Origin of the sequence: Secundilactobacillus oryzae JCM 18671 (assembly GCF_000740055.1) — a bacterium.
In the GTDB taxonomy this organism is placed as follows: Bacteria; Bacillota; Bacilli; order Lactobacillales; family Lactobacillaceae; genus Secundilactobacillus; species Secundilactobacillus oryzae.
The window spans coordinates 1-46,680 of the sequence record NZ_BBJM01000016.1 but is presented as its reverse complement, the minus strand read 5'-3'; the positions used below and the strand labels follow the sequence as shown (position 1 = coordinate 46,680).

The 46,680-nt window shown below is 44.8% G+C and carries 43 protein-coding genes, 1 pseudogene and 1 riboswitch; of the genes and pseudogenes, 19 read left to right on the top strand and 25 right to left on the bottom strand.

Going from position 1 to position 46,680, the window contains the following annotated elements:
• Together LOSG293_RS05460 and LOSG293_RS05455 are read left to right on the top strand one after the other, a co-directional pair.
• Nucleotides 1–109, top strand: a pseudogene (locus LOSG293_RS05460) (IS30 family transposase); the annotation flags it as partial.
• Between the two features lie 150 nt (nucleotides 110–259).
• Nucleotides 260–820 (top strand): M15 family metallopeptidase, encoded by a 561-nt coding sequence (locus LOSG293_RS05455; RefSeq protein WP_034527969.1) that lies wholly within the window; start codon nucleotides 260–262, stop codon nucleotides 818–820.
• 187 nt (nucleotides 821–1,007) lie between these two features.
• Here the strand turns inward: LOSG293_RS05455 and LOSG293_RS05450 are convergent, their stop codons facing one another.
• Nucleotides 1,008–1,625, bottom strand: coding sequence for an LVIS_2131 family protein (locus LOSG293_RS05450; RefSeq protein WP_034527966.1), 618 nt, complete (start codon nucleotides 1,623–1,625; stop codon nucleotides 1,008–1,010).
• 96 nt (nucleotides 1,626–1,721) lie between these two features.
• Here LOSG293_RS05450 and LOSG293_RS05445 point away from each other — a divergent pair, with 96 nt between their 5' ends.
• Together LOSG293_RS05445 and LOSG293_RS05440 are read left to right on the top strand one after the other, a co-directional pair.
• Complete coding sequence (locus LOSG293_RS05445; protein ID WP_081919906.1) at nucleotides 1,722–2,714, top strand: linear amide C-N hydrolase; 993 nt, start codon at nucleotides 1,722–1,724, stop codon at nucleotides 2,712–2,714.
• A gap of 235 nt (nucleotides 2,715–2,949) precedes the next feature.
• Nucleotides 2,950–3,429 carry a C40 family peptidase gene (locus tag LOSG293_RS05440; protein WP_034527964.1) on the top strand — a complete coding sequence of 160 codons (480 nt, stop codon included), beginning with the start codon at nucleotides 2,950–2,952 and terminating at the stop codon, nucleotides 3,427–3,429.
• A gap of 69 nt (nucleotides 3,430–3,498) precedes the next feature.
• Here LOSG293_RS05440 and LOSG293_RS05435 read toward each other — a convergent pair whose 3' ends face one another.
• Genes LOSG293_RS05435 through dapD form a run of 7 tightly spaced genes read right to left on the bottom strand, consistent with a single transcriptional unit; the run spans nucleotide 3,499 to nucleotide 10,288 of the window.
• Nucleotides 3,499–4,341: an aldo/keto reductase gene (locus LOSG293_RS05435; protein ID WP_034527962.1), complete on the bottom strand. Its 843-nt coding sequence runs from the start codon at nucleotides 4,339–4,341 to the stop codon at nucleotides 3,499–3,501.
• A gap of 53 nt (nucleotides 4,342–4,394) precedes the next feature.
• Nucleotides 4,395–5,468 (bottom strand): aspartate-semialdehyde dehydrogenase, encoded by a 1,074-nt coding sequence (locus LOSG293_RS05430; protein WP_034527959.1) that lies wholly within the window; start codon nucleotides 5,466–5,468, stop codon nucleotides 4,395–4,397.
• A 25-nt stretch (nucleotides 5,469–5,493) separates the two neighbouring features.
• A complete protein-coding gene (locus tag LOSG293_RS05425) occupies nucleotides 5,494–6,687 on the bottom strand; it encodes an aminotransferase class I/II-fold pyridoxal phosphate-dependent enzyme (protein ID WP_034527957.1) in 1,194 nt (397 codons plus the stop codon).
• A gap of 20 nt (nucleotides 6,688–6,707) precedes the next feature.
• The gene (dapB, locus tag LOSG293_RS05420; protein ID WP_034527955.1) at nucleotides 6,708–7,487 is read right to left on the bottom strand and encodes a 4-hydroxy-tetrahydrodipicolinate reductase; all 780 of its coding nucleotides are present in this window, start codon (nucleotides 7,485–7,487) and stop codon (nucleotides 6,708–6,710) included.
• On the bottom strand, nucleotides 7,484–8,398 hold the full coding sequence (dapA, locus tag LOSG293_RS05415; protein WP_034527953.1) for a 4-hydroxy-tetrahydrodipicolinate synthase: 915 nt from the start codon (nucleotides 8,396–8,398) through the stop codon (nucleotides 7,484–7,486). Before dapA ends, dapB begins: the two co-directional genes overlap by 4 nt.
• Before the next feature lie 23 nt (nucleotides 8,399–8,421).
• Nucleotides 8,422–9,573 (bottom strand): N-acetyldiaminopimelate deacetylase, encoded by a 1,152-nt coding sequence (locus LOSG293_RS05410; protein ID WP_034527951.1) that lies wholly within the window; start codon nucleotides 9,571–9,573, stop codon nucleotides 8,422–8,424.
• A gap of 4 nt (nucleotides 9,574–9,577) precedes the next feature.
• Nucleotides 9,578–10,288, bottom strand: coding sequence for a 2,3,4,5-tetrahydropyridine-2,6-dicarboxylate N-acetyltransferase (gene dapD / locus LOSG293_RS05405; protein WP_034527949.1), 711 nt, complete (start codon nucleotides 10,286–10,288; stop codon nucleotides 9,578–9,580).
• 104 nt (nucleotides 10,289–10,392) lie between these two features.
• Nucleotides 10,393–10,575: riboswitch (Lysine riboswitch) on the bottom strand.
• A 207-nt stretch (nucleotides 10,576–10,782) separates the two neighbouring features.
• On the opposite strand from dapD, the gene LOSG293_RS05400 reads away from it, so the two are divergent.
• Together LOSG293_RS05400 and dapF are read left to right on the top strand one after the other, a co-directional pair.
• Nucleotides 10,783–12,159 (top strand): aspartate kinase, encoded by a 1,377-nt coding sequence (locus LOSG293_RS05400; RefSeq protein ID WP_034527947.1) that lies wholly within the window; start codon nucleotides 10,783–10,785, stop codon nucleotides 12,157–12,159.
• Nucleotides 12,160–12,173: 14 nt separating this feature from the next.
• The gene (gene dapF / locus LOSG293_RS05395; protein WP_034527945.1) at nucleotides 12,174–13,178 is read left to right on the top strand and encodes a diaminopimelate epimerase; all 1,005 of its coding nucleotides are present in this window, start codon (nucleotides 12,174–12,176) and stop codon (nucleotides 13,176–13,178) included.
• Between the two features lie 82 nt (nucleotides 13,179–13,260).
• Here the strand turns inward: dapF and LOSG293_RS05390 are convergent, their stop codons facing one another.
• From LOSG293_RS05390 to LOSG293_RS05370, 5 genes are all read right to left on the bottom strand, one after another.
• Nucleotides 13,261–14,103, bottom strand: a complete 843-nt coding sequence (locus tag LOSG293_RS05390; protein ID WP_034527943.1) for a metallophosphoesterase family protein — start codon at nucleotides 14,101–14,103, stop codon at nucleotides 13,261–13,263.
• Between the two features lie 18 nt (nucleotides 14,104–14,121).
• On the bottom strand, nucleotides 14,122–16,107 hold the full coding sequence (locus tag LOSG293_RS05385) for a S9 family peptidase (protein ID WP_034527942.1): 1,986 nt from the start codon (nucleotides 16,105–16,107) through the stop codon (nucleotides 14,122–14,124).
• 61 nt (nucleotides 16,108–16,168) lie between these two features.
• Nucleotides 16,169–17,527, bottom strand: a complete 1,359-nt coding sequence (locus LOSG293_RS05380) for a M20/M25/M40 family metallo-hydrolase (protein WP_034527939.1) — start codon at nucleotides 17,525–17,527, stop codon at nucleotides 16,169–16,171.
• Nucleotides 17,528–17,544: 17 nt separating this feature from the next.
• Entirely contained in the window at nucleotides 17,545–19,170 is a 1,626-nt protein-coding gene (locus LOSG293_RS05375) for a peptide ABC transporter substrate-binding protein (RefSeq protein WP_034527936.1), read from the bottom strand.
• A 405-nt stretch (nucleotides 19,171–19,575) separates the two neighbouring features.
• Entirely contained in the window at nucleotides 19,576–21,156 is a 1,581-nt protein-coding gene (locus LOSG293_RS05370; protein WP_439950831.1) for a peptide ABC transporter substrate-binding protein, read from the bottom strand.
• Between the two features lie 607 nt (nucleotides 21,157–21,763).
• On the opposite strand from LOSG293_RS05370, the gene LOSG293_RS05365 reads away from it, so the two are divergent.
• Complete coding sequence (locus LOSG293_RS05365) at nucleotides 21,764–22,084, top strand: ATP cone domain-containing protein (RefSeq protein ID WP_034527930.1); 321 nt, start codon at nucleotides 21,764–21,766, stop codon at nucleotides 22,082–22,084.
• 97 nt (nucleotides 22,085–22,181) lie between these two features.
• Here LOSG293_RS05365 and spx read toward each other — a convergent pair whose 3' ends face one another.
• Complete coding sequence (spx, locus tag LOSG293_RS05360; protein ID WP_034527927.1) at nucleotides 22,182–22,580, bottom strand: transcriptional regulator Spx; 399 nt, start codon at nucleotides 22,578–22,580, stop codon at nucleotides 22,182–22,184.
• A gap of 521 nt (nucleotides 22,581–23,101) precedes the next feature.
• On the opposite strand from spx, the gene LOSG293_RS05355 reads away from it, so the two are divergent.
• The 3 genes from LOSG293_RS05355 to LOSG293_RS05350 all read left to right on the top strand — a co-directional run bounded on the left by LOSG293_RS05355 (nucleotide 23,102) and on the right by LOSG293_RS05350 (nucleotide 26,131).
• Entirely contained in the window at nucleotides 23,102–25,102 is a 2,001-nt protein-coding gene (locus LOSG293_RS05355) for a cation:proton antiporter (protein WP_051907229.1), read from the top strand.
• 382 nt (nucleotides 25,103–25,484) lie between these two features.
• Nucleotides 25,485–25,640, top strand: coding sequence for a hypothetical protein (locus tag LOSG293_RS09965; RefSeq protein WP_160171707.1), 156 nt, complete (start codon nucleotides 25,485–25,487; stop codon nucleotides 25,638–25,640).
• A complete protein-coding gene (locus tag LOSG293_RS05350) occupies nucleotides 25,616–26,131 on the top strand; it encodes a helix-turn-helix domain-containing protein (RefSeq protein WP_369690585.1) in 516 nt (171 codons plus the stop codon). Before LOSG293_RS09965 ends, LOSG293_RS05350 begins: the two co-directional genes overlap by 25 nt.
• Nucleotides 26,132–26,458: 327 nt before the next feature.
• Here the strand turns inward: LOSG293_RS05350 and LOSG293_RS05345 are convergent, their stop codons facing one another.
• Nucleotides 26,459–27,376 (bottom strand): IS30 family transposase, encoded by a 918-nt coding sequence (locus LOSG293_RS05345; protein WP_034527919.1) that lies wholly within the window; start codon nucleotides 27,374–27,376, stop codon nucleotides 26,459–26,461.
• A 351-nt stretch (nucleotides 27,377–27,727) separates the two neighbouring features.
• On the opposite strand from LOSG293_RS05345, the gene LOSG293_RS05340 reads away from it, so the two are divergent.
• Nucleotides 27,728–29,356, top strand: a complete 1,629-nt coding sequence (locus LOSG293_RS05340) for a gamma-glutamyltransferase family protein (protein ID WP_034527917.1) — start codon at nucleotides 27,728–27,730, stop codon at nucleotides 29,354–29,356.
• 57 nt (nucleotides 29,357–29,413) lie between these two features.
• Here LOSG293_RS05340 and LOSG293_RS05335 read toward each other — a convergent pair whose 3' ends face one another.
• On the bottom strand, nucleotides 29,414–30,250 hold the full coding sequence (locus LOSG293_RS05335) for a C39 family peptidase (RefSeq protein ID WP_034527914.1): 837 nt from the start codon (nucleotides 30,248–30,250) through the stop codon (nucleotides 29,414–29,416).
• Nucleotides 30,251–30,375: 125 nt separating this feature from the next.
• Between LOSG293_RS05335 and LOSG293_RS05330 the strand changes: the two genes are divergently transcribed.
• Nucleotides 30,376–31,935, top strand: a complete 1,560-nt coding sequence (locus LOSG293_RS05330) for a bifunctional metallophosphatase/5'-nucleotidase (RefSeq protein WP_034527912.1) — start codon at nucleotides 30,376–30,378, stop codon at nucleotides 31,933–31,935.
• 40 nt (nucleotides 31,936–31,975) lie between these two features.
• Here LOSG293_RS05330 and rny read toward each other — a convergent pair whose 3' ends face one another.
• The 3 genes from rny to LOSG293_RS05315 form a co-directional block, all read right to left on the bottom strand.
• Nucleotides 31,976–33,556, bottom strand: a complete 1,581-nt coding sequence (rny, locus tag LOSG293_RS05325; protein WP_268870191.1) for a ribonuclease Y — start codon at nucleotides 33,554–33,556, stop codon at nucleotides 31,976–31,978.
• 89 nt (nucleotides 33,557–33,645) lie between these two features.
• Nucleotides 33,646–34,320 (bottom strand): YoaK family protein, encoded by a 675-nt coding sequence (locus tag LOSG293_RS05320; RefSeq protein WP_034527907.1) that lies wholly within the window; start codon nucleotides 34,318–34,320, stop codon nucleotides 33,646–33,648.
• A 17-nt stretch (nucleotides 34,321–34,337) separates the two neighbouring features.
• A complete protein-coding gene (locus LOSG293_RS05315) occupies nucleotides 34,338–35,282 on the bottom strand; it encodes an alpha/beta hydrolase (protein WP_034527904.1) in 945 nt (314 codons plus the stop codon).
• A gap of 147 nt (nucleotides 35,283–35,429) precedes the next feature.
• Here LOSG293_RS05315 and LOSG293_RS05310 point away from each other — a divergent pair, with 147 nt between their 5' ends.
• Nucleotides 35,430–35,846, top strand: coding sequence for a helix-turn-helix domain-containing protein (locus tag LOSG293_RS05310; protein ID WP_034527902.1), 417 nt, complete (start codon nucleotides 35,430–35,432; stop codon nucleotides 35,844–35,846).
• Between the two features lie 55 nt (nucleotides 35,847–35,901).
• Nucleotides 35,902–36,753 carry a hypothetical protein gene (locus LOSG293_RS05305; RefSeq protein WP_034527901.1) on the top strand — a complete coding sequence of 284 codons (852 nt, stop codon included), beginning with the start codon at nucleotides 35,902–35,904 and terminating at the stop codon, nucleotides 36,751–36,753.
• Between the two features lie 49 nt (nucleotides 36,754–36,802).
• Here the strand turns inward: LOSG293_RS05305 and LOSG293_RS05300 are convergent, their stop codons facing one another.
• Nucleotides 36,803–37,837, bottom strand: coding sequence for a branched-chain amino acid aminotransferase (locus LOSG293_RS05300; protein ID WP_191976218.1), 1,035 nt, complete (start codon nucleotides 37,835–37,837; stop codon nucleotides 36,803–36,805).
• Between the two features lie 298 nt (nucleotides 37,838–38,135).
• Here LOSG293_RS05300 and LOSG293_RS05295 point away from each other — a divergent pair, with 298 nt between their 5' ends.
• On the top strand, nucleotides 38,136–39,221 hold the full coding sequence (locus LOSG293_RS05295) for a PTS sugar transporter subunit IIC (RefSeq protein ID WP_034527899.1): 1,086 nt from the start codon (nucleotides 38,136–38,138) through the stop codon (nucleotides 39,219–39,221).
• Between the two features lie 266 nt (nucleotides 39,222–39,487).
• Here the strand turns inward: LOSG293_RS05295 and LOSG293_RS05290 are convergent, their stop codons facing one another.
• The 4 genes from LOSG293_RS05290 to lplA (LOSG293_RS05275) all read right to left on the bottom strand — a co-directional run bounded on the left by LOSG293_RS05290 (nucleotide 39,488) and on the right by lplA (LOSG293_RS05275) (nucleotide 42,634).
• Nucleotides 39,488–39,961, bottom strand: coding sequence for a hypothetical protein (locus tag LOSG293_RS05290; RefSeq protein WP_034527897.1), 474 nt, complete (start codon nucleotides 39,959–39,961; stop codon nucleotides 39,488–39,490).
• Nucleotides 39,958–40,410 (bottom strand): DUF5391 family protein, encoded by a 453-nt coding sequence (locus tag LOSG293_RS05285; RefSeq protein ID WP_034527896.1) that lies wholly within the window; start codon nucleotides 40,408–40,410, stop codon nucleotides 39,958–39,960. Before LOSG293_RS05285 ends, LOSG293_RS05290 begins: the two co-directional genes overlap by 4 nt.
• A 94-nt stretch (nucleotides 40,411–40,504) precedes the next feature.
• A complete protein-coding gene (gene lplA / locus LOSG293_RS05280) occupies nucleotides 40,505–41,515 on the bottom strand; it encodes a lipoate--protein ligase (RefSeq protein WP_034527895.1) in 1,011 nt (336 codons plus the stop codon).
• A 111-nt stretch (nucleotides 41,516–41,626) separates the two neighbouring features.
• Entirely contained in the window at nucleotides 41,627–42,634 is a 1,008-nt protein-coding gene (gene lplA / locus LOSG293_RS05275; protein WP_034527892.1) for a lipoate--protein ligase, read from the bottom strand.
• Nucleotides 42,635–42,890: 256 nt separating this feature from the next.
• On the opposite strand from lplA (LOSG293_RS05275), the gene LOSG293_RS05270 reads away from it, so the two are divergent.
• Nucleotides 42,891–43,361 carry a universal stress protein gene (locus LOSG293_RS05270; protein ID WP_034527890.1) on the top strand — a complete coding sequence of 157 codons (471 nt, stop codon included), beginning with the start codon at nucleotides 42,891–42,893 and terminating at the stop codon, nucleotides 43,359–43,361.
• Between the two features lie 66 nt (nucleotides 43,362–43,427).
• The gene (locus LOSG293_RS05265; RefSeq protein WP_034527887.1) at nucleotides 43,428–44,321 is read left to right on the top strand and encodes an RluA family pseudouridine synthase; all 894 of its coding nucleotides are present in this window, start codon (nucleotides 43,428–43,430) and stop codon (nucleotides 44,319–44,321) included.
• A 42-nt stretch (nucleotides 44,322–44,363) separates the two neighbouring features.
• On the opposite strand, the gene LOSG293_RS05260 is transcribed toward LOSG293_RS05265, so the two are convergent.
• On the bottom strand, nucleotides 44,364–45,092 hold the full coding sequence (locus tag LOSG293_RS05260) for a GntR family transcriptional regulator (protein WP_034527885.1): 729 nt from the start codon (nucleotides 45,090–45,092) through the stop codon (nucleotides 44,364–44,366).
• Between the two features lie 165 nt (nucleotides 45,093–45,257).
• Here LOSG293_RS05260 and ybaK point away from each other — a divergent pair, with 165 nt between their 5' ends.
• Nucleotides 45,258–45,764, top strand: coding sequence for a Cys-tRNA(Pro) deacylase (gene ybaK, locus LOSG293_RS05255; protein ID WP_034527883.1), 507 nt, complete (start codon nucleotides 45,258–45,260; stop codon nucleotides 45,762–45,764).
• Between the two features lie 13 nt (nucleotides 45,765–45,777).
• The gene (locus LOSG293_RS05250; protein WP_034527880.1) at nucleotides 45,778–46,584 is read left to right on the top strand and encodes a hypothetical protein; all 807 of its coding nucleotides are present in this window, start codon (nucleotides 45,778–45,780) and stop codon (nucleotides 46,582–46,584) included.
• Nucleotides 46,585–46,680: the final 96 nt, after the last annotated feature.

Genomic DNA, 46,680 nt, shown 5'->3' with positions numbered 1-46,680 from the left:
AGTAACGACTGATGAGATCCTAGCAGCACTTGAACTAATTAATCAACGACCATTAAAAATACATCATCAACAGACTGCCATTGAAAGATTCCGGGCTTGTTCGGATTAAACTTGTAATTTGCCAATTTTATATGAAATTTCTTAGAATATTTGTAACTTTTTTCACTAATCGTTAAATTTCGCGTTTGATTAAGCGCATTCATTGCTTATAAATCAACGATTCGCTATACTGATACATAATGTGCTTGGAGGTTACCCCATGACAAAAAATGCTGAATTTATGAATGTACAAGCAGCAGATCCAGATATTATTGTCGATTTGCGTTACGCCACAACCAATAATTTTACCACCCAAGTCATCTACGATTTCACGACAGCGATTGCCCGAACTGGCACAGTTAAAAAGCTTGCCAAAGCGAGTGCGCTATTGAAGGAACAAGGATATCGACTGAAAATTTGGGATGCTTATCGCCCGGTAGCTGCGCAGGAGCGGCTGTTCGAGGTCTATCCTGATCCAACCTTCGTTGCTAAACCCAATCCGAATTTCTCGCATCAAAAAGGGGTCACTTTTGACCTAACCTTAACGGATATGGCTGGCAACGAACTAGAAATGCCAACGCCATTTGATGACTTCTCAGAAGCTGCGCACAGAGATGCGCCTCACACACCAGAACAAGAACGTAACTATAATATCTTGCACCATACGATGTCGGTAGCTGGCTTCAATGGTTATGAGAATGAGTGGTGGGATTATCGTGACTCAGATATGGATAGTTATGGTCCAGCAGCTGCGGATCCAAACGAGTATCAATTAGATTAATTGAAGACAGTAAAAAGGAGGACTACGACAGAATTTGTCGTGGTCCTCCTTTTGCTTACAGTCTACTTCATTAAACGGGCTCCATGAGGCCAACCCTTGCGCCTAACCATGAACAACACGCGAAGCAAGCTCCGCTTCCGTTGTCCACCGTTAGTGCTCAAGGTCTAATCGCCTATTGAAGGCATACTCACTGCATAAACGACTTATCCGGAATTCGGATCACGGTAAAGCGATTTGCCAACCGGCCGGCGTGCAAACCAATACCGTTCCAGAATGTCTTCTTATACGTGGTTTCCACCACACCGACCCACGCTTGTTGATAGCGACGATCCATGTACTTCACACGCTTTGTATCCCACTTGTAGGCACTCGCGGCCACATTAATCGGATGGTTACCCATCGTAATCGTTGCGTCCTCACTCGTCACCTGATAGCGTTCACCCTTGGTAAAGTATGTGTAGTGTTGAATTGGATGACGACCGTTTCCAGTCTTAACCGTGACATACACGGCAGGATCCTCCTCAGCATTTAAAACCATCGGCTCATACTGGTAGGACTCCGTTACCCGCGCTTTATCAAGCTTGGAAACATCCTGGAAGAAAGTGGCGTAACTCATCCCCCACAATCCCAACAAGAAAACGACCAGCTCAATTGCTGAAATGGTTAGATTGTGCCACGAAAAACTGCGCTTTTCCGTCACAATTAATTTCAAGCGTCGGACTCGCATATCGTGCACCATCCAAATTAAGTAGATTAGCAAAAGTAACCATAGTCCCATGCCAATCAAGTTCCAAGCTGATTTCATTGTCCCGTACCCCTTCTTACTTCATAGTATTGTCATTATAACCTATTCCAGGATTTCCGTGAACGATTAGCAAAGATTCCGCGAAATTTCTCAAAAATGAACTATACTATAGGAAATAAAGTTAAAGGGATGATTTCTGTGTGTACGAGCTTAACCCTACAAACTCAGTCTCAGCACCAGTTATTGGCACGAACAATGGATTTTCCAACAACGAGCCCTTGGCAACCCATTTATCTACCCGCCGGTGAAACCCTGCGTACGCGATTCCAGTCAAACTATTCCGCTAAATTTGCAATTCTCGGCAGCGGTCGTCTGATTGATGGCTACCGTTTAATGGGTGATGGTTTCAACACTGCCGGCCTGGCTGTGGCAGAATTATACTTCCCCAATCGAACCGTTTATCATAAGGTCCCTGTTCCCAGAAAACTAAATCTTACACCACAAGACATCATTTTATGGCTGTTGGGTAACTACCGCTCCGTTGCGGAAGTGCAAACTGCCCTTCCTAAAATTGCCTTAATTGGGGACGTCTGGTTCCGAGAAAATAAGGTGTACCCGTTCCACTGGATTATTACTGATCAAACGGGTGCAACCATGGTACTCGAGCCTACTAGTTTGACCTTGAGCCTCAAACCAGATGCCACCCAGGTACTCACTAATACCCCAGAATTAGAAAACCACATCGCCCGCCTCAACCGATTCCTGAAATTAGATCAACCCGACTTTAATGAAGTAACGATTCAAAGAAGTCGCGCTTATATCGCTAGTGACCAGGCGCTCCCAACGGGTCCTGTGCCTACAAATCGATTCATCTCCGCAGCCATCAACCGCTGGGGTCATGATTTGCCTACCACGGATTCAAATGCGGTGGCAACGCTGTTCAACACGTTGGACCAAGTCGTGATTCCCCGCGACCCAGAAAAGGTGAAACGTAGCAATCACAACTACACTCACTATGAGAGCATATTGAGTCTCACGGACCAGACCTATTATTACAAAGCGATGACAAATAACCGCTTACAGACGATTTCTTTACCCGATTTAGTCGAAAAATTTCCTAAAACACCATTTATTTTTCCAAATGACTAATTTTTTCTTCACCAGTTTTCATTTTTTAACACAATTCTAATAACCTGATATGACGGCATTTGAGGCCGTCTTTTTTATTGCCATCATAAGAATCATTACGAACTATTACAGCCATTAATCTAATAGAAAATCTCATGAAACTCTCCTGTAACGTTCAGTTGGTACACTATTAACATTGAATCAGACAAATAAAACTTAAAAACAAAAAAACGATTTGGGGAGAACTATTCTAATTATGAAAGTAAAAGCTTTAAAGTTTATCTTAACTGTTGCAGCTGTTTTGGGACTCGCACTTGTTACAAGCCACTTTCACAGTGACTCAAGCGCACAAGCAGCCACTAAGCCATCTTATTCAGAAGCTTATAAAGTTGCTAAGAAGCAATTAGGCAAGCCTTACGGATGGGGTTCTACTGGTCCATCACGTTTTGACTGTTCTGGTCTCACAAAATACGTTTTCAAAAAGGGCGCTGGTAAGACCCTTCACCGGACAGCTCAATCACAATACAACCACTACAAGAAGGTTTCTTACAAGAACATCAAGAAGGGCGACCTCGTCTTCTTCGGTGGTAGCAAGCACAGTATCTCACACGTTGGGATGTACATTGGTAACGGTAAAATGATCGATTCTCAAAATCGTGGCGTTATCGTTGAACGGGTTAAAGCACCATGGTGGAACTACGTTGGTTCTGCTCGTCCCGTTAACTTTGCTAGCTAAACCATTTAAACTGAATTTTAAAACACCATTCCAAAGCGGAATGGTGTTTTTTTGTATAACCAGATACCCCTAAATCACATCCAACGCCTGTTTACCTATTGGTGCTGGAAAATCTTGATCTAATCGTGCCAATTCTTCAGCCGTCAATTTAATTTCAGTTGCGGCAATATTAGCTGTAACGTGCTCAACTTGGCTGGCTTTCGGAATACTCAGCACATCATGATGCCGGGTGACCCAAGCTAACAAAATAGCTTGCACACTTACTTGACGCTCTTGGGCAATTTGCCGAAGCTCTGGGGAATCAATCCCCTTGCCATTTCCCGAACCGAACGGCGAGTAACCGATAAACGGAATATTATTTTCTGCCTGCCACGGCAATAAATCGAACTCAATGCCACGAGACCGCAAGTTATACAGATCCTCATTTGCGAAAACGTCCTTGCCATGAGGCAACTCTATCAATTCCTGTAGATCACTCGTGTCGAAGTTAGAAACGCCCCAATGCTTGATGAGACCTTCTGCTTGAAGTTCATACATTCCCTGCACTGTTTCCACCAACGGCGTATTCCCTCGCCAGTGCAACAGATATAAATCCAAGTAGTCAATTTTCAGTCGTTGCAGACTCTTCGTCAAGCTAGCACGCATCAAACTGGGCGTCGCATGAAACGGGTAAAATTTAGAAGTGATAAATAACTTATCCCGGTCATAGGGCTGAATTGCTTGGCCCACTAGCGTTTCCGATTTTCCTTCACCGTACATCTCCGCTGTATCAATGAAGTTAATGCCGTGCTCAAGACCGTACTGAATCGCCGTAATTTCTTGACTCGACTGACGAGCATCCCCTTCACCAATGTTCCAGGTCCCAATGCCCAGCTCACTCACCGACTCACCTTTAAAATTTAATTGCTTCATCTCAATCGCCTCCATTAAAAAAAGCGCTCGGAAGACCGAAGCGCCAATTTAGATTATGACTGTTCGACTGGAACCCGAACCAGATCATCTGCCACTAACCGTTCTGCGATTTGCACCGCATTCCATGCTGCACCCTTTAGCAGGTTGTCGGAAACCACCCACATGTTGAAGGCACCCGGATTCTCGAAGTCTGGACGAACCCGGCCGACGAACGTCTCACGCTTGCCCTCCGCCGTTAAAGGTTGTGGGTAAACTTGGTTGGCTGGATCATCCTCCAGCACAACGCCAGGGGCTTGAGTCAGCACCGCCTGAATATCCGCAGCGGTCGTTGAACGATCCGCCACTTCAAAGTAAACGGATTCGCCGTGACCCACCGCAATCGGGACCCGCACACAAGTTGCCGTGACCTTGATTTCGCCAGCATTCATGTCGTCTAGCATAATCTTCTTGGTTTCATGAATCATCTTCCATTCTTCATGAGTATAGCCGTCGTCTTCGAACACGTCAATTTGAGGAAGCAGGTTAAAGGCTAATGGATAGTGCTTTTGGTCGCCCTTAGTCGGCAAGATGGCAGCGGCCATTTCTTCGCCTTCCAAATGAGCAGCCGCTTCAGTTCGCAACTCGTTTAAAGCGGATTGACCAGCACCTGATGCAGCTTGATAGGTGGAAACAATCACTTGGACCAGGCCAAATTGTTGGCGAATGGGTGCCAACGCAACCACCATTTGGATGGTTGAACAGTTAGGATTCGCAATAATCCCATGATGACGGTAGAGCGCTTGCTCATTAACTTCCGGAATCACCAATGGCACTTCTGGATCCATCCGGAACGCACTCGTGTTGTCGACACAGACGGCCCCGTGCTTAACGGCTTCTGGTAATAGTTGCTTAGAAACTGACCCGCCGGCTGATGATAATACCAAGTCGACCCCGTTAAATGAATCTGGCGTTGCTTCTTCAATCACAACATCTTGGCCCTTAAACTGCTTAACTTGTCCCGCAGACCGGCTCGAGGCCAACAACTTAATTTCAGCTACTGGCACCGTTGAAGCCTCTAATTGTTCAATCATGCGTGTGCCCACTGCACCCGTTGCCCCTAAAATCGCCACTACATATCCTTCACTCATGTTTCCCATCTCCTCAATTTAGTTCTTAATGAACACCAATCTCAGTGCCCACAAATTCGCTCATTCTAGTCATTGCTAACTTCAAGCTTTCATCCGATGCGGCGTACGAGAAGCGGATATAGCCCTCACCACCTGCGCCAAACGCACTCCCAGGAGTACCGCCAACCAACGCTTTAGCTGCCAGCTCTTCGGCAAACTTAACGTCATCTTGACCGTAAGCCGCTGGAATCCGTGCAAAAATGTAAAAAGCACCTTGAGGGGCAACCGTTTCAATTCCCATTGCCATTAGCGCGTCCCGGATGAAGTCGCGACGGCGACGATAGCTTTCCTTAGCTTCTACCGGATCAGCATCCCCGTTTGCCAGAGCCTCGGCTGCTGCAGCCTGCGCTGGGTTTGAAGGTGCCGTCACCATAAACGCGTGCATTTTGGTAATGTTGGCCACGACTTCTGCTGGCGCTGCAACGTAACCGATTCGATATCCAGTCATCGCGTGTGACTTCGACAGTCCGTTAACCAAAATGGTTCGCTCAGGAATTTCTTTTGCAATTGAGTAATGGTCGAAATCATAAGTTAGCTCCGCGTAAATTTCATCTGAAATCGCATAGAGATGATGTTCACGAATCACTTGAGCTAAGCCCTTCACCGTTTCAACATCGTATTCAACACCAGTCGGGTTACTTGGGTAGTTTAATAACACGGCTTTTACCGCATCACCTTCGCGTTCCAGCACTTCGGTTAGGCGTTCCGGCGTCAATACAAATTGATCCGCGGAAGTATCAACCATGACGGGAATCGCCCCCGTTAAACTGATAATTGGAAAGTACAGCGCAAATGTTGGCGTTGGCACAATGACCTTATCCCCAGGATTTAGCAGTGCAAACGTCGTAGCCGTCAGCGCCTCGGTAGCACCCACCGTCACTACAATTTCGGTTTCCGGATCATAGGTTAACTCCTGCGACCGTTCCAGATAACCACTAATGGCGTTACGAAGTGCAAGCGTCCCACGTTGAGCTGAGTAGTGAGAATCATTCTGCACGATGCTGGTCACTGCCGCCGCTTTAATGTGTTCCGGGGTATTCAAGTCCGGTTCCCCAATCGTCAATTTGACAATCCCGGGAATCTTCGAAATTTTTTGATCGAACGCCCGAATTCCCGACGCTTCTACTTCCGTCAGCCGTTGGTTCACGACTGGCCGTAACTCACTTGCTAAATTTGGCATTTGCTGCACTTCCCTTTCTCTTATAACACGTTCTCTAAGCCCACCACGAGCTGATCAAGCGCGCTTACCTTTTCAACGGCGACCTTCACGCCGGTCATGAATGATTCACGGTCAAACGAGTCCTGCCGAATCGTCAATGCTTCCCCGGCACCGCCGAAAAGCACTTGCTCGTGGGCAACGTAGCCGGGAAGACGAACGGCGTGGACACGGATGCCATTGAGGTCACCACCTCGCGCACCTGGGACCGTTTCAACTTCGTTTGGATTGCCTTGTTGATGCGGTTCACGGACCTGATTTATCAACTTAGCGGTGTTCAACGCCGTTCCGGATGGCGCGTCTTTCTTGTTATCGTGATGCATTTCAATGATTTCAACATCAGGGAAATAGGCGGCGGCTTCCTTGGCGAATTTCATCAAGAGTACCGCCGATAACCCGAAGTTGGGGGCAATCAACCCCCCTAACCGTTGCGTAGCAGCTTGAGCTTGTAACTCGGCCACCTGTGCATCGGTCAATCCCGTCGTCCCGACCACCGGGTGCATTCCGTGCGCAATTGCAAATTTCGTGTTTTCGTACACCGCACTGGGAAGGGTGAAATCAATCCAAATGGTCGCATTCGTTTCAATGGCTGCTAGCGATTCAAAAACCTGCACGTTGACCGGTAAATTAAAATCGGTGGGATTCGTTGATGGTAGGTCTGGTGCGTAAACGGCAGTTAACTCAAAACCGCTCATTTGCGAAATTAAATTGACCGCTTTCTGACCCATCGCCCCGGTAAATCCGGCGATTAACACGTTGGTCATAGTCGAACCCCCGTCTCCTGGGCTAAGGCATCAGCTTCAAGACCCAATCGGAGTGCCAAGGTTTGTTTTTCAGTGGCATCCAGTGCCAGGATTGGCAACCGACAATCGCCCACCGCGTAGCCTTGCGCATTTAACACGGCCTTGACGGGTGCGGGCGAAGGGTACATGAATAACGCTTGCATCTTTGGCGTTAGCTCCCTTTGTAAACGACCAGCTTCCGCAACGTTGCCAGCCGTTAGAGCGTCGTACATCGCCCGCATTTCGGTGCCGTAAACGTGGGCAGCAACCGAAATGATGCCGGCGCCACCGACCGTTTTAATCGCCAACGCTTGAGGATCTTCTCCACTATAGACGGCAAATTCTGAGTCCGTTTGCTCGATTAGTGCTTCAATATCTTCTAATGATGTACACTGCTTAACGCCCGCGATCATCGGATTTTGCGATAAGGTGACAACTGTTTCGTTGCTCATCGTTACGCCAGTTCGGCCCGGAATGTTATACATAATGATTGGCTTTTCGGTTTGAGCGGCTACCGCCTCAAAATGCGCAATCATACCGCGTTGGTTAGGCTTGTTGTAGTAAGGTACGACGACTAAGGCCATGTCGATCCCATCAATTTGGGTCACGGTGCGAGTAAATGCCACCGTTTCCCGGGTATTATTGCTTCCAGTTCCAGCAATCACAGGAACTCGGCCAGCAACGATTTGAGCAAAACGCCGGTAGAGTTCTAATTTTTCCGCCTCAGTCAGCGTTGGGGTTTCACCCGTCGTGCCACCAATGACGAAACCACGGCTACCCGTTTCAATTAAATGGTTGGTTAAGCGTTCTAGTGCGTCATAGTTAATCTGATCATTTTCATCAAACGGGGTAATAATCGCGGTGATGATATCTGCATTTTCAAGAGTTGTCATATGAATCACTTCTTCCTAGTTATTTAATGAAGCATTCTGTAGGTCATGAAACCGGTAATGGCATCGACGCCTGCTTGGATGGCACTTTCATCTGGGGTCAGTGTAGCGGAATGTAACTGTGCGTCATCCCCTACGCCTAGCCAAAACATGGTACCCGGGATTTTGGAAAGCAAGTAACCAAAATCCTCACCAGTCATGGCCGGTGCCGTTTCAATAAACTCAATTGACTCATTTTCCTTCATATAGTTAATGAAGTTTGCCGTTAGTGCTGGATCATTTTCAACAGGTAAGTAACCACCCTGATTAAGGGAGACTGTCACTTCAGCGTTAAAGCTCCTGGCGATTCCCGCAGCCACATCGCGGATACGGTCATCAATGTGTTCAATCATTGTCTGAGTCAGACCCCGAATGGTCCCTTCAATGTGAGCCGTCTCGGCAATCACGTTACGAATGGTACCAGCTTCGAGTTTGCCTAGGGTAATCACGCCACCTTCAATAGGATCAACATTACGAGAAACAATGGTCTGAATTTGACTAATGAAGGCTGCCGCCGCAACCACCATGTCGTTGGCGTCCTGTGGATAAGCGGCATGGCCACCTTTACCAGTGAAGTCAACATTGACTTCAGTAGTCCCAGCAAACAAGGTGCCCATGCGGCAACCAATTGCGCCAGCTGGCAAGTCGGGATTATCGTGCAACCCGTAAAACTCATCCGGTCGCCAGTCGGCTTCAAATGCGTTCATCTCGTAAGCCAACTTACCGCCATTTTCGCTTTCTTCAGCAGGCTGGAAAAAGAAAATCAGGTTATCTTGCGGTTGGTGTTCAGCAAAGTAACTCAGCACCCCAAGCGCAACAGCCATATGAACATCATGTCCACAAGCATGCATGATTCCTGGATTCTGAGAGGCGTAAGCCAAACCAGTTGCCTCGGTTACGGGCAGCGCATCGATATCCGTTCGATAACCAATAGTCCGTTGTGGGGCTGAACCGGTGACCCGAATTAAGATCGCGGTGGGCAGCTCGGGCAACGTCCGGACTTGCAAGTGCGTCTGATTAAAATCAGCAATAATGGTTAGTAATCGTTCATGCGTTTCGGTTTCGTGCAAAGCGAGTTCGGGGTGCTGATGCAACTCCCGTCGAATCGTAATTAAGTCAGTTTCAGTTAACACAGCCATCTCATCACAACTTTCTTAAATCATCTTCAAGGCCAGTTTTGGAATTGGTTTGCGCATCGACATCTTTGATGTAGCGTGCGGGAACCCCAGCCACAACAGTGTGGGGCGCGACGTCTTGGGTAACAACTGCGCCGGCAGCAACCACCGCACCTTCACCAACTTGAACGCCTTCGATAACCACGGCGTTGGCACCAATCAAGACATCATCGCCTACTCGTACGGGTTCAGCAGAAGCTGGTTCAACCACCCCAGCCAAAACTGTTCCGGCGCCAATATGCGCGTGCTTACCAACAATAGCCCGGCCACCAAGTACGGCACCCATATCAATCATGGTTTCTTCGCCGATTTCAGCACCGATGTTGATTAAGGCCCCCATCATGATGACGGCGTTGTCACCGATTACGACTTGATCACGAATGATGGCACCAGGTTCAATGCGAGCGTTGATTGATTTCAAGTCCAGCAATGGTACCGCAGAGTTACGAGCATCGTTTTCAACTTCAAAGTCGGTAATCCCGTCGGCATTTTGGATAAGGAACGGATTAACGTCCTGCCAATCGCCGAATAAGACGCCCGTTTTAGTTTCGATGAAGGCCTTGATGGTCTCGGGAACTACTAAATCAGCAAGCTCACCCTTAATTGTCACCTTCACCGGGGTCTTCTTTTCTGCGTTGCCTATAAAATCAATAATTACTTGTGCGTCTAGTTTTGTCATCGTCTCTCACCCTTTGCCAAAAATTTATACAAAAAAGGACCCATTTGCTTGCGCTTAAACAAACAAATGGGTCCCCCAGAATTATCATTAATTATCAGGTCTCATTGTGTCGAAAGCGCCCCGCGAGCGCTATTTGCTCGCGACAGTCCGTGACTTATTCAATCACGTCCCAGCTAACCAGCCACTGCATTGACTAGCGCTTCGGCAACCGCCCCTTTTAACTGATTTCTGCGTTCTTGCAGGAACTCCATCAGCCACTCATGTTGGTTGCAACCTCTTCGATATGTTCTAAAGTCTATTATTCTTTTATGAGAGTGTCAAGAGAATATTATAATTTCCTCACAAAAAATAGTTTCTTCCTTAAAGGCCACCAAATCAGGAATCAAATTCAAGAAATTACGCTTGCATCAAAAAATCAGGATGTTAGAATGCAAGCTAAATTATAAATCTCATAATTATCTAATTTTGAGAACTGAAAGAAGTGGACCTTATCCATGAAAGTCATTAAGTTCGGCGGTAGCTCACTCGCAGCTGGTCAGCCCTTTCAAAACGCTATTGATATCATTAACGCTGACCCAGATCGTCAGGTTATCGTGACCTCCGCACCAGGCAAACGTCATTCTGATGATACGAAGGTAACCGACCTTTTGGTTAAATATGCAAAATTGACCATTGAACAACAATCCACTGCCGAAGTCGTAACAACCATTTTTAAACGCTACCTCGATATTGCCACTTATTTTGGTCTTGAAGCAGCGCAAATTAGCTTCATTAAAAACGCGTTACACCAACTGCCAGAAGTAACTTACCCAGATAATCACTACTTAATGGCCGCCTTTATGGCCCACGGTGAACGACTCAATGCTCGTTTGATGGCAACCATTTTGACCCATTTAGGCGTGCAAGCCCGTTATGTCGATCCCAAGGAAGCTGGCCTATTGGTTTCTGACGAGCCCAACAATGCTTCTGTCTTGCCAGTCACTTACGACAACTTGGCCCGACGCTCATTTTCGCCAACGGAAAAACTAGTTTTCCCAGGCTTCTTCGGTTTCACCGAATCTGGTCAAATCGCGACCTTTTCTCGTGGTGGCTCTGATATTACGGGTGCCATTTTAGCCCGTGGTTTGCGTGCGGATCTTTACGAAAACTTCACTGATGTAGACGCCATTTGTGCGGCGGATCCCCGCATCATTCCGGATCCCTTAGCTATTTCAATGATGACTTACCGGGAAATGCGGGAACTCTCTTACGCTGGCTTTTCAGTCTTCCACGACGAAGCCATCATCCCTGCCATCGAAGGCAATATTCCCATAAACGTCAAGAACACCAACCACCCCGATTTGCCTGGAACACTAATTGTTCCTGACGCCGGTTTCGAGCCCACCCGCACAATCACCGGGGTCGCCAGTTCCAACCGGTTTGCCGCCTTATATCTACACCGTTACCTGCTCAACAAAGAAGTCGGATTTACACTGAAATTGCTGCAAATTCTCTATAAGTACAACGTTTCTTATGAGCACATGCCAAGTGGAATCGATGATTTAACCGTCATTTTTGATAAATCTCAACTCAACGACGTGACCATCAAGGACATGTTGGCCGATATCCGACAAACCTTGCAACCTGACACTTTGGAGTGGATTGACGACTATGCCCTCATCATGGTGGTCGGCGAAGGCATGCGTGAACATGTTGGCGTTATCGACAAAATTTTGGCACCGTTGGCTGATAATCAGATTGGCGTCCACATGGTCAACCAAGGCGCTTCGCGAATTTCAATCATGCTGGGCACCCGTCAATCTGATGCGGCTGAGGCCGTTAAACAAATTTACTATCAATTCTTCATCCAAGAACACCTACTCATTTCGTAAAAGGAGGCCATCTCATGGCACAACTCACCAAAGTTCACGGTTCTCAAAATCAATTTTTCTTGCTAGATCAAACCACACTTAGCACAGCACTTACCGACGACGAACTAATCACCCTTAGTCGCCAAATCACCGATCCCAATACCGGTATTTTAGGTGGGGCAGATGGCTTATTGGTTGTTAACGATTCTCAACACGACGAAACACTCGGGCAAATGCGCGTCATCAACGCCGACGGAAGTGAGGCTTCAATGTGTGGCAATGGACTGCGAACCGTTGCCCGCTACTTAGCTGAAAAGCATGACGAAACCCACTTTGCCGTTGAAACACTAACTGCTGACTTAGCCGTCAGTGCCGAAGGAGAATTTGCCCCAGGAGTTCCTGCGTACAGCGTGGAAATTTCACCAGTTCGGTTCAATCGTGAAGCCTTGCCTTTCGAGAATCTTGGCACTGAGACGTTAATTGACGAAGCCGTTCCGGCCTTCATCCCTGACCTAACGTTTACCTCAGTGGCGGTCCCCAATCCTCACCTCATCAGTTTCGTAAGTGCAGCGGTGTTGAACAGTGATGCACTTGCTAAACTCGGGACCGAATTAAACGGAACCAATCCTTACTTCCCTGATGGCGTCAACGTCAACTTTGCAGAGATTCTGGGCCATAATGAATTGTTCGTTCGGACGTTTGAACGGGGCGTTGGCTTTACAAATGCTTGTGGCACTGGAATGTCCGCCACTAGTTTAGCCTTCGCCATGACCCATCCAGAAGCTGCTGACTTTGAAACGCCAATGACGATTTACAATCCTGGCGGTAAGGTCCAGACTAAGGTCCACCACACCGATTCACAGTACTGGATTGATTTAGTGGGTAACGCAACCGAAACCCATCATATCGAAGTCGCCGAATCAGCGCTTCATCAAGCTAACGTCACGGCTGAGACGACTGCCATTACGGCAACTGATGAGGAAGCAGCTTATCAAGAATTCGTGGCAGGCTTACCAAGGGTGTCAGAATTGCAACTTTAGTATTAATATGCATCTATTTATGAATATTAATACAAAAAACAAACACTTCTCAAACTTTTCGAGAGGTGTTTGTTTTTATTTTTTAACCCTGTTTCTTCAAATAATCTCTAACTTCATCCACATACCCATACTTCTCGTTCAATTCCGCCAGCAGCGGTACATCATGAGTGTGCGTTCTGCCTGTTTCGCGCAGTTCCTTATATAGCTCAAAATAAGGTAAGTGAACGGTCTTCGCTAAATTCAACTCAGTTTCAACGTCATAAGCGACCTTACGAAATTCAACTTCGATAGTACCGTCGCCCAAAGTCAGCATAACGTACTGAGCACGTAAATCCGCCCACAATTTCGGCCAAAAATCGAACGGCTGGCCAATTGACCCCGGGTTAATAATCAACTGTCCCTTAGTCGAATAGGTCATAAGTGGTTGGTGAATGTGGCCATAAACCGCCACATCGAGGTCACTATCAAATTCAAATAACTGATCAAAGTTCTGCTGACCATTCGTCGGAAATAGCTCACGACCATTATTTTTGTTAGGTAAATTGTGTGATAACCCAAACCGTAATCCGTTCGACTCTAACGTTTGTGAAATCGGTAATTGCGCCATTTTATCAACGTCTGATTGTCGTAACTGTCGATCCAGCCGTTGGGCAATTCGCGCAAAATGAACATCCCCAGGATCAGTTAAATTCACGTCACCTGATAAATATTGCAGATAAGAATCTTCCCAATTGCCCCTCAGCCAAACGGTTGGCTGGAGTCCCGTAATAAGGTCAAACAAGTCAGCTGAGCCTGGCCCGGGCAAAATCAAATCGCCTAAAAACCAGTATTCATCCGTACCCTGTTTGATACTATCCGCAATGACTGCCTTTAGTGCGGTGACATCTCCGTGAACATCCGATAAAACCGCGACTTTCTTTTGCATCAAAACCGTCCTCTCAACTTAATAGCGACTGAACCACTCGTCCATGTCCTTGATTCGTTGCAATCTCAAATTAGGAAAGCCGTCCCGTGACACGCCGTGGAAAGCTTGTGGGTAGCGGATGAAATCGACATCCGTGCCCGTTTGCTTAACGGCGGTATAGAACTCTTCGCTTTGGCCGATTGGGCAACGCATGTCCCATTCACCATGCAACAAGCGCAATGGCGTTTTGACATTGTGAGCATAGGCCAAAGGCGACATCTTCCAATACTTTTCCACGCCGCCTTCTTCAAATAGATCGGCCCGTAACTCTTGACGGTTAAAGTAGAAACCAATGTCCGAGTAACCATACATACTAATCCAGTTCGTGACGCTCCGTTGCGCAACTGCCGCGTTGAAACGATCCGTGTGACCGACCGTCCAAGTGGTCATGAAACCACCATAGGAACCACCGGCAATGTACTGGTGATCAGCATCTAATTCTGGGAAATGTTCAAGTGCGTAATCTAAACCACTCATCACATCACTAAAATCGCGTTCGCCATAGTGACCCGTCACATCATCCACAAAATCTTGACCATAAGTGGTTGAGCCCCGGGGATTCACAAACACAACACCATAACCCAGCGTTGTGTAAACCTGAAATTCATAGAAGAAACTCTCGCCATAAGCGGCGTGAGGACCACCATGAACGTAAAGTAAGACGGGATTCTTCGCCTTAGGATTGTGCGGTGGTAAGTACCAACCTTCAAGCGCTTGACCATCGCTAGCACGATAGTCAAAGTGCTTTGGCGAACTATACGTATGTTGCCGCTCGTAATCCGCATTAGGATTGAAAAGTGAGGTTTCAGCTCCAGTCGTCAAGTCCAGTTCCACCAATTCATTTGGTTGATCTTGTTTAGAAACGGAAAGGACAACCTTATTCGGTCCCGCTACCGCAAAGTCATAAACTTCGCGTGGCTGGTCATCCACGAGCTTTACGCCGGATTCATCCCCCGTGTACATCTGGCTACGGCCATGATGTAAGGCCGTGAAAACGTAACGGTTATTATCGAGCCAGTAAACGCCCTTTTCCTTTCGGTTTTGCGCAAAATCGGTTGCCAATTCACCAACGTAACCAACGTGTACCGTATCCTCAGCATGCGTCAGATTAGTGAGCTTATCACTCGCAAATTCGTATACCCAAAGGTTATCCACGGTGTGACTGCCCACCTTTAAGTCATTTCCGATGAGCGCCAACTTTTGGCCGTCGGGTGAGAAACTAGCGTCGTAGAAACAGCCACCAGCAACACTTTCCGTAACCCATTTTTCACTCGCCTGGGTAACATCGTAAGCATAAACCCCATTAGTCATATCATGATCCGTATCCAAATCAGGTTGAGTTGGTCGAGTGTAAAGCACGAAATCACCGCCAAGATCGACGTCAGTAAGTGCAACTGGGTGCTCTCCAGTAAAGACCAGTGTTACCTTTCCAGAAGCCACATCGAGTGAATTAAGGGCGTATTTGGCGTCATTAGGGAACCAGCCATAGCCGTCCATATGACTAAAAAGTTTGGTGACGTGCCGCGTTTGTGGTTTATCAACCGTTTTAAACTTGGGTTCTTCATCGGTGCTCAGCGTCGTGAAGAAGACCGTTGAACCGTCACCAGAAGCCAAAACTTGCTGAACCTTCGCTTTGCCACTCGTCACTTGAACTGCGGTACCGCCATCAAGTGGCATCCTGAATAATTGTGGGGTCTTCTTTTCGTCACTCGTTTGCCCAATGTAAAACAGAGCATTCGGCGTCAATGTCGGCTGTAGGTTCACACCATTCGTTGCCCAAGCGCGATATTCGCCCTTATCAGACACACTACTGATTTTTGCCGTGTAGCCGTTTTTAGCTTCATCCGCTTGGTTCTCAACGAAGAAGGTTAGCTCATTGCCGTGGGTCACCTGTGTCAGTGACATTAATTTGAACAAGTCCTCTACGACGACGCCTTGTTCCGCTTTCTTTACCTGATTTGCCATGAAATAACCATCCTTTCGATGCACCAAAACGAGCCGGTGAACCGCCTCGTTTTAGTAGATTTTATAAATCCTTGAAATGATTCAAAAGCCGTGCCGTATACGACACATCTTGCGCGTAATCCGCCACTCTGACACTTTCATTCGGCGCATGTGGGCCTGATCCAGCAAACGTTGAGCCGACCGCCACAACTGGGACGTTTAACGTCTCAGAGAATGGTGCTTCTGGACCACCACCCGCTGCGTTTGGTACTAATTTTACCTTATTTCCGTAAACTTCGTGCGCTGTATCGACTGCTAATTGTACAAACGGATCATCTAAGTTTGAGCGGAAGGGATCTTCACCCAACAAAAAGGTGACGTGAACATCTTCATAGCCGTTCTTGTCCAATTGCTTTTGAATCAAATCCGCAATTTTCTTTGGATCTTGGTTAGGTACTAAACGACAATCCAGCTTCGCCTTAGCGAACTTCGGCAAAACCGTCTTAACCCCATCACCCTCATAACCACTCGTTAAGCCATTGATGGTCATCGTCGGATCATTGATGAGTGCAGTTTTGGGGTCCTCCGTCACAAATGGGCGTTTTAGGCCAAATGTTTCCCGAGTGGTGGCGGCATTAAATTCGAGCTGTTCAACTGCTGCTTTTTCAGTTGGCGTCAATTTCCGAACGTCATCGTAAAAACCATCTACCAGAACGCGGTTATTGTCATCCTTGAGGGATGCCAAGGCCTTGGTTAAGCGCCATGCCGCATTATCAGCGTACGCTGCCAGCGAGGAATGCAGGTCACTTTCGGCGGTCTGAACCGTCAATTCAAAACTCATAATTCCTTTTAACCCACATGTAACTTGGAAGTTATCGTCGGCATCCTTGCCACCCGTTTCCCAAACGAGCGCATCAGCTTTCAATTGATCAGCATGTTTGGCCACCATTTCAGGAACAAATGGACTACCGACTTCTTCACCACCTTCAACAATAAACTTTAAGTTGCATGGTAGTCCACCGGTTTGTTGGAGTACTTTGACTGATGATAGTCGAACCATCAACTCACCCTTATCATCGGAAACCCCACGGGCCACGTATTGCCCATCCTTTTCAGTTAGTTCAAAGGGTTTTGAGGTCCACTCGTCCAATGGTTCTGGAGGCTGAACGTCGTAGTGGTTATAGAAGAGCAACGTTTTATTAGCATTTCCGCTCTCACCCGCCTTAAACTCGGCAAAGATGAATGGATTCGAATCGCCCACATCCTGCCAGGTCTCGACGTTGTCAGCGCCTAACTTAGTAAACTCCCGCTTAAGAAAATCGACGGTTTCCTGGATGCCTCGGTTCTGCGCTGAGACGGTTTCAATGCTTAAGTACTCGGCTAAACGAGCGTGATCCTCTTCTAAAACGGTTTTAACAGTTTGTTCTAATTCATCAGCCATTAATGGTTTCCTCCTTTTTATTTCCAGTAAGCGTAACGGTATTGGGCTGCCGTACTAAATTCTGAGTACTTGAGACCACCAACTTTGCTGCTAACTAAACTAACTTGGGCTTGTTGATAAAGCGGATTAAAAGCACGAACTTCCGCTGCTCGTTTGGTTGCTTGTTTCAATAGTTTGAAACGCGCCTTAGTATCAGTTGTTTGATTAGCTTGATCCATCAACTTGTTGAACTGCTTATCATTCCAGCCAGTGAAGTTAATGGAATTACCCTTTTGGAAGAGGGCCAAATCTGTCGTTGGATCCGGTTCATCCCCAGTCCAACCAAACTGTGCGACGTCAAAGTCCTTTTTAAACATCTTATTGATTTCTTGTTGAAGTGGTACTGAGGTAATCGTGACTTTCAATCCCGGCATGTCTTTTTCCCATTGGCTTTGAACATATTCGGCAACATTCTTATTGTTATCAGTGTTGCTAATGAGCAAGTTAACAGTTTGACTCCCACCACCTAGCTCTTTCTTAGCTTTTTGCCAGTAGGCCTTTGCCTTAGCATCACTATGCTGATTCAAGTTTCCGACCGCTGTTGCAAAATCCTTACCAGTATTCGGATCCGTTGAATTCCCTGTCGCCACCATGCCTTTCAAAGGTTGCGAGCCATCTTGCGTTACCTTATCTGTCATTTGTTTGACGTTAAGTGCTGCTGCGGCTGCTTTTCTGAAATTAGCGTTCCCACTAACTTTGCCGTCCTTGTTAAATTGTTGTAGCGAAATAGCACTCGTTAATGTTTTGACCATCTGCTTTTTCAATTTTGGTGTATTTTCAACCTGTTTAACCGTCGTTCCAGTAACGGATGCTGTCGTTTCTTGAAGCTTACCAGAACTAAACAAGTTCAAAGCTGTACTTGGCGTCTTAACGACTTGTACGTTAACCTTCTTAATTCTGACACTTTGCTTGTCGTAATACTTGTTGTTCTTAGCATAAGTCCAAGTATCCTTGGTTCCGTTCCAATTCTTCAAAACGTAAGGGCCGTTTGCGGCAACTCGACTTGAATTGGTGCCATATTTATCACCATACTTAGCAACTAACTTAGTGTTAACTGGTAACAATTGTGTTGCCAGCTCAAAGTTAAAGGTTGGATCTGACTTACTCAATTCAAACTCCAACTTATACTTACCATCTGCCTTAACACCTAATGCGCTAGGTGCTTTAGTTCCCTTTTGAACAGCATCGTAATTCTTAAACATCGCCAAACGATTAGCATATTGAGCCTTAGTCTTTGGATCGACCTGTCGCCTAAACGAAGTGACGAAATCTTGCGCAGTCACTTTGTCCCCATTACTCCAGTGGGCGTCCTTACGCAAATTGAACACGTACTTAGTCCCATCTGCAGTTGGTTTAACCAGTTTGGTTGCCATCCCAGCAACCACCTTACCGTTCTTATTCAAGCGATACAGACCCTCCGTCGTTTGTCGCATCATATAAAACGAATAAGCATCTGTTGCCTTGTTAGGATCTGCCACCTGTAATTCAGCCGGCATCGTCACGTTTAATGGTTTATCCTGATCCGCTGCCTTACCCGAACCACAGCCCGCCAAGGTCAAACCAGTGAGCACGGCCAGCGTGCTAAATGCTACAACTTTCTTCATATGTATTCCCTCCTAGATAAACGATGTAAAAACAAACTACGTAGGCGATGAGAAAACAAAAAGCGCCCTCGAGCTCAAGTGATTGAACTCAAAGGGCGCTCTCGCGTGGTACCACCTTTATTGCAGTTAAACTGCCACTTTCAAAGCTGCTAGTCGTCACAGCGACTGGCAATTTTTCAGCACGGTAATGGGTGCACCCAATGTTGGTTACTCAACTTTCACCGCATCGCTCCGAAGTGATATTCGCTAAATGACTTGATCTTCCCTCTCACCAAACCGGAAGTCGCTGAATCTCCTCAAATAGTTACTAAACTTCATCATCGTTTTCTCATCTATTTCTAACTTGCATCTAATAATAATCATTCCATTTCAGCTTGTCAACCATAATTCGACATTTCAATTTGCTTATTTCCAGTAGGCGTATTGTAGTGGACTCCCTGATCCGCTGAACGCGTCATACTTCAGACCACCAATTTTGCTACTAATCAAATGAGCTTGTGACGCTTGGTAAGTCGGCGCCACTGCAGCAATTTCCATCAACCGTTTGTCCGCTTGTTTTTGGAATTCGTAGCGTTCTTCAGCAGTGTACTTATCCGTTTGTTCGACCTTCTTCATGATGGCCTCGTACTTGTCATCCTTAAACTTAGAAAAGTTAATTGACCCGGACTCAATCATTTGGGCAAGGAAGTTGTCGGCATCGTTATAATCAGGACCCCAACCAACCGTTGCAATATCAAAACTGGCGCTGAAATCGCGGGAAACATGGGTAGCATGAGGAACTGAAACTACATTAATCTTCAAGCCCTTCAAATTCTTTTGAACTGTTCCCTGAACGTATTGGCCTAGTTTCTTTTCGTTATCCACATCATCAGTCAACAAATCCAACGTTGCGGTCTTAATACCCAACTCCTTCTTGGCCTTTTCCCAATATTCCATAGCTTTCTTAATATCAGTGGGAGCGAGATTCCCCATTTCGGTGTTAAAGTCTTCACCGGTCTTCGGATTGGTGGCCAATCCGGACGGCACGATGTTATCAGATACTGCCGATCCGTCCCCCAAAACATTCGTAGCTAGTTGCTTACGGTTAATCACCAAACTGATAGCGTGACGAATATTTTCGTTGGATGTCACTTTGCGCTTATTATTGAAGTACAGGTAGTTGTTTCGGGCGGTCTTGGTCACGACCATTTCCTTGTTACCCTTATTTTGTTTGACGTACTGACCCGAAATGCTCGTCAGTTGCACCTGACCTGAGTTAAACATGTTGGCGGCCGTTGAGTCTTCTTTAACTACGGTTACCTTCACGTTTGAAATCTTCACGTTCTTAGCGTTCCAGTAGTTCTTGTTCTTCACGTAAGTCCACTTGTCGTTAGTCCCGGTCCAATCCTTCATAACGTAAGGACCATTTGCGGACATAGTCGTTGCCGAAGTACCGTACTTATCGCCATACTTGTTAACGACGGACGTTTCTAGTGGGTAGAACGACATAAACTCGTAGTTCATGTAAGGCACCTGACGAGTAAGTTTCACGTAAAACGTTCTATCATTGATGGCGTGAATGCCCAATTTAGTTCGTTTCATTTTGCCACTGTTAACGGCGTCAAAGTTTTCAAGATATTGGATGCTTTCCGTTGATTGCGATTTGGTTGTGGGATCTGCCTGCCGTTGAATGGCGTTCACGAAATCAGCAGCAGTCACTGCTTTACCGTCTTGCCACTTAGCAGACTTGCGAATTGTAAAAGTATACTTAGTTCCGTTTTCAGTTGGCTTAACTATTTTTTCAACGGTCCCAGCCACGATTTTATTATCTGCATTTTTACGATAGATGCCTTCTTGTGTCTGCGTGGTCACGGCACCTCCGTTAGTTTCAATCACTTTAGTCGGATCGGCCGTTGCCGGTTCCCCGGGAATTGTAATTTTAAGTGTTTTGTCTATAGATTGACCGCCAACCGCTGTCGACGCACATCCTGACATTAACGCTGCCATTGCTCCAAATACAACACTAATCAGGATCATCATTGACGCTCTTCTTTTAAACATATGCAGTTCCTCCATTTTCAAATTGAAATATCGATTACAATCGAGCGTTTCTTGATCTGGCCTAGATCAAATAAAAAAGCGCCCCTCAGGAAAATGAATTCCTAAAGGACGCTTTAGCGCGGTACCACCTTAATTATGGGGAAATCCCCATCACTCACATACGGCCGGTCGACTCGGCGATATGTTGGCATTGTATCGGCTGCACCCGGATGGCCCTTCACGAGTCATCATGCTCAAAATCAGCTTTTGATCTTCAAGACATTACACCTTCCCAACTAACGGTGCTCCCTTGGAATCTCTTGAAATCGCATCCCTGATTTATCTCAGCATTTTATAATCGATATTTAATAAACCCTACGATAACGGACAGCCCAATGAAAGTCAAGCGACAAATTTAAAATAATCATTCCGAAAGCTAACCTAACGCTCTGTTACTTTACTCGTTTTTGGACACAATATATTGGATAATGTCCTTGGATACAAACTATATATCGTTGCACTATTCTCATTTTGGGGTTACAATTAAAAACATAAAGAAAGGAAGTTATGCCTTGTGAATGCACGTAAGCCACAACAATCTCACATCCAAATTTCGATCCGTTATGTCGAAAAGCAAAACGGACGGAAAGTTACGTTTGATGGACAAAAGATCTTGCAGAGTCTGTCAAAGTTAACTCAAGATTCTGATTTAATCCGGCGCGCTAATGCACTGATCATGGCACAACTCGCCGCTTTCACCAGAGTCGATACCCAGACGATTCGTCAGTTATTTATTAACACATTGAATCTGTTAGGTCACCAAGAGTTAGCTGAGAAGTATACGGCGCAACGTGACGATTCTGAGCTTTCTGGGCAACAGCTCTCATTCTTTTAGTACCTACTTACAAAACCCTACCCTAAACAAAAGGCGCATCTCCGCAAGGAGATACGCCTTTTTAAATACATCATAATGTCCCGCATCAGATGCTCAATTATGAACTTAGTTGAGATTCTAATTCACGCAACTCGGCCGTCCTAACATCTCGTGAAAGGAATCGACGAATTTCTTCTTCGTTATAACCAACTTCTAGATGCTTATCATCAAAGATAATTGGTCGTTTAATCAAATCTGGGTATTTCACAACTAAATCAACAAGTTGGCTGACCGAAAGATCATCCAAATCAACGTGAAGATCCTTAAAAATATTGGAACGCGTTGAAATGATGTCCTCGCTGCCATTTTCAGTAAGACGAAGGATTTGCTTCACTTCATCAGTACTTAGCGGATTAGACTTAATGTTACGTTCCTTGAATGGAATATCGTGACTCTTAAGCCATGCACGTGCTTTACGACTTGATGCGCTACTTGGCGCGATATATAAATTAATCATAACTACACTTCCTTATCGTTTGAAATTATAACGATGGAACCCCTACTTTGCCCTAAGTCACTATGAAAGCGTTATACAAAAATCCTATCCCTTCCCTATGACTATACTTATATTACCACGTTCTTCCGAATAATCAACCCCATTCTACATACTTTTTGAAAGTAAAATCCTTAGTAAGCCTTTTTACTAAAAGTTGCTATAAACTTTATTTATCAACGATTATGAAGATTAAGCCCATTTTATGTTTCACAAACGTTACACGAACTATAATTTTATATATATTCGAATTGTTCGTATTTATTATTGTTAATCAGAATTAATAACTTCAACAATTAAAAATTAAATTGTGTAAAATTGGTTTATTACCACTACTGTAGCCGATAATTTGAGTTTGAAATTTATTTCACTTAGCGTCAGCAACAAGTTTCATTTTAATCTAATAAACGAACAACTGTGAACTTCTAGTCGTTTGCGGTACACTGCTGTTAGCAATTCATTTCTTAATTAAAGGGGTTTTTACCGTGACTGATTTCTTCTTAATCGCGTTGCTATTCATCGCGACCATCGTCACTAATATGATCTATACCTGGTACGACAAAGTACCATTAGCGTTTTACCAAATTGGCGCCGGCCTATTACTCGCCCTCGTGCCCTTATTCGCTCACTTCACTTTGGAACCCGAACTCTTCTTAATGATTGTGATTGCCCCACTGATGTTTAACGACGGGCAAAATGCGGATACGAAAACTATTCGTGGTAAACAGGGAACAATTTTCTCCCTGTCCGTTCTTCTCGTCATTGTTAGTGTCGTCGCCTCCGGATTCGTGGCGCATCGCACACTACCAACGTTGCCACTTGCACTGGCCTTTGCGCTAGCCGCCATCATTACGCCCACGGATGCCGTCGCTGTAACTTCGATTACCAGCAAACTGCAGATGCCAGCTAAGATTATGAACGCGCTCAAAAACGAATCATTATTTAATGATGCTTCCGGAATTGTTGCCTTTGACTTAGCCCTGACGACCTTCCTTACCGGAAAGTTCTCGGTCATAGATGGGATCGAACACTTCCTGGTTGTTTTCCTGGGAGGTCTACTTGTCGGAATTCTTCTCGGAGCCGTGACGGTCAGCATTCGACTATTTTTGATTCAGCAAACGATGAACCCCGCTGCCGTCATCATCCCCTACAACCTTTTGACCCCCTTCGCTATTTACCTCATCGCAGAGGGCGTTGGCCTATCCGGCATCTTAGCGGTAGTTGCGGCTGGACTAGTTCATGGCCTGTCACAGAGTCGCTTTCGTCTATCTTCAACTCAACTCCAGATGGAGAATAAAACTGCCTGGCAGATTGTTGAAAACATGCTCAACGGCTTTGTATTCGTTTTACTTGGCGCAACGTTACCAACAGTTTGGCTCAACATCGTCCACTCTGAATTTAACGAATTACCACGACTCCTCGTATTGGGCATCATCTTGTATTTATTTGGAATCTTTATCCGTTACATTTGGATTCGCTTCGGTTTTGCGGAATTGGGCGTAAAAAAACAAAAAATTCACTCCGCTGCATTTATTAATGCCATCGCCGGTGTCCACGGCACAATTACGCTAGCCATGGCCTTTTCACTCCCCTTAACCGCTTTTGGGCAATCATTACCATTTCGGGACGCCATCATTTTCGTTGCTGCCGAAGTAATTATTATCAGTTTGATTGTTCCAACCGTCATTTTACCTTTTATCCTACCCAAAAAAGAGGTTGCCACCTCGGATGAGGAAATTACCAATCACCGAAACCGAATGGTCGAATATGCCTCTGCCCAATTAATCGCTAGTTCTCCCCAAAATGACCCTCCAGTATCCAAAGTCATCGAAACACTTCTGAGCCAAAAGGGGCGCACTACCCGTCCCAATCGTAAAAATCTCCAGGCAATGCTTGACCACACCAATCAAATCGCCACCGATGTCGTATTAGAAATGGAACGTAATGGCGAAATTTCAAGTCAGTCGGCACAAGCCTACCTTCGCTTGATGACCTTTCATAATCGATTCAGCCAAGGCAATCGTTGGAAGCAATTTATGCGCCGGCTTACATTTAAAATACGAAGAAGCTCGAAGCAAACACGACTCAATCGCAATCGACAAAAAATCGCCGCTCAGCTTGATAATCAAAGCCGAAACGGCGACCAACGTTTGGCCCAACTCACTCAAATGCACACGGATATGATGCAAATGGAAAATCGTGTCTTTGATCGCGTCATTGCTTACCTAAACGAAATCCATAACCACACCAATACCGCCGAAGTTGATATTGTGCGACACACGTATAACCAGCATCATAGTCGTTATTTAGCTAATCAAGCTGATCAAGACCATGAACAGGAACTATTTTTAAAAGCTTTTCAGTTTGAGTATAATTTCGTTCAAAATGAAGTTCAAAGCGGCAATATTTCTAAAGAACTGGGAAATGACCTCTATCAACAAATTTCGACCGATGAACTTGCTTATATGCAAAGTAGTTCAAACTAAAAAATTGAATTTCAGGTCAAACGTCACACTTTCTTCACATTTTGGTGCTATTATATTTTCATAACCTAATATTAGTAACTAATATTAAGCTTTTTCATTTTACTCCTCCAAAGTAAAATTTCGACTTATGTAAATAAGTCACCTACTCCTATGTGTCCGTCACTTCCCCGGTGACGGACTTTTTTTATCTCGATTGGCTAGCATCTTGGATTTTTATAATCATTTTGGTATATGCACTTAATAAATTACATAATTCTTGTCCATTATTTAAAATTTATGGAAATATATTTCTTTTAGTCAAATGGTACACCCCATTAAGCAGATATAATGAAACTATGCACAATTACTATAGCTCATAGTTCCTTTACAGGGGGGGTTCTGCATGAACTACATATCTTTTTTAGAAAGAAATGATCAGCTGAAATTTGAACTATTGGAACATTTACTTGACGCGCCTAACCGAAAATTGCCAATTAAGATTATTAGTTCCGAACTTCATGAATCACGATATAAATTAAAAAAATATTTGATGAGTTAACACTCGATCTTAAAGAATTCGACAATACTTCCTCGCTTATACTAACTGAAGATGTCCTCACTTTTTCTAGTTCAGTTACGATTGATCTCAGAAAATTTCAGTTATTTTATTTAAAAAAGTCGATTCTTTTTCGTGTCCTTCAATTTGAATACATGGAGTCCCACGCTTCACGCCACAAATTTTTAGAGGATAACTTTATTAGCCAAGCCCAATTTTATAATATTCGAAATCAAGTTAATCAGCTTGTCGCAGATCTATCGATGTTTTCACCAGCTAGAAGCGTCATTCAGAACGTTGAATTCATTAAGCGCTTGAGCTTGATTGACTTTTATCAACATTTTTTCAACGGGATTGAAGATCCGTTTCCAGCTCTCAACGCCCTCACTTCTAAGTTCATGAATTTAATTGCGATGACTTACTCAATTTCTCTGTCGCCAGTTAAGTTCGCCAAATTAAACTTATTCTTACAAGTCCAACTTGCACGAATATGAAATGGCCATGGTATTGGAAATTTAGCGAGTGATGTACAATATGAAAATTCCAGCGCATCCGAGGCCGTTGCAAGTTTCTTTCAAAATCATATTTCAATTTCCAATGATCAGGTTAGCGGTGAGGTTGATTTTCTGCTACTCTTCTTGGAAAGCCAAGAATTCGTTGGCGCACCAGTAACGATACTTTCTGACGAACTTCAGGATAAATTCAAAACACTGGACACTCAGCTCGGTAGCCTCATTAGTAGTTACTTTGAGCGCTTCAATGAAGCCCAATTCCCCGCCATGGTCTCTTCAGAAAGTGAAATTATTGGTAGATTGCAAGAATTAACCGAACACTGCAAACTGCTGAAAAACCTTTCGTGGTGATTGCCAGTTGAGTGTTTTCATTAGTCTCGCATTGATCCAATGATTAATTTGATCTAATTCTTTGGCGCTAACTGTTTCAATTTTGCGTTCTTTCGGTATAAAACGACGGACGTATCGATTTAATATCTCATTACTCCCACGTTCTTCTGGTGAATATGGGTGCGCAAAATAGACTGGAAGGCCTAGTTTTTGCTCGATTTCGTTATATTTTGCAAATTCTCGCCCACGATCAACAGTGATTGACTTGGCATTTTTGATCCCTTGAAAAAAATGAATTAAGACTGGTGTCACTGCCTCACTATTGCGCCCAGTGACCTGTCTCACGATATGTTGCCGGCTTAGTCTTTCAGTAATTGTCACCAGCACATCGCCACGTCTTTTACCCGATTGCATGGTGTCAACTTCAAAATGTCCAAAGGTTTGTCGTGCTTTCACACTTTCAGGTCTCGTTTCAATCGAACGACCATGCACAAATACTTGTCGTCTACCATCAGATTGACACTTTTGACGGATACCTTTGTCAGGTAAATCAGCCAATGATAGTTTGAGTCGACCAGCATTGAGCCAATTATAAATCGTTTTGAAAGGTAACCCTAAAACATGCGCAGCGGTTTCTGGTGACCACTTCAATATACCAATGTGGTGATTCAAAAAGACAGCAATAGCTGGTGTTAGCGTGTCATGTCGACCACGTAGATGACGTTTTTTCAATGCCAACGCATGAGCAATCTCAGCTTTATAGGGTGTAACTTGATGAATTTCAATCGAAACGGTTGAAGGAGAGCGTTTAATAAAGCGCGCAATGGCACGAACAGAATAATTCAATTCGAGTAAAGTTTGAATGACAGTGCGTTCTTGAGATGATAAACTAGTCATGAGTCGCAGTTCCTTTATGGTTGTTTTAGACAATTACCATTAAAGGCGCTGCGGCTTTTTTATTCAAGTGTTCGGTTTAATTTTACAATCTACCAAATATTAATTAAATTCCGCTATTTTTTTGGATTTCTTATAATTTCATAGAAATTTACTAGCTTATGAAATAAATCAAAAATACTAGAATCTGTTCAACAATAAAAATCTATACTGGAATAGATTTCCCTTTGCCAAGGTTCTCAAAAATTATAGTCCTTCGTTGACGAAACCCTTTACCACTACCATTGATTTATTATTAGAAAATAATTAGAATAAAACGAATAGACTCTAATTTAAATGCAAGAAGGGCGTAGAATGACAGTTTTTTCGAATAATTTCAATCCATATCCAAGATCAAGAAAGGCGGTTTACGCCAAAAATGGCATGGTGGCCACTTCTCAACCCGCTGCTTCGCAAGCAGGACTAGAAATCCTAAAGCAGGGTGGAAATGCCATAGATGCTGCAGTCGCAACAGCGGCTGCGCTTACTGTTGTCGAACCTACATCAAATGGGATTGGCTCAGACGCCTTTGCCATCATCAGTTTTCAAGGTAAATCTTACGGCCTCAATGGTAGCGGGCCCGCACCTGCCAGTATTTCGATGACAGAATTAGCACGACGGGGTTTTGACAAATTGCCAAAACACGGTTGGAATCCGGTAGACGTACCCGGTACACCAGCGACTTGGGCAGCGTTAGTGGAACGATTTGGCAAGTTATCTTTATCAGAAGACCTTGCACCTGCTATTCGGTATGCTAAATCGGGCTTTGCTGTTCCACAAACGCTATCGTTTTTCTGGAAACGCGCTCTTAAAAACTACGAAAAGAGTGCTCAGAACGATACGGCATTCGCCACTCCTTTTAGTGAGTGGAAACGAATCTTCACCAAAAATGGTCTGACGCCTGAACCCGGGGACGTCTGGGTCAATCCTGATCAAGCAAAAACTCTAGCAGAAATTGGTGCGACCAATGCCGAATCCTTTTATCGAGGGCAGCTGGCTGAAAAGATTATCGCGGCTTCCGAAAGCGCAGATGGTTTCTTACATCAATCCGATTTGGCTGATTACCACCCCCAATGGGTCGATCCCCTTAGCGTGAACTACCACGGCTACGAAGTACTGGAACTACCTCCAAATGGCCAGGGAATCGTTGTCTCGGAAGCATTGAGTATTCTCGACAATTTCAATTTCGATAGTAGAGATTCTTTCGAAACGATCCATAAACAAATCGAGGCGTTAAAACTCGGTTTCAATGACTTATTTGCGCATGTGGCTGATCCCACCCAGATGAAAATAAAACCCGAATCCTTACTGGCTCCTGATTACATCTCGGAATTACGGAATCGGCTTACAAATGAGGCACAATTACCACGACAAGAAAATCCCAACAACAGTGGCACAGTTTATTTATGTACAGCAGATAGCGAAGGCAACATGGTGTCATATATCCAAAGCAATTACATGGGCTTTGGCAGCGGCATTGTCATCCCCGATACCGGCATTGCGATGAATAATCGTGGTAACAATTTTTCCTTTGATCCGACCTCACCTAATTTCTTGCGTGGCGGTCAACGGCCACTTAATACCATCATTCCGGGCTTCTTGCAAAAAGCCGGCGAACCCATTGGACCATTCGGTGTCATGGGTGGTTTTATGCAACCCCAAGGACACCTACAAGTGCTGATGAATTGTATTGACTTCGGTCTGGACCCTCAAGGTGCTTTAGATGCGCCACGTTTTCAATGGACTCAGGGAAACCAGGTAGAATTTGAACGAGAATTTAGCACATCGCTCCTATCCGAACTACGTGATGCTGGGCACGAAATATCAATTAATCCTGAACCTAATACGTTTGGCCGTGGGCAAATCATTTGGCGAAATTCCAATACCGGAACCTTCGTCGGTGGATCAGACAGTCGAACTGATGGCGCCATCTCTGCATGGTAAGTAACCAAACAAAAAAGTATCAAGACTGTTCAGTCCTGATACTTTTTTCGATTCATTTTAATAACTCAGTGCTCTATACGCATCCAGCTTACGGTGCTTTTGAAAACTGGTAATCGACATACTGGTCTTCTTGTACGTCCACGGGTCATTATAATAAACTCGGCTACTCGAATACCCCCGAACGGTTACGGCATGGTTGGGAAAACCATGCATGTTTGCTAGCCAAACAACAACGGGCCGCCCAGCATTTATCTTCGCCTTAATTTTGGCGAAGGACTGACCTGTCATGTTCACGGCAGAACCGGTATATTTTTTGACGATCCCCTTGAGGCCACCCGGATAAACGTACCAGCCAGAGGTAGAGTAAGGGCTCCCTACAAATCCTTTGTTCGGGTTCGAACTACGTGGCATTTCCTTGGCTAACGTCATTTTAGAAACCTTGGCACCTGCATAGTTCAACATCATTGCGGTTGCGGTAATTTCACAGCCAGTAGGCAATTCCGGCCGTTGGGCAATCAACGGGACGGATAGGTAGCGGAACGATTTAACTATGCCGTTTTGATGCATCCAAGCGGTATAAGTATGATTGTAGGTGAACTTAAGCCAAGTCCCATCTGCCGTTTTCTGCTCACGAGTAACGTGAATAGTCTTGCCCTTATACGTCAATCTAGAACCAATTTTGTGCATATTATCCTCGGATGTTTGGTAGGCACCGGAGTGATACAAGCCATAGTTGTGGCCACTACTTCTCATTTTAGTATAGTAACTAACCTTCTTCAGGCTAACGACCGGTTTATAAATAGGCGATGTCGTACTGGCATAGACACTATCGGTTTTAAGTACGAGGGCAAATACTACAAGGGCAACTGCCACAATCACTGATTTAATTTTCATAATAGTCTCCTATTCTTGATCTTAAGTTGATTATAACTTAATTCACAGCTAGAAATCAGTAAATACACACAAAGCCCAGGCAAAACGGTATAATGAGAACAATTATATTTTTCGGAGGCCGCAACATGGAACTTACCATTCTATCGACTAGCGATATTCATGGTTATATTTTCCCCACTAACTACGTCAAACAAGGCAGCCACCTGCCATTTGGCTTGGCCAGGGTTGCTTCAACGATTAAGGAGGAACGTCAGAAGGCTACGGGACCCGTCATCACCATTGACGACGGGGATTTTTTAGAGGGTTCTCCTTTAGCCTACTACGTTGCTCAAGTTCAACCCGTCCATAATCCTCAGGCACTGATGGATGTTTACAATCAAATTGGCTACGACTGTGGCGTTTTGGGTAACCACGAATTCAACTATGGTAAGCACTACCTGAAATTGGCCATTAATGAACTCGACCGCCATATCGTGAACGCGAACGTACTGAACACCGAAAACCAGCCTGCATTCGGACAACCATTTCGGATTATCAACCGTAACGGGCTGAAGGTAGCCATTCTCGGTTTAACCACTCAGACCGTGGCTCAGTGGGAACGTTCAGCTAATATCGAAGACGTCCACTTTAATTCAGCCGTAGAAACGGCCAGAGTTTTCGTCCCCTACCTACATCAACTCGCTGACGTTGTCGTTGTGAGCTATCACGGTGGCTTCGAACGGGATTTGAATACCGGTAAGCCGGCTGAAAAGAACCTCGGCGAAAACGAGGGTTACCAGCTCCTCAAAGATATCAAAGGAATCGATGCCTTGATTACTGGTCATCAACACCGCCGAATTGCGACCAAACTCTTTGGTACCCCAGTTACGCAACCCGGCTATCGTGGTGAAGCTGTTGGTAAAATTACCCTGAACGTCGAAAAGAAAGACGATCGTTACGTAGTGACTGATAGCAAAGCTGAACTTATTTTAACAGAAAAAGCCCCACTTAATAAGGCCATCATGGAAACAAGTGCCAGCTTAGACCGCGAAGTCGACCACTGGTTGGAACAACCACTTGGCAAAATTGACGGTAGCCTGACCATTACGGATCCAGCTAAGGCACGCATCGAAGAGACCGCCTATACCGAATTTATTCAGAGAGTCCAAATGGCCACTATGGATGTTGATATCTCTGCCACCGCCTTGTTTAATAACGAAGGCGCCGGATTTGAAAATCCAATCACGATGCGCAACATCATGACCAACTACGTTTATCCAGATGGCCTAGCCGTCGTGCAGGTAACGGGCAAGGAACTCCGAGAAGCTCTCGAGCAATCCGCCCATTACTTTATTCTTGACGAGAATGGCGAGATTGCAGTAAATCCAAGCTACATCTATCCTAAAAAACGGCAATATAATTACGATATGTATGAAGGCGTCGAGTATAGTATCAATGTATCTCGACCATTTGGTGAGCGAATCGAGGGACTTTCTTATCATGGCGAACCAATCAAGGATGATGAACCATTAAAGATCGTACTGAATCACTATCGTGCTGGTGGTGGCGGCCACTATCACATGTTCGGTGAAGACAAGATTATTGCCGAAAATAAAACGGCGATGAGTCAAATCATTGCCGATTACCTTCGCGAACATCCAATTGTGAAGGCAGATGTGAACCATAACTTTAAGGTGATTAAATGAAGAAAGAGCCACGACATTTTCTAATGTCATGGCTCTTCTTTTATGCTCTTTTTTTCTTTTTAGACTTCTTCTTTTCAACTTCACCAACGTGTTGTACCGCCTGATACTGGCGGATGGTGGTGACTTTAATCTTACCTGGATACGTTAAGTCATTTTCAATTTGATCACGCACATCGCGCGTCAGCTCTTCGCTTTGCTCGTCATTCAGCATCTGTGGTTTGACCACAATCCGAATCTCACGACCAGCCTGAATAGCGTAACTATCGCTAACACCTTCATGATCGTTTGCAATTTTTTCCAAGCTACGCAATCGATTAATGTAGTCCTCTGCGGACTCACTTCGGGCACCAGGTCGGGCACCGGAAATCGCATCAGCTGTCGCAATCAAGACAGCGATTGGACTGGTCTTCTCCACATCACCATGAGAAGCCTCAATGGCGTTAACCACAACAGGATCTTCATCGTATGCGCGAGCTAATTCTGCCCCGATTTCAACGTGAGTCCCTTCAATTTCGTGGTCAATTGCCTTACCAATATCATGGAGTAACCCACTTCGTTTGGCATTACGGACATCAAAGCCTAATTCAGAGGCCATGACCCCCGCTAACTGTGCAACTTCAACCGAGTGCGCCAAAACGTTTTGACCATACGAAGTCCGATACTTCATCCGACCCAATAACTTGATTAAATCAGGATGCATGAATCCAATGTGTAACTTGCTGACAACCCGCTCACCGGATTCCCAAAGGTCACGCATCACATCTTTTTGAGCGGCAACCACTTGGCTTTCAATCGTTGCAACTGAAACTCGGCTAGTGGCAATCAGAGCTGAAATCGCTACTCGTGCCGTTTCTCGGCGAATTGGGTCATGCGTGCTGATGTACAGCATCGTTTTATCTTCTGGATCAAACACTAAATCAGTTCCCGTCAGTGTCTCAATCAAACGCAGATTCTGACTATCCCGACCAACAATCTTGTTGCGACTGTCATTATCCGGAATCACGACAATGTGCTCATTATGCTCACGCGCTTCATCAACCGGTCCCCGTTGAATGGCTTCCATCATGATGTCGCGAGCTTCCTTATCGGCACTCGCCAGGTTATCTTCGTCTAGTTCACGAATTTCAACGTCTTGTTCAGCCTTTAACTCACCAGCAGTTCGATTTAGAACCATCTGTTGCGCAGTGATGAAATCTAAATCGCCAACCGCACTTAACGTTGCTTCACGTTCTTGTGCTAACTGATCAGCCGTGGCGTGTTGCTCACTTAAAACTTGCTTGCTAGCGGTCAACTCCGCATTCACACCATCTAAATCATGAGCACGATCATCCAACCGTGCCTCGACTAAAGTTTGGGTTGATTCACGCTGCTTGATACGACCCTCACGCGCTTCAATATCCTCACGCTGTAATGTTAGTTCAGCTTCACTATTATCGCGGTATGATTGGGCTTGTTCTTTCCCTTGTGCAATCACATCGGCCGCTTGTTTGTCTGCGGCTTGCTTAGCCTCAGCTAAAATCTTCGCTGCCTGTTGTTCGGCAACCGTCAACTCCCGCTGATGCTTTGATTTCCGAAGGGCAACGCCTGAGACGAGCCCGACTAATAACATAATTAAACTAATAATGATAAGAATAATGGCCTCGTCTCTCCCTTCTAAAATTCCTGTTAATCGTTATTATACGCTAAATGATGGCTGATTCCAAAGGACATCTAGTCGGTTTTTGGCGTGATTGTAAACAGGATCACCAACACTAACGCATTCAAGGTAAATCCGGCCCAAAGTGGCCATAATGGGTTCGCGTGACAAAGCAACGCGCCAGTTCCAACGCCGAATAGAAAAATAACGATAATCATCAGTAACGTTAGGAACTTCGTTTTTGCCTTAGTATCATGATCAATCAACCAACGATATAGACTGTTCATCATATTCTTGGTATTTCCCGTCATGATACCGTTATTTGCTGAAATGCTTCCGACCGTTCGAAACGTCGTTAGCTCATAGCCTGACAGAAAACTCAGTGGCCAAACCAGCAGATCACTGCTGCTAAACTGTTGCACGATGGCCAAAATCAGTAGCACCGTGACGTTCACCGCCATGAAAATCTTATTTTGATGACGCCGCGATAATTTATCAGTGGGAATTTCCAACATCCCCTGCGCAACAAAACAGCTAATCCCAAAGATGACCCAAACCGGGATGTTTTCCCACGCCGATCCGATTCCTTTGGTAAACAACTTCACCGCAAACACAACTAGATTTCCGGTCTGCGCAGTTGCGAACACCTGACGATGTGCCATGAAAGTGTACGCATCAATCATCCCCAGCGTGAACGTCGCTACCAAGGTCAATAATGTTAATTCTTTTGTGAGTGATTTTGTTTTCAATCGACTCATCTCCAATTTTAATTAAAGTACTTCTCTAAAAACTTGTGCGTCACGCTTTCGTAACGACTAGGGTCACTCGCATAGGATTTAGCATGTCCAGCACCCTTAAAAATGGCGAGCTCTTTTGGTCCCTTGTCCGCTTTATAGAGCGGGTACACCATCCGAGTTGGTACGAAGTCATCTTTGTCCCCATGAATGAAAAGCATCGGCTTCTGATTCTTTTTTACCTGCTTAAGCGCACTGGCCTCTTTAAATCCATAGCCGGCCCGGACTTTTGTGATGGCGCTGACCGTTGGCACTAATGGCCAAGCGGGTAAGTTATACATTTGCTTAGCTTGGTAACTGATTTCATCGTAAACGGAAGTGTAGCCACAATCTTCGATGAAGGCTTTCACTTGAGATGGCGTCTTCTCACCACTAACCATCATCGTCGTAGCGCCACCCATGCTGACACCAAACATCACAATTTCGGAATTTTGACCGTTACGCTTGATGACTTGATTAATCCATTTAACGTAATCTAACCGATCCGGCCAGCCGTAACCAATATAATTACCTTCGCTACTACCGGCACCCCGATCATCCGGGACTAAAATGTTATAGCCCATGTCGTGAAACATACCAGCGTACGCCCCCATACGAGAGCCATCTGCGCCAAATCCGTGAGCGATGACAATCGTTTTATTGGTTGCTTTATCCGCTGCAACGTAATTGGCATTCAACTTCAGATGATCCGTAGCGGACACCTCATGCCACTGTTGCTTCTTCACGTCTTGATACCATTTCTTCTGGTGGTAAAGTGGATCTTGCTTCGAAATCTTGGTCTGATTGCTCAAAAAGTCCTTGTGCCCAGGAACCACTGCCATGTGGTAGAAGTACATTCCAGCAACAAAGATGCCACCCGTAAGGACAATCACAAGGGCAATGACGGTAATCCAGATAATCTTGGTCCGTTTTTTCATGGTTTTCACTCCGATAGTTTTGTGTTAAATTAAATACTCTGATTATTCTAGGCATCGCGCGGTTAAATTGCAACATGCCCTGAACATTAGTTTTGGCTGAAACTTTCACAAAGTAGCGCTATAATAGGTAAAAAGGGGTGAACCGACATGTTTCCAGAACGTTTACGAGCATTACGGCGTGGACAAAATATTACGCTAGAACAGCTCGCCGAAGATCTGAATCAGCTCTTCAAGCCTGATAAGGAACACGAAAACACCGCTTCTCAGATTGGTAACTGGGAGCGTGGCGCGCGAACTCCCTCATTCGTTGAGGTTCGTAAGTTGGCGGAGTACTTCGACGTCACCATGGATTATTTAGCGGGAAAGACCGAACGCGACGAGTACGATCTCGGTCGTCTCTTTCTTTCCGGTAAACAACTAACATTTAACGACACAACGATTGGCTCACAAGATCGTTACGAAATTTATCAACTGATTAACGGCTACCTGCACGGCAAAGGCCAACGGAAGCCAACCCGTAAGAAGCAGTCCGAAGAACTTGATTTGGACTTACATTTAGACTAACACCCAGGGACTAGATGACAAAATCTAGTCCTTTAGTTTTTAGGAGGCACACCTCATGAATCCCAAACAAAAAAAGAAACTTCTGAAACGCAAAACCGCTAAATCACCAGCAATTCAGGCTTCTGGATATATCGAAAAATTACTCGCCTACCGGGACCTTTTTAACGACTATTCCAGCATTAAGCTATTGATTAACAACATCGTTGAGGCGGATCGGCTATTGCAAGCAGGTTTATTACCTCAAGCATTACCCGAACTCTTGCTGCCGGAAGACATCCAAGATACCATTTTCCAAAAAATTAGTGCCCAGTATCCTGTAGGCGATAAGCGTGGAGACGACCTCTGGGAAAAGCTATCAGCTGCCCTTCCCGATTTAGACAAGCAAATTCGATCATTCCGGGATTACCTGGAAGATCACTATGGCATGTGGGCTTATATTTCCGCACCGTTTATGAAAGACCTCGTCACGTTCGTTGGCGACCGACCAGTATTAGAGTTAATGGCTGGAAATGGCTACATCTCTAAGGGCTTACGCGATGCCAAGAAGACCGTTTTTACCACTGACAGTAAAGACTGGGCGAAGGAAAACGAAACCGGCAAGCATCCCGTCACTAGCGTCGAAGCGCTTGATGCTTTGAGTGCTATTGAGAAGTATCAAGACCAAGTCGGCGTCGTCATCATGTCCTGGTCACCCGATAAACTCGACATCGATTGGCAAGTGCTCCAAAAGATTCGCTCACTCGATACGTCACTCGATTTCGTCGTCATCGGCGAAAAACATGGCGCAACTGGATCCAAGGAATTCTGGGATAACGCCACATTCCTTAATAACGAAAATACTGAACTTCTGAATAAACACTATCCCCAATTTGACTTGATTCATGACGAAGTCTACTTGGTGAAATAGAAAACGCGACAATGACTGAACTCCCAGCCATTATCGCGTTTTTTACTGCTTAAATTTCTACTTTTTGGACCCAACCTTCAGGCGCTTCAACATCCCCAAATTGGATACCTGTCAACATGTCATAAAGTTGTGTCGTCACCGGACCAACTTCCGTTTCACTATAGAAAACGTGAAGTTTGCCGTTATGGGAAATCCCACCAATTGGTGAAATAACGGCAGCCGTTCCACACGCACCCGCTTCAGCAAATTGATCTAATTGATCAATATAGACATCGCCTTCTTCAACATCCAAGCCTAAGCGATTTTCCGCGAGCCACAGTAATGAATACTTGGTAATGCTTGGCAAAATTGATGGCGATTTTGGTGTGATGAAACGATTGTCTTTAGTAATGCCAAAGAAGTTAGCTGATCCAACTTCTTCAATTTTTTGGTGAGTCAGCGGATCAAGGTAGATACAGTCAGAAAACCCGTTTTCGTGAGCTGCTTGGCCTGGTAAGAGGCTCGCTGCATAGTTACCGCCGACCTTACTTTGACCCGTTCCCTTGTGAGCTGCCCGGTCAAACTCTGAAGTAATAAAGTTGGTGGGTACCATGCCACCCTTAAAGTAACTGCCAACTGGCATCGCAAAGATGGTAAAAATATACTCATCAGCAGCATGAACACCAATGTTACCACCGACCCCAATCATTAATGGGCGGAGGTAAAGGGTACCACCACTACCGTATGGTGGCACAAATTCAGCATTTGCACGAACCACTTCTTTCACCGCGTCAACAAATTGATCCTCGGGAAATGCTGGCATTAAAAGCCGTTCACAGCTATCCTTCATTCGTTTGGCGTTCCGATCTGGACGGAAAAGTTGGATTTCGCCAGTTTTGGTGCGATAGGCCTTTAAGCCTTCAAAATCAGCTTGGCCGTAATGAATGGCGGTTGAGCCTTCACTAATATGTAAGGTACTGTCCTCAGTCAAACCAGCGTCTTGCCATTCGCCATCTTTATAGTAGGCGCGGAAGCGGTAAGGGAGGTCCATGTAATCAAAACCTAGGTTGTCCCAGTCAATGGTTGTTGCAGCTTGTTTCATCATATGTATGCCCTCTTCTTTTATTTATTAAATTATTATGAGAATTATTAATAAACAATACCCTGTCACACAGAAATCGTCAAGGTGTTTTCGTAATTTCTCCACTAAATTCAATTAAGATTATACCAATCTTATTCATTATAGAAGTTTATACATTAGAATTTAACGAGGATTAACTAATTTAAAAAAAGTGATTGACAAAGCTTTCTGAAAATGTTTGAATTATCATCATATTCTCATTACTTTTTAATCTTTACATAGCAACCCCGAGAATAATTCAATCAAACAGGAGGCTACATATATGGAAAACACACAAGCAAACGAAGAACGAATGTCGGTTAAAGAATATGTCTACAAGGTTTCTGCAGCGGTGTCAAACGCCATTTTAGTTATGTTAGGTGTCGGGCTATTATTCCAATCAGTCGCAAACATTGTTCACTGGCATCAACTCTACCAAATCGGGGCAATGGCACAAGTTCTATTACCCGCAGCATTTGGTGCCGCAGTTGCTTCACAAATGAAAGTCAACACCCTGGTTATGTTTAGCGCTATGATTGCCGCAACGGTTGGTGCTAACAGTGTTTACTTTACAACTTCTGCCGTCAGTGGGATAACCGCTACCGGCTGGCAAATGCCACAGGCCACGACTGGGATGCTCTTCGCTTCCGGTCAACCCATCAGTGCCGTCTTAGCAGCCGTTTTAACCGTAATGGTTGGTAAGTACCTCACTGGTAAAACACCACTTGATATGATGCTGGTTCCGCTTGGGGCAACTTTCGTAGGTTCCCTTTTCGGTCTTGGAGCTGGTTCGGTCACGACTCCAGCTTTAAATGCATTAAGCGGCTGGGTATCTAGCTCAATGACTGTTAGTCCCCTTATCGGTTCAATGTTGTTGGCATTAGCATTCGCCATTTTCTTGATGACCCCTGCTTCTTCAGCAGCTTTAGCCATCGCAATTGCATTGGATCCACTCTCTTCAGGTGCAACCCTTATTGGAACTTCAGCTCAATTTATCGGCTTCTTGGTCATGTCATTTCACGAAAACAACGTGGGTGCCAACATTGCCCAAGGCTTTATCACCCCGAAAGTTCAATTCCCGAACTTACTGAAAAACCCTCGCCTTTGCTTACCAACCTTCGTCGCCGCCATGGTAAGTGCAGCCGTTGGGACATTGGTCTTCGGATTCAAGGTGCCTTACACCATTGGCGGTCTCGGATTAACTTCCCTTATTGCCCCAATTAACTTGGCATCAACCAACATGAACATGTTCTGGGTTTTCATTTTCTGTGGCGTGCTTCTACCAGCCGTCATTTCAGCAGTGGGTTACCGCTTAATGCGCGCCTTCCACTGGGCTCAACCAGATGACCTTCATTTGGAAATCGTCTAATAAATAACCATAAAAAAAGCCACCCAAACCAAAATTTGGGTGGCTTTTTGAGTTGCAGTACTTACGCTTTCGCATAAATAGATTCACTGGACTCCACAATCCGTTGGAATCAGAGCGCTCACATATCCGGTGAGAGTTACCTTGCCCCTGCGTTCAAGTTCACCAAGCTGCTTTCGCAGACCACATAAATGTGGCGTGATTTCTCGACTCATCGCATAGCTACACATTAACACATCTCATCCGTAAATGAAAGCCTTGATGAAAAACTAGTCTTCTTTTGGCTTTTCCTGCTTATTTTCTTCGATGGCTTCTAATTCACCAGTCAGCCACTCTACCAATGTATCAAGCTTTCCAGCTGGATCAGCAATGACATCATCAACCGTTCCCAGCAAATCAATCCGTAAACCGGATCTTGTCACTTTTGGTGCTTCCACAATCATGTAGACGTTCACTTCAGCTTCGCTTTCAGAATCCAGAATTTTCTCCATCGGATTCACATAACGAACGGGTAAATTAATGACGTTCATTTCTAACCGGATTGATAATTCTTGTTTAGCATTGGTAACCTCAACCTGGCTAATCTTACCAGCCTTAGCCTGTTCGACGATGTTATCAAGTAACGACTTGGCTGTTTCTTTGAGACCAGCCGTTTTTAATTCTTTTGGTTTCACTTCTCGACTTTGAGAGGTAACGCCCTCCTCTTTCAAGGTGGTTAGTAATTCTCCCACGTTTACTTTCATTTTGAGGTCTCCCGTTCTTCTTTTTCTTGGTTTAGTTTGCTAAAGCGTTCTAATTGACGCTGTTCTTGTTGGGCTTTACGAACTCGCAAGGCTAACACGAGCCACCAGGCGTTGATGAGCAATCCACCAGCTCCCAGGATACTCATGAGCGCTTTAATCAAAAGACTCGCTTCGCTATAGAAAATCATGTTGATGATGACTCCCAATAGGCCTAGTGAATAGAGAGCAATGACGATTCCCAACAGATAAAACGAAGGTTTCCAATCCAGCACCGCTAAGACAATTGGAATTAGGTATAAGACCAGCGCAAAGATGGTTGATTTCCATAAATCGGCCGAATCTGCTCTTTGACTCGTTAATTGCGTAAAGGGTAACGACATCAAAAAGTTGGTGATGAGGAAGATAAATAGTGAGATAAACGACCAGGTAACAACTTGCTTGTCTTTCATAGGAAACCTCTTTCTCTTCTTGATATGTATAAGTAAGGACCGAAGTCAAAAATGACCTCAGTCCTACTGTAAATAACTCATTATGGATTGTCAATTAAACCAAGAGATCTAGTAGCTCATCCTTGGGAATTCCGGTGAAGTATTTGTTCGTATCAACGGAATCGAGAACAGCTTCTACATTTTCACGATCGTAGCGCACGCCCCTCAGCTTCTCTGCCAATTCATTGGCATCGCCAGGGCCAAAGAAGTCACCGTAGAATTTTACGTTTTGAATCTTGCCTTGATCGACTTGGAAACGGGCATCAATGGTTCCGGCCGTAAAGTGTTGCCGCTTCTTAACGGTAAACTCTGGTGAGGTCCCATAAACCCAGTCCCAGTTGTTGTAATATTCTTCGTAAATCTTATCGATTTGCTTTTGTTCGTCGTCAGTTACGACAACTTCCTTGTCTTTGATTTCGGACAAATCATCGACATGGAACATTTCCTTCAAAAGCGCATCTCTAAATTCAGGTACCGTGATATTTTGATACTCAGGTGCCAAGAATGGCTTTAGGTTCGTAACCCGTGACTTCACGGATTTAATCCCCTTTGAGGCCATCTTATCTGCTGGCACATTCAGCGCATCTGATACCACGTTTAAATCAACGTCTAGCATCAAAGTTCCGTGGGAGAAAGTCTTACCGTTCCGTGAGTACATCGCGTTACCGGAGAATTTCTTGCCATCAACTAGAATGTCGTTCCGGCCAGAAACCTCTGCACTTGTTGCCCCCATAGCGTGAAGTGCATCAACAACTGGTTGAACGAAGGATTTGAAATCGCCGAATTGCTCAGAATCCGAGTCAACCACGAAACTAAAACATAGGTTGCCTAGGTCTTGGTAAACGGCGCCACCACCAGAAAGACGACGAGTAACGGTAATCCCGTTCTCCTTGACGTACTTCTGGTTAATTTCCTCCAACGTATTTTGGTTACGCCCAACAATGATGCAGGGCTTTTCATAATAGAAGAGTAACAGCGGTTCGTCAAAATCCCTGTTATTCATCAAAAATTGTTCTGTCGCCAAGTTACGACCGATATCATGTGATTTCATTGAGATGTAATACATGATCCAGACTCCTTTCACCAATAACCAATTTGGGATGATTTTTTCTGAAAATCACCTGTATATCCATTTTAGCATAAATGAAACCGTTTTCTATAGGCTGATTAAATTAATTTAAACAAGTAACTCAATGAGCTGTTGTTTGGAAATGCCCGCAAAATAATTGCTGGTATTAATTAGCTGTAAGGCCTTGGTCAGTGCCGTTTCTTCATATCGAACACCCACTAACTGCTGTTCCAATGCCTCAACGTCCTGGGTACCAAAGAAGTCACCAAAGAAGGTAATTTTTTGAATCTTACCGGACTTCACGAGAATCCGTGCATCAATTGTTCCGGCATCAAAGTGTTGGCGGCGTTTGATGGTGAACTCTGGTGAAGAGCCATAGACCCAGTCCCAGTTGTGGTAGTACTTCTCCACCAAATCTTCGATGGCAGCTTCGTCCTCTTTAGTTAATTGATATTCCTTATCGGCAATTTTAGCGACATCATCGACTCCATAAAGCTTCTTCAGCAAGGTATCACGAAATTCAGGTACATCGATATTTTGGTACTCAGCATCTAAATACGGTTTTAAATTGGTAACCCGCGAACGAACTGATTTAATGCCTTTAGATTTAATTTTATCTTCCGGCACATTTAGTGCGTGACTGACCACGTCGAGATCTACATCCAACATCAGTGTCCCGTGTGAAAAGATCTTACCGTTTTTTGTGTACATCGCGTTGCCGGAGAATTTCTTACCATCAACCAGCAAGTCGTTTCGACCGGAAACTTCGACGCCCGTGGCACCCATTTCATGCAGTGCGTCCACGATGGGTTGAGTGAAAGTCTTGAAATCGCCAAACTCATCAGGATTATTAATGACGAAGCTAAATGATAAGTTGCCTAAATCGTCAAAAACGGCACCACCACCGGAAAGACGACGAGTCACCATAATTTGATGCTCAGCAACGTACTCCTGATTAACCTCTTCAAGCGTATTCTGGTTGTGCCCCACGATGATGCACGGCGTTTGGTAGTAGAACAGCAAAAGTGGTTCCGTTAGGTTCAAATGGTTCATCAAATATTGTTCGGTTGCCAAGTTACGACCAATATCATGCGACTTCATGCGATAAAATATCATCTAGGTTCCTCCTCATTTTATGTACAAAAAACCGCTTAACCGAGTACCCGGTTAAGCGGCAATTAATGGAGGCCATGGTCTCCATTCGGTTCCATCTTTATTATAACCCCAGAAAACAGTTTGACAAGAAAGCGGTTTCGTTTCTGAAAGGATTTTTCCGTTTTTCAGCTTTTTTTAAATGTAAAATGCTTACATTCCTTTAAAACCATGATATAGTTAACCTATAAGAAAAAGCTACAGAGGGGTGGCAATCACTATGGCACAACAATATGACAATATTTTGGCTCCAGTTGATGGTTCAAAAGCAACCGACCCAGTTTTAGATAAAGCAATTGAAGTAGCAAAACTCAACGATACCCATTTGGATATCTTAAACGTTCTTGAAGTGAACCAATTCAGTGACACTTACGGCGGTGCCGTAAGCGGTGACGTCATCTACAAGCTTTCAGAAGACGTTCAAAACCAGCTTGAAAAGCTCAAGAAAAAAGCTGAAGATGCTGGCTTATCATCTGTCTCAATTCACGTGCGTTTTGGTAATCCAAAACCTGTTATCGCACGAGAATTTCCTGCTGACCACAACACGCAATTAATCGTCATCGGTTCAACTGGCCTTTCCGCCGTAGAACGTTTGATGGTTGGTTCGGTTACGAACTACGTCAGTCGTGCAGCAATTTGCGATGTTTTAATCGTGAAGCCACAAGAACTTGCAAAGTTAAGCAAGAAGTAATTTAAATCTGTACACAATGGCTGGAGCTTAGGTTCCAGCTTTTTTATTTCGGAAAAGAGGATCGCTATGGCTTGGCACTTTCAATTTAAGCTTCCAACTGAATTTAGAACTCAGCCTTTACGCTCGTTGCTGATTAAGGAATGGCTGCTACCAAAACACCTGGTATTTTCCTTGAAACGAGCTAAACGAGTGCAGGTTAATGACCGCTATTTGCCTGTGAATTTTGACGTTACAAGTGGCGACGTCGTAGCCCTTGATTTCGAACCAACCGACTTCGAACATCCTAATCCAGAGGTCATCCCCGACAGTGCAGCAACCGTTGAAATCCTGTTTGAAAACGATGATCTACTTGTCGTCAACAAGACTCGCGGCAGTAAAACTCACCCTAACCAACCCGGCGAAACCGGTACGACCCTCAACCACGTGTCCGCTTACCTACAAACCAAGGGCCAGCAACCCTATATCCTGAATCGGCTTGATCAGGAAACGAGTGGCGCTCTGCTAGTCGCTAAAAATCCCGTAGTTGTCCCAATTCTAACTGAACTCATCAAGACAAAACGAATCCGTCGAACCTATCTCACCTGGGTTCATGGCAATTTTGACCAATCCGAGGGCGTCCTCGACGCACCAATTGGCCGTGACCCTGAAGATAAGCGCAAACGGCGCGTTAACGGGCTAAATCCGCAAAACGCCGTCACTCACTACAAAGTACTGCGCCAAATCCAAGGTGCAAGCCTACTGGAAGTTCAGCTCGAAACCGGGCGTACCCACCAGATCCGGGTGCACTTGACCTCCCTCGGTCATCCCATTGTTGGTGATCCGCTGTACACTGATGATGGTAAACAACGGCTGTTGCTGCATTCATGGAAGCTGGGACTGTTATTACCGTTTACGTATGAATTGATTGAGGTGGTGGCAACAGTGCCGGATCCATTTGACCTGTTTGAAAACCAAAATTAAAAAGCCCAGCTGCCCCACGGCAGCTAGACTTTCTCTTTGTCCCTATTCTTGATCCAAGGACACAAACGTATTGTATTGTAGATATTTATAATGCAATCTCATATTTGATACTTCAAACGGCGTCCCGTCGTCCAGGAAGAAAATCCCTTCCATAACGCCGACTGGTTCTACCGGCTTCAAGTTCAATAACTTTTGGTCTTCCTCGGTTGAAGGCTCCGCTTGGATGGACATGAAGGACTTTGTAACCACTTTATTTTGGACATCTTCCAGATAATTGAAAATTGATCCGGAAACAATTTTAGCCGATAATTCCGGCGCAATCTTAATCGGAATGAAGCCGTGCTCAATCATAAAGGGCTTGTCATCAAAGAGTCGTAGCCGTTTAATATCATAAACGAAATCCCCGGGCTCCAAGAACAATTCTTGTTGAAGATCTTCCGTTGCAGGAACCACCTTAAAATCCAGTAGTTTGATGCTTGGAACTTGGTTATCGCTCTTAAAACTATCCGTAATTCCTAAATTTGAGCCTTCATAATGAAAAATTGACTGGTTCTTCCTATATAATGGATTAATGAAGGTACCAGATCCACGTTTTTTAAAAATAATGCCTTGATTTGCTAGGACACTGAGCGCACGCTTAATAGAACTACGGCTAACACCATAGCTTTCGCTTAAACTGCGCTCATCTGGAAGGCGCTGATTTTTGAAGTGTCCCTGCGTAATCTGGTCCTTCAAATCATGCAAAACCTTACGATAAATTAAATCTGCCATTGTTTCTCCTCGAGACTGAACCTAACCTTATTATGTTAATCTTATTGAGTATACCAGATTTAGCCCAAAAGTTAGGAAAATTCGGTCCACTTTTTAAATTGGTTGGTCTAATTGTAAAACAAAATCTCGATTATGTTAAAATTTACGCTAAAAGGTGGCTTCAACATGGCTAAGAAAAATAAAAAAGATCGTATTCATAAGACCCTCGTTGAACAAATTCTCGACAAGGCCAACATCAGCTACAAGCAACACGTTTTCCCCACTCATGAGGAGGGCGATGTCGCACAGTTGGACGTTGACCATGATGACGTCGACGAACACACAATTTATAAAACGTTAGTCCTCACCGGCAAAGAAACCGGCCCACTAGTTGGCGTTGTCCCCTTAGATGAGCATTTAAGTTACAAAAAGCTCGCCAAGGTTTCCGGCAATAAAAAAGTCGGCATGGTCCCACTCAAGGACCTATTAGCTACAACTGGTTATGAGCACGGCGCCAACACCCCCGTCGGTATTTGGGAAAAGTACAAATATCCCATCTACTTTGACGAAACTGCTAAGAAGCAGGGTGAAATCATCGTTTCATCAGGCCAAATTGGCCGTTCCATCGCCGTTCAGGCAGAAGACATTCGCAAACTGGTTCACGGAAAATTCGCTGATATAAAAGAAGACTAACTGAGGTGGTCGCATGACTCAAGTTCTCATCCATAACTTTGAAATGATGGGACTTTATGTGTTCGTTATTCCCGTTACGCTCATTTTTTGCCTCACGATTGTTAACCGCAGTACCAAACGCCTCTTGGCTAACGCATTCAGCATTAATAGTCAGGTCTATTTTGGTTTCTTGGGGATCTTTCTTCATGAACTCAGTCACTACCTGATGGCAAAATTATTTGGTCATCATATTGTGGCCGTGCGCTTTTTGAAACTACCCCACATGGCTTCGGAAACTGACGAAAATGGCATGCAGTCTTCACGCGACCGCGCCTTAGGATACGTTAATCACACCTGGAACCAGCGCAACTTCTACCAGGTACTAGGTAACCTCTTTATTGGGATTGCCCCTATATTTGGCTGTACACTGGCATTGTTAGGGTTTGCGCGTCTGCTGGTTCCCAACCTTTTTGGCGCCATTATCAGCCTATTGCAATCACCACTAACCGTTGATTGGTCCACGTTCTTCCTTACCCTAACGGACGGTCATCAATCATGGCTATTGTGGTTAGTGTTCATTATTATTTCTCTGAGCATCAGCATTGGCGGCTTTGACCTCAGTCAGGCCGACCTCAAAAATTCGTGGCAAGGCCTCATCAGCTTTGTACTATTGATTATCCTACTCACGTTAATTTTCACCTTCATCGGCCTCTCAACCTGGTGGCTGAAGGTCATCAGCCAATTCGGCATCATCATTTTAATCGTGCTGGGTTACTCCTTGGCAATTTCACTGGTGGCTCACGGCCTGGTACGTCTGGCTTACTATATTAAGTTACGTTAAAAGGGGCTGTGACATAAGTCCCAAAATAAAAGGCACTACCGTCAGATTTTAAAAACTGATGGTAGTGCCTTTTTGATATAATGAAAAATAAAAAAA

What these genes read in the sequence shown, in the direction of transcription:
- LOSG293_RS05295 (WP_034527899.1), top strand. Translation starts at nt 38,136, where the DNA reads ATGGAAAACACACAAGCAAACGAAGAACGAATGTCGGTTAAAGAATAT.
- LOSG293_RS05380 (WP_034527939.1), bottom strand. Translation starts at nt 17,527, where the DNA reads ATGGCTGATGAATTAGAACAAACTGTTAAAACCGTTTTAGAAGAGGAT.
- LOSG293_RS05390 (WP_034527943.1), bottom strand. Translation starts at nt 14,103, where the DNA reads ATGCAAAAGAAAGTCGCGGTTTTATCGGATGTTCACGGAGATGTCACC.
- dapD (WP_034527949.1), bottom strand. Translation starts at nt 10,288, where the DNA reads ATGACAAAACTAGACGCACAAGTAATTATTGATTTTATAGGCAACGCA.
- ybaK (WP_034527883.1), top strand. Translation starts at nt 45,258, where the DNA reads ATGGCTAAGAAAAATAAAAAAGATCGTATTCATAAGACCCTCGTTGAA.
- LOSG293_RS05335 (WP_034527914.1), bottom strand. Translation starts at nt 30,250, where the DNA reads ATGAAAATTAAATCAGTGATTGTGGCAGTTGCCCTTGTAGTATTTGCC.
- LOSG293_RS05410 (WP_034527951.1), bottom strand. Translation starts at nt 9,573, where the DNA reads ATGGCTGTGTTAACTGAAACTGACTTAATTACGATTCGACGGGAGTTG.
- LOSG293_RS05450 (WP_034527966.1), bottom strand. Translation starts at nt 1,625, where the DNA reads ATGAAATCAGCTTGGAACTTGATTGGCATGGGACTATGGTTACTTTTG.
- lplA (WP_034527892.1), bottom strand. Translation starts at nt 42,634, where the DNA reads ATGATATTTTATCGCATGAAGTCGCATGATATTGGTCGTAACTTGGCA.
- LOSG293_RS05430 (WP_034527959.1), bottom strand. Translation starts at nt 5,468, where the DNA reads ATGAGTGAAGGATATGTAGTGGCGATTTTAGGGGCAACGGGTGCAGTG.
- LOSG293_RS05330 (WP_034527912.1), top strand. Translation starts at nt 30,376, where the DNA reads ATGGAACTTACCATTCTATCGACTAGCGATATTCATGGTTATATTTTC.
- LOSG293_RS05270 (WP_034527890.1), top strand. Translation starts at nt 42,891, where the DNA reads ATGGCACAACAATATGACAATATTTTGGCTCCAGTTGATGGTTCAAAA.
- LOSG293_RS05345 (WP_034527919.1), bottom strand. Translation starts at nt 27,376, where the DNA reads ATGACTAGTTTATCATCTCAAGAACGCACTGTCATTCAAACTTTACTC.
- lplA (WP_034527895.1), bottom strand. Translation starts at nt 41,515, where the DNA reads ATGTATTACATCTCAATGAAATCACATGATATCGGTCGTAACTTGGCG.
- LOSG293_RS05290 (WP_034527897.1), bottom strand. Translation starts at nt 39,961, where the DNA reads ATGAAAGTAAACGTGGGAGAATTACTAACCACCTTGAAAGAGGAGGGC.
- dapB (WP_034527955.1), bottom strand. Translation starts at nt 7,487, where the DNA reads ATGACCAACGTGTTAATCGCCGGATTTACCGGGGCGATGGGTCAGAAA.
- dapF (WP_034527945.1), top strand. Translation starts at nt 12,174, where the DNA reads ATGGCACAACTCACCAAAGTTCACGGTTCTCAAAATCAATTTTTCTTG.
- LOSG293_RS05340 (WP_034527917.1), top strand. Translation starts at nt 27,728, where the DNA reads ATGACAGTTTTTTCGAATAATTTCAATCCATATCCAAGATCAAGAAAG.
- LOSG293_RS05455 (WP_034527969.1), top strand. Translation starts at nt 260, where the DNA reads ATGACAAAAAATGCTGAATTTATGAATGTACAAGCAGCAGATCCAGAT.
- LOSG293_RS05310 (WP_034527902.1), top strand. Translation starts at nt 35,430, where the DNA reads ATGTTTCCAGAACGTTTACGAGCATTACGGCGTGGACAAAATATTACG.
- LOSG293_RS05260 (WP_034527885.1), bottom strand. Translation starts at nt 45,092, where the DNA reads ATGGCAGATTTAATTTATCGTAAGGTTTTGCATGATTTGAAGGACCAG.
- LOSG293_RS05265 (WP_034527887.1), top strand. Translation starts at nt 43,428, where the DNA reads ATGGCTTGGCACTTTCAATTTAAGCTTCCAACTGAATTTAGAACTCAG.
- LOSG293_RS05385 (WP_034527942.1), bottom strand. Translation starts at nt 16,107, where the DNA reads ATGGCAAATCAGGTAAAGAAAGCGGAACAAGGCGTCGTCGTAGAGGAC.
- LOSG293_RS05400 (WP_034527947.1), top strand. Translation starts at nt 10,783, where the DNA reads ATGAAAGTCATTAAGTTCGGCGGTAGCTCACTCGCAGCTGGTCAGCCC.
- LOSG293_RS09965 (WP_160171707.1), top strand. Translation starts at nt 25,485, where the DNA reads ATGAACTACATATCTTTTTTAGAAAGAAATGATCAGCTGAAATTTGAA.
- LOSG293_RS05305 (WP_034527901.1), top strand. Translation starts at nt 35,902, where the DNA reads ATGAATCCCAAACAAAAAAAGAAACTTCTGAAACGCAAAACCGCTAAA.
- LOSG293_RS05285 (WP_034527896.1), bottom strand. Translation starts at nt 40,410, where the DNA reads ATGAAAGACAAGCAAGTTGTTACCTGGTCGTTTATCTCACTATTTATC.
- LOSG293_RS05250 (WP_034527880.1), top strand. Translation starts at nt 45,778, where the DNA reads ATGACTCAAGTTCTCATCCATAACTTTGAAATGATGGGACTTTATGTG.
- LOSG293_RS05440 (WP_034527964.1), top strand. Translation starts at nt 2,950, where the DNA reads ATGAAAGTAAAAGCTTTAAAGTTTATCTTAACTGTTGCAGCTGTTTTG.
- spx (WP_034527927.1), bottom strand. Translation starts at nt 22,580, where the DNA reads ATGATTAATTTATATATCGCGCCAAGTAGCGCATCAAGTCGTAAAGCA.
- LOSG293_RS05435 (WP_034527962.1), bottom strand. Translation starts at nt 4,341, where the DNA reads ATGAAGCAATTAAATTTTAAAGGTGAGTCGGTGAGTGAGCTGGGCATT.
- LOSG293_RS05375 (WP_034527936.1), bottom strand. Translation starts at nt 19,170, where the DNA reads ATGAAGAAAGTTGTAGCATTTAGCACGCTGGCCGTGCTCACTGGTTTG.
- LOSG293_RS05300 (WP_191976218.1), bottom strand. Translation starts at nt 37,837, where the DNA reads ATGATGAAACAAGCTGCAACAACCATTGACTGGGACAACCTAGGTTTT.
- LOSG293_RS05425 (WP_034527957.1), bottom strand. Translation starts at nt 6,687, where the DNA reads ATGCCAAATTTAGCAAGTGAGTTACGGCCAGTCGTGAACCAACGGCTG.
- LOSG293_RS05445 (WP_081919906.1), top strand. Translation starts at nt 1,722, where the DNA reads ATGAACTATACTATAGGAAATAAAGTTAAAGGGATGATTTCTGTGTGT.
- LOSG293_RS05315 (WP_034527904.1), bottom strand. Translation starts at nt 35,282, where the DNA reads ATGAAAAAACGGACCAAGATTATCTGGATTACCGTCATTGCCCTTGTG.
- dapA (WP_034527953.1), bottom strand. Translation starts at nt 8,398, where the DNA reads ATGACAACTCTTGAAAATGCAGATATCATCACCGCGATTATTACCCCG.
- LOSG293_RS05370 (WP_439950831.1), bottom strand. Translation starts at nt 21,156, where the DNA reads ATGGCAGCGTTAATGTCAGGATGTGCGTCGACAGCGGTTGGCGGTCAA.